At 37.6% G+C, this 40,839-nt stretch carries 33 protein-coding genes; 18 read left to right on the top strand and 15 right to left on the bottom strand.

Features of this window, described 5'->3' with window-relative positions; all coding sequences use genetic code 11:
- Positions 1-581: 581 nt before the first annotated feature.
- Together fdhD and HLX49_RS09300 are read right to left on the bottom strand one after the other, a co-directional pair.
- A complete protein-coding gene (gene fdhD / locus HLX49_RS09305; RefSeq protein WP_077702266.1) occupies positions 582-1,385 on the bottom strand; it encodes a formate dehydrogenase accessory sulfurtransferase FdhD in 804 nt (267 codons plus the stop codon).
- A gap of 124 nt (positions 1,386-1,509) precedes the next feature.
- Positions 1,510-3,861, bottom strand: a complete 2,352-nt coding sequence (locus tag HLX49_RS09300) for an FdhF/YdeP family oxidoreductase (RefSeq protein ID WP_296361464.1) — start codon at positions 3,859-3,861, stop codon at positions 1,510-1,512.
- A gap of 175 nt (positions 3,862-4,036) precedes the next feature.
- Here HLX49_RS09300 and HLX49_RS09295 point away from each other — a divergent pair, with 175 nt between their 5' ends.
- From HLX49_RS09295 to HLX49_RS09275, 5 genes are all read left to right on the top strand, one after another.
- Positions 4,037-4,672, top strand: coding sequence for a DUF421 domain-containing protein (locus HLX49_RS09295; RefSeq protein ID WP_077702268.1), 636 nt, complete (start codon positions 4,037-4,039; stop codon positions 4,670-4,672).
- Positions 4,673-5,656: 984 nt separating this feature from the next.
- Entirely contained in the window at positions 5,657-7,888 is a 2,232-nt protein-coding gene (locus HLX49_RS09290) for a ribonucleoside-diphosphate reductase subunit alpha (RefSeq protein WP_077702269.1), read from the top strand.
- The gene (locus HLX49_RS09285; RefSeq protein ID WP_077706802.1) at positions 7,873-8,355 is read left to right on the top strand and encodes a flavodoxin; all 483 of its coding nucleotides are present in this window, start codon (positions 7,873-7,875) and stop codon (positions 8,353-8,355) included. Before HLX49_RS09290 ends, HLX49_RS09285 begins: the two co-directional genes overlap by 16 nt.
- Positions 8,300-9,343, top strand: coding sequence for a ribonucleotide-diphosphate reductase subunit beta (locus HLX49_RS09280; protein WP_296361460.1), 1,044 nt, complete (start codon positions 8,300-8,302; stop codon positions 9,341-9,343). The genes HLX49_RS09285 and HLX49_RS09280 overlap by 56 nt, the downstream gene beginning before the upstream one ends.
- Before the next feature lie 293 nt (positions 9,344-9,636).
- The gene (locus HLX49_RS09275) at positions 9,637-10,671 is read left to right on the top strand and encodes a MerR family transcriptional regulator (RefSeq protein ID WP_077702275.1); all 1,035 of its coding nucleotides are present in this window, start codon (positions 9,637-9,639) and stop codon (positions 10,669-10,671) included.
- A 121-nt stretch (positions 10,672-10,792) separates the two neighbouring features.
- Here the strand turns inward: HLX49_RS09275 and HLX49_RS09270 are convergent, their stop codons facing one another.
- Both HLX49_RS09270 and HLX49_RS09265 read right to left on the bottom strand, forming a co-directional pair.
- The gene (locus tag HLX49_RS09270) at positions 10,793-11,707 is read right to left on the bottom strand and encodes an N-acetylmuramoyl-L-alanine amidase family protein (RefSeq protein ID WP_176087262.1); all 915 of its coding nucleotides are present in this window, start codon (positions 11,705-11,707) and stop codon (positions 10,793-10,795) included.
- Positions 11,708-12,550: 843 nt separating this feature from the next.
- Positions 12,551-13,081 (bottom strand): flavodoxin family protein, encoded by a 531-nt coding sequence (locus tag HLX49_RS09265; RefSeq protein ID WP_296361451.1) that lies wholly within the window; start codon positions 13,079-13,081, stop codon positions 12,551-12,553.
- A 332-nt stretch (positions 13,082-13,413) separates the two neighbouring features.
- Here HLX49_RS09265 and HLX49_RS09260 point away from each other — a divergent pair, with 332 nt between their 5' ends.
- Both HLX49_RS09260 and HLX49_RS09255 read left to right on the top strand, forming a co-directional pair.
- A complete protein-coding gene (locus HLX49_RS09260; protein WP_077702278.1) occupies positions 13,414-13,719 on the top strand; it encodes a DUF4306 domain-containing protein in 306 nt (101 codons plus the stop codon).
- A 22-nt stretch (positions 13,720-13,741) separates the two neighbouring features.
- Entirely contained in the window at positions 13,742-13,903 is a 162-nt protein-coding gene (locus HLX49_RS09255; RefSeq protein ID WP_164085428.1) for a hypothetical protein, read from the top strand.
- Positions 13,904-14,350: 447 nt separating this feature from the next.
- Here HLX49_RS09255 and HLX49_RS09250 read toward each other — a convergent pair whose 3' ends face one another.
- The 5 genes from HLX49_RS09250 to HLX49_RS09230 all read right to left on the bottom strand — a co-directional run bounded on the left by HLX49_RS09250 (position 14,351) and on the right by HLX49_RS09230 (position 18,626).
- Positions 14,351-15,592, bottom strand: coding sequence for an ABC transporter permease (locus HLX49_RS09250; RefSeq protein WP_077702279.1), 1,242 nt, complete (start codon positions 15,590-15,592; stop codon positions 14,351-14,353).
- Positions 15,585-16,517 (bottom strand): ABC transporter ATP-binding protein, encoded by a 933-nt coding sequence (locus HLX49_RS09245; protein WP_296361447.1) that lies wholly within the window; start codon positions 16,515-16,517, stop codon positions 15,585-15,587. The genes HLX49_RS09250 and HLX49_RS09245 overlap by 8 nt, the downstream gene beginning before the upstream one ends.
- Before the next feature lie 96 nt (positions 16,518-16,613).
- Positions 16,614-17,468 (bottom strand): ATP-binding cassette domain-containing protein, encoded by an 855-nt coding sequence (locus tag HLX49_RS09240; protein WP_296361445.1) that lies wholly within the window; start codon positions 17,466-17,468, stop codon positions 16,614-16,616.
- On the bottom strand, positions 17,465-17,860 hold the full coding sequence (locus HLX49_RS09235) for a GntR family transcriptional regulator (RefSeq protein WP_077702282.1): 396 nt from the start codon (positions 17,858-17,860) through the stop codon (positions 17,465-17,467). The genes HLX49_RS09240 and HLX49_RS09235 overlap by 4 nt, the downstream gene beginning before the upstream one ends.
- A gap of 61 nt (positions 17,861-17,921) precedes the next feature.
- Positions 17,922-18,626, bottom strand: coding sequence for a hypothetical protein (locus HLX49_RS09230; protein ID WP_077702283.1), 705 nt, complete (start codon positions 18,624-18,626; stop codon positions 17,922-17,924).
- Between the two features lie 550 nt (positions 18,627-19,176).
- On the opposite strand from HLX49_RS09230, the gene HLX49_RS09225 reads away from it, so the two are divergent.
- Both HLX49_RS09225 and HLX49_RS09220 read left to right on the top strand, forming a co-directional pair.
- Entirely contained in the window at positions 19,177-19,677 is a 501-nt protein-coding gene (locus HLX49_RS09225; RefSeq protein WP_101934240.1) for a DoxX family protein, read from the top strand.
- Positions 19,678-19,925: 248 nt separating this feature from the next.
- Entirely contained in the window at positions 19,926-20,327 is a 402-nt protein-coding gene (locus HLX49_RS09220; protein ID WP_331804664.1) for a nucleoside triphosphate pyrophosphohydrolase, read from the top strand.
- Between the two features lie 172 nt (positions 20,328-20,499).
- Here the strand turns inward: HLX49_RS09220 and HLX49_RS09215 are convergent, their stop codons facing one another.
- Positions 20,500-20,877, bottom strand: a complete 378-nt coding sequence (locus tag HLX49_RS09215) for a PH domain-containing protein (protein WP_073006819.1) — start codon at positions 20,875-20,877, stop codon at positions 20,500-20,502.
- Between the two features lie 216 nt (positions 20,878-21,093).
- Here HLX49_RS09215 and HLX49_RS09210 point away from each other — a divergent pair, with 216 nt between their 5' ends.
- Positions 21,094-21,696 (top strand): superoxide dismutase family protein, encoded by a 603-nt coding sequence (locus HLX49_RS09210; RefSeq protein WP_077702284.1) that lies wholly within the window; start codon positions 21,094-21,096, stop codon positions 21,694-21,696.
- 588 nt (positions 21,697-22,284) lie between these two features.
- On the opposite strand, the gene gntK is transcribed toward HLX49_RS09210, so the two are convergent.
- Both gntK and gnd read right to left on the bottom strand, forming a co-directional pair.
- Complete coding sequence (gntK, locus tag HLX49_RS09205; protein ID WP_296361438.1) at positions 22,285-23,838, bottom strand: gluconokinase; 1,554 nt, start codon at positions 23,836-23,838, stop codon at positions 22,285-22,287.
- A 151-nt stretch (positions 23,839-23,989) separates the two neighbouring features.
- Positions 23,990-24,889 carry a phosphogluconate dehydrogenase (NAD(+)-dependent, decarboxylating) gene (gene gnd / locus HLX49_RS09200; RefSeq protein ID WP_077702286.1) on the bottom strand — a complete coding sequence of 300 codons (900 nt, stop codon included), beginning with the start codon at positions 24,887-24,889 and terminating at the stop codon, positions 23,990-23,992.
- 379 nt (positions 24,890-25,268) lie between these two features.
- Between gnd and HLX49_RS09195 the strand changes: the two genes are divergently transcribed.
- The 7 genes from HLX49_RS09195 to HLX49_RS09170 all read left to right on the top strand — a co-directional run bounded on the left by HLX49_RS09195 (position 25,269) and on the right by HLX49_RS09170 (position 32,113).
- Positions 25,269-26,123: a MurR/RpiR family transcriptional regulator gene (locus tag HLX49_RS09195; protein ID WP_296361436.1), complete on the top strand. Its 855-nt coding sequence runs from the start codon at positions 25,269-25,271 to the stop codon at positions 26,121-26,123.
- A gap of 380 nt (positions 26,124-26,503) precedes the next feature.
- Entirely contained in the window at positions 26,504-27,259 is a 756-nt protein-coding gene (locus tag HLX49_RS09190; RefSeq protein ID WP_296361434.1) for a MurR/RpiR family transcriptional regulator, read from the top strand.
- A 142-nt stretch (positions 27,260-27,401) separates the two neighbouring features.
- Entirely contained in the window at positions 27,402-29,003 is a 1,602-nt protein-coding gene (locus tag HLX49_RS09185) for a PTS transporter subunit EIIC (RefSeq protein WP_296361432.1), read from the top strand.
- A 21-nt stretch (positions 29,004-29,024) separates the two neighbouring features.
- Positions 29,025-30,350: a 6-phospho-alpha-glucosidase gene (locus HLX49_RS09180; RefSeq protein WP_077702289.1), complete on the top strand. Its 1,326-nt coding sequence runs from the start codon at positions 29,025-29,027 to the stop codon at positions 30,348-30,350.
- 142 nt (positions 30,351-30,492) lie between these two features.
- Positions 30,493-30,588, top strand: a complete 96-nt coding sequence (locus HLX49_RS17095; protein ID WP_367112740.1) for an HAD hydrolase-like protein — start codon at positions 30,493-30,495, stop codon at positions 30,586-30,588.
- An 18-nt stretch (positions 30,589-30,606) separates the two neighbouring features.
- Positions 30,607-30,777 carry an HAD family hydrolase gene (locus HLX49_RS09175; protein ID WP_123059367.1) on the top strand — a complete coding sequence of 57 codons (171 nt, stop codon included), beginning with the start codon at positions 30,607-30,609 and terminating at the stop codon, positions 30,775-30,777.
- A gap of 142 nt (positions 30,778-30,919) precedes the next feature.
- Complete coding sequence (locus HLX49_RS09170) at positions 30,920-32,113, top strand: MFS transporter (RefSeq protein ID WP_237342824.1); 1,194 nt, start codon at positions 30,920-30,922, stop codon at positions 32,111-32,113.
- A gap of 371 nt (positions 32,114-32,484) precedes the next feature.
- On the opposite strand, the gene HLX49_RS09165 is transcribed toward HLX49_RS09170, so the two are convergent.
- A complete protein-coding gene (locus HLX49_RS09165) occupies positions 32,485-34,353 on the bottom strand; it encodes an FtsX-like permease family protein (RefSeq protein ID WP_296361426.1) in 1,869 nt (622 codons plus the stop codon).
- An 18-nt stretch (positions 34,354-34,371) separates the two neighbouring features.
- Entirely contained in the window at positions 34,372-35,136 is a 765-nt protein-coding gene (locus tag HLX49_RS09160) for an ABC transporter ATP-binding protein (RefSeq protein ID WP_077702292.1), read from the bottom strand.
- A gap of 283 nt (positions 35,137-35,419) precedes the next feature.
- Between HLX49_RS09160 and HLX49_RS09155 the strand changes: the two genes are divergently transcribed.
- Positions 35,420-38,584, top strand: coding sequence for an SNF2 helicase associated domain-containing protein (locus HLX49_RS09155; protein WP_296361423.1), 3,165 nt, complete (start codon positions 35,420-35,422; stop codon positions 38,582-38,584).
- Between the two features lie 433 nt (positions 38,585-39,017).
- Here the strand turns inward: HLX49_RS09155 and HLX49_RS09150 are convergent, their stop codons facing one another.
- Positions 39,018-40,298 (bottom strand): hypothetical protein, encoded by a 1,281-nt coding sequence (locus HLX49_RS09150; protein WP_101933285.1) that lies wholly within the window; start codon positions 40,296-40,298, stop codon positions 39,018-39,020.
- Between the last annotated feature and the right edge of the window lie 541 nt (positions 40,299-40,839).

The raw sequence follows: 40,839 nt of genomic DNA, 5'->3' as shown, positions 1-40,839 counted from the left end.
GTACGTAAAGAACCAGAGCGAGAGTCCAGTGGACGACGAAGGTGGGACAATGAGCGAATTTTTGCAGAGACCCTAGCACAATATGAGACAGGAGACGTGTTACACTTAGATGATTTAACATACGATCTATTCGTTTAAAAGTATATACTATTCAAAAAATGGATGAAGGGCTACCTCTCATACCTGTTGTCTTTTTTTCATTGTGTACAAATAACATATATCAGAAAATTCTGTTACCTATGTCTCAAATGGAAAATTAACGCTTGACTTGAAGCATTACTTTTTATGCAACGCTAGTGTACAAAAGTATAAAATTAGATGCTTAGGGATAAGTGAATAACGGAATAGAGACGTTTCAGCATGGAGGCGCCTTCACTTCATTGCCCTAAGCTAAGTCATCATCGGTTAGTCGCTAAAAGGAAGGCCGACGATAAACGGGCTTGCCGCCCGACGTCGATTCCCCCTGTTTTAGTGGCATAATTCCTTGATCTTAGTTAATGCTTTGCACCTAAACGGGCGCTCGAGCTTTTTGTCTTTGCATACGTCATTCATGTATTCGATAACGCGTGTCATATTACTTGTTACTTCTGAGCGTAGACGATTTCTTCTACGCGGCTACTGTGTGTATACACATTCATAGACCCTTTTCTAGCAAAGCCAATGACTGTAATCCCTAAGTCTTCGGCTAACTGTAAAGCAAGTTTAGTAGGAGCGGACTTAGATATAAGAATACTCACACGCATTTTGGAAATTTTTAACAATACCTCAGAAGAGATGCGCCCACTGAATACTATAACTTTATCGTTTATGTTCAAATGGTTCATTAACATATGACCGTACAACTTATCAAGCGCATTATGGCGACCAATGTCTGTACGAACGAGTTCGACACCATTAACAGAAGCTAAAGCTGCATTATGCACGCCACCTGTTTGATGAAACTGCATGGAAGCTTGTTGTAATTGTTCCATAAGTTGTAAACATTGCTTACAAGAGATGCGTAGGTTGGACATCATCGTTTTGGCTGTTTTCACATCATTCTTAAAATAAAATTGCCGACTTTTCCCGCAACAAGAGCCAATAATACGTTTGGAATGATCGAATTGATACATATCAGGAAGTTTGTTGATTTCCAAGTAAGCAAATCCTGTTTTTACATCTACATTCATACGTTGGATGGCATGATATTGCAAAATCACTCCTTCTGAAGCAAGAAAGCCGACGATCAGTTCTTCGACGTGTTCTGGAGAGCAAACCATGGTAGCGAATTCTTCACCGTTAATCATAATCGTGATCGGATATTCCTCCGCCACGGATGTTAACTCTTTTGTAGCTGCTCCGTCATGAAAACGAATAATTTCCCAATCCGCTAAATTATCAGACATATAATCCCCCTTTTTATCATTCCGAATATACGGTAAGATTCCCGCTTCTTATAAAGACTTGCAATGCCAAATCTTTATGGCGATGAAACAAGGGTTTTGTTATTGGCGACAAGCCATATCCTTTCTAATGACTATCTATTTCCAGTTCTTCTACGCGCTTCTCTGCGTACTTCACATCTTTTTGTGCATAATACGTAACTGCTTTTTCTAAAATGACTGCTGTATTATATTCAGGGATACCTGCATATTGTTCGTAAATGCCTTTTGGAATAAGGACATTCCCTTCTGGCCAATGTACTTCTAGATTGCCCGTTTTGACAGGGGCGAATTTAGCGCGGCCAGCATATAAACCGTGCTGGTTATAAACGACTACGTTTTCTCCATCTTGAATATCAAGTGTGTCTGCATCTTGTTTACTCACTAAAATATCATCACGGTGTGCATTGTTAAACGGATCCGTTTCACTATAAATCATCGAGTTGAATTGTTTTCCTCGACGAGTCGTAACGTAAAAATGCCCTTCTGGCTTTCTTAATTCTGGAATATCCATCGCGATAAGATTCCCCTTGCCATCTGTAGTCGGGCAAACGCCATCTTCACAGAGCCAAGCTCCTCCCCATTGGAAAAGATCGCCTTTTTCATTTAAATGCTGTATGCCATCATAGTTTGGGGCGGCTTTGGCAATTTCTTCACGGATCGCACGTGCATCTTTAAAATGAATAATGTCTTTTGCTTCAGGTCTTACTCGCTTTGCTACATCCACATAAACCTCCCATTCAGAACGAGCCTCTTCTATACGTGGACCCTTAATTTCTGGGGAGAAATAGACCATTCTTTCCGTAGAGGTAGACGTCCCACCTCCAGGTTGCTCATAGCGTGTCATCGCTGGCAAAACGATGACTGCTTCCTTTGCATCTACAAGTGTAGACGTATTGAAGATAATATCTTGATGCACTCGAAGTTCAACTTGTTCTAAGCATGATTGAATATAATCAGGATTTGGCATTGTTTCAAGAAAATTCCCTCCCGACATATAGTAGAGCTTTAATTTTCGTTCATGTTCCTCTGGTAAGTGAGCGTGCTCTAGAGATTCGCCGACAATGTCTCCTTGCCAAGTGGGAATATCAAAATTCCATACTTTTTCTACACGTTCCCGTTGCTCATCATTCATGCTTCCTCCTGGTAAAGAGAAGGGGTCTGCTCCCATTTCACCAGAGCCTTGCACACCAGAATGTCCTCTTATAGGCATTAAGCCGCAATGTTCACGTCCAAGAAACCCGCGTAACAAAGCTAGATTGGCAACTTGTGAGATGTTATCGGTTCCAAAACGATGTTGGGTCAGACCCATAGACCAGACAAACACAGCTGATTTTGAATTTGCTAGGAGCGACGCTAATTCTATCATTCTTTGTTTAGAGATGCCGGACGATTGCTCTAATTGTTCCCACGTATGAGCTTCTACCTTTCTTTGTAAAGCGTCCAAACCATTGACATGTGCCTGAATAAATGCATGGTCCAACGCTGATCCTGGCTTTTCATTCTCCATTTCAAACCAATGCTTCATAATGCCGTGCATAAAGGCAATATCACCACCAATATTTACTTGGTAAACATCATCAGCTATTTTCGTTCCAAATAAAGCGGACTCTCCAATAGAAGGGATCCAATATTCGTCCATGGATGGTTCGTGGTAAGGGTTGATAACAATGATCTTTGTTCCTTGCTTTTTAGCGGCATACATATATTTAGTAGAAACGGGTTGGTTATTTGCTGCAACAGAACCCCAAAATAGTAGAACATCTGTACCGATCCAATCTTTATAATTGCAAGTTGAGGCGCCAACCCCTACAGAACGAGTCAATGCTGTTTTAGATGGCGAGTGGCATATTCTAGATGCATTATCAATATTATTCGTTCCAAGAAACCGAGCGACTTTTCCGAGTACATAATAGGTTTCATTCGTAATGCCACGTGAGGTGGAGTAAAAGGAAAGCTGTTTTGGATGAAGGGCACGCATTTTTTTAGCAATATAGTCTAGTGCTTCGTTCCAGGAAATACGTTGAAACTTTTGATCATATGGCTTGCGAATAAGCGGATAAGGGATGCGACCGAGCTGACGTAGTTCTGTGCTGTTCATTTTTCGCAATTCATCTATATCAGCATGCAAGATAGCTTTGTTTATAGCTGGCATCGTATTTAAACGAAGAACGTTTAGACGTGTCGTGCAAAGATGTGGTCCAGTTAACGTCTGATCCTTGAGTCCTTGTACGCCAAGTGCGCAACCGTCGCATACTCCTTGTGTAAGGATACGAGTGGCATAAGGAAGTCTGTCTTTATTTTCCCAAGCAACCTTTATTGTGTCGCGAATATGATGCGGTTTTACTTTTCCTAAACCAAATGGAACCTTGCTTACCCAAAGCGATGGATCAGGCTTTTTGGACAACTTAATTGGGCCAGTGTGCTTTGTTTTCCCCATTATTTCCCCCTCCAATAATCTACAGTTGATTTTACTTGGTTTCATCCTACCATGAAAGCGGATACAATACAATTCAATTTAGCTATCTATTTTTTCACTGAAAGTGGTAGCATTGCGCATAAAATTTCTCTTTTTCTAAACACTAATCATAGAAACTAAAATGGAGGTAAAGCAGATGGAATGGTCATGGGTTTGGAAAGCTGTGCTTATTATCATTGGGGGAACCTTACTGCTAAGGCTTGCTGGTAGAAAATCAATATCCCAAATGACATTGGCGCAAACGGTTATTATGATTGGCATAGGTTCTTTATTGATTCAGCCATTAGCTGGCAAAAATATATGGACAACACTCGGTGTAGGTACCGTTCTTGTATTGACATTAATTGTCATGGAGTTCGCACAAATTAAATCTGATTCCTTTGAAGGGATTATAACAGGGAAATCAAAAGTCCTCATTCACAATGGTGTCATTCAATATGACCAACTAAAAAAATTACGTCTAACAACAGATCAGCTAGAAATGAATTTACGACAGAAAAATATATCGCGAATAGAAGATGTGGAATGGGCAACGTTAGAAGCAAACGGACAAATTGGGTATGCGCTAAAGCCGGAAGCACAACCAGCCACAAAAGGAGATATACAACAACTTTATACAGAGATAAAAAACGTCCAACATCATTTGTTAGCGCAAAGCAGAACGCTGGGGAGTGGGGCTGGTGAAAAGTTTCAATCCCCTTCCAATTTATTTCAAGAAGTAGCGGATAAAGGGCATGACAGTAATACAACTCCTCCTCATCAATTTGATTAAAAGAGATAGTGGTTAAAATAACGCTTCATAGGGAATAGTCTTTATAAGTTCAGATCGATAATAAGCATTCGATTTCACAATATGCCCCAAGATGGTTTGCAGAGAACAAAGTAACAAGTATTTTCTTACATAATAGGAAAGGATAGCATTTTGTTCATCTTCCATTGCATGTAATGGGAGACAAGAGCATCTCAATGACCTAGCTCTTAAGAGAAGCCCCTACCCGGTTACGAGTAATCCATTTGGGGGAACGCCGTCGGTGATTGAAGTTTACTTTATAGAGTGAAAAAACAGCTTTTTTTCAGCAGTATGTTGGCGATACGTTAAGTTTTAATAACTTTAATAACAAACCATTTTATTTCGTGTTAAAAAAGTATATAATATAATTTGTGTGTTTTTGGAGAAACGAAAATAGGTCATGGAAAAAGTCCTTATATGATGATATATGGCACCAAGATACTCCTTTTCGTAAGAGCATATCTTTAGGCTATTCATCATCAGTGGCATTGATAGAAAAATTCTACTGATAGAAGATGCACTTTCTATTATTCATCTATTAACGCATTATTTCCTTGCAAATTTGTAAAATAAAATTTAGCTTTTTCTATTTTTTTTTACGCGGATTATACAGCCTTTAAGAAGATGTACAAGATTTTATTTAGCAGTAATAGATTGCAATATGCTATTTAATATGCTAAGCTTGTAAACACAATATATCGTAATAAATAACCTTTATAACTACTATATATTGTGTTTTGTTTTGAGTTAAGGCTATTATTATTAGAAAATTAAGACGTTTGAGTGTACGATAGCATGATGAATCAATCTCTAGTATTGTAAAGTACATAAGGAGTTTTAAATGAACATATAAAAGACAAGCTTGGCGTAATCGCCGAGTTTTCTAATGCCTATTTACTGTTCGTAAATAGTAGCCATATATTATAGCCCTTTAAAGGGTTTAATTATATTGAGGGAGGATTATAAATGATCATCGACATCGCTACTACAAGAGATAGACTTGTAGAAATCATTGATCTTGCGCAACAGGGGCTAGCTGTTGAAACGAAAGCTTATAAGGAAAAGGCATTTAAAACGATTCAGGAAGATACTCCGATCGACAAAGCTTTAGATATTCTTGTTCAAATCGCATTGGAGAATATTGATGAATCTGCTCCTGATTGGACCTATGTAGCGAGCCGAATTTATTTACAGCAGCTTTACCATCAAGCCCGCCACAATCGCCATTACGATGATGGTAAATATGGTGATTTTTATGAATTAATTACCATGCTGACGGATGAAAATATTTACGAAAATAATCTGTTAGAAAAGTATTCAAAAGCGGAAATTGATTACTTTGCCGAACAAATCGATCCTGCAAGGGACTTGTACTTCACCTACTTAGGGCTTCATACATTAGCGACACGTTATTTAGCAACAGATCACGATAAAAAGGTGTTTGAGCTACCGCAGGAACGTTGGATGGTTATTGCCATGACGCTTATGCAATATGAAGATAAAGCAAAGCGGACAGAGCATGTGTTAGAAGCTTATTGGGCACTAAGTAACTTATATATGACAGTCGCAACACCGACCCTTGCTAATGCTGGAAAAACGCATGGTCAACTATCTAGTTGTTTTATTGATACCGTCGATGATAGCCTTCAATCCATTTACGATAGCAATACCGATATTGCTAAGTTGTCTAAAAATGGTGGTGGAATCGGTGTTTATATGGGGAAAATCCGTAGCCGTGGAAGTTCCATTAAAGGATTTAAAGGGATGTCAAGTGGTGTTGTACCATGGATTAAACAATTGAATAATACAGCGGTAAATGTCGATCAATTAGGAACGAGAAAAGGTGCAATTGCTGTTTATTTAGATGTTTGGCACCGTGATATAGAGGCGTTTCTTGACTTGAAATTAAATAATGGTGATGAGCGTATGCGGGCACACGATATTTTCACAGGTGTCACCTTACCTGATTTATTTATGGAACAAGTAGAAAAACGTGGTAATTGGTACCTATTTGACCCCCATGAAGTGCGACAAGTGATGGGGTATTCATTAGAAGATTTCTATGACGAGGAAAAAGGGAATGGAACTTTTCGACAAAAATATATGGAGTGCGTAAACTCCGAACAATTGTCAAAACGTGAAATTCCAGCGATTGATATTATGAAGCGAGTTATGAAATCACAATTAGAATCGGGTACACCATTTATGTTTTATCGTGATGAAGTGAATCGACAAAATAGTAATAGTCACCAAGGATTGATTTATTGCTCTAACCTTTGTACGGAAATTACGCAAAATCAATCGCCTTCTGAATTTGTAGAAGAATTTTTGGAAAACGAAAATACCATTGTAAAGAAATATAAATCTGGGGATTATGTCGTCTGTAATTTAAGTTCGATCAACCTTGGAAAAGCTGTTCCAGATGAAATTCTAGATCGGTTAATTAAAATTCAAGTACGCATGCTAGATAACGTTATTGATATTAACACATTGCCAATTATGCAAGCTCAACTAACGAATAAAAAGTACCGAGCTATTGGATTAGGAACGTTTGGCTGGCATCATCTGCTAGCTCGTAACAATATGAAGTGGGAAACGGAAGAAGCGGTGGACTATGCAGACGAATTGTATGAACGTATTGCTTTTCTTACCATTCAGGCAAGTATGGAATTAAGTAAAGAAAAAGGCAGTTACCCGGCATTTGCAGGTAGTAAGTGGAGTTCAGGTGAATACTTTGAGCAAAAAGGCTATGTCAAAACAGATTGGCTTACTTTAAAAGAAGACGTTAAACAGCACGGTATTCGAAACGGTTATTTAATGGCAGTGGCACCGAACTCAACAACAGCAATGATCGCTGGGTCTACAGCTAGTATTGATCCGATTTTTAAAACATTTTATTACGAAGAAAAGAAAGACTTTAAAATTCCAGTTACAGCACCAGACTTAACGCACAAGACATATGATGTATATCGTCGCTCTGCATACATTGTAGATCAACGCTGGTCTGTGAAGCAAAACGCTGCTAGACAGAAGCATATTGATCAAAGTCTCTCCTTTAACTTCTATGTACCAAATACGATTCGAGCATCTATTTTGCTCGATTTACATTTGCAAGCATGGCAGGAAGGATTAAAAACAACGTATTATGTACGCTCTACTTCCAATGAAGTAGAAGAATGTGAATGGTGTCAAAGTTGAGGACGCTAATCGCTTACTTGACCTACAGCGGTAATACCCAAGAAGTTGCAACACTTATCCAAGAAAACTTACAAATAAAAGGAGTGGAGACGGCGGTTCATCGTATTGGTATTGATCCGCCTGTTGATCCCGCTGTGTACGATATTATCTTCTTAGGTACATTTACTTGGGATCGGGGAAGCACACCCGATGAAGTGAAAGACTTTATTCTAGAAGTTGGGTATAAACCGGATAATGTCGCTATATTTGGTACAGGTGATACACAATTTGGAGGCGATGATTTATTTTGTCGTGCTGTTGATAAGTTGGTCAAATTTTATCATAGCCCTTGGCGCGGACTGAAGATAGAACAGTCTCCAAGAGGCAAGCAAGAACAATTTGTAAAGGACTGGGTGGAAGGAGTATTAGACCATGGCAAAAATCATGCTGGAAAAAGCAAAGACGTTAGAACCATTAAATCCAAATAAGTCCACAGGTGTATTTGGAGGACAATCCAGTGGTATCTTAAATTGGAATGATATTGCTTATCCACACTGGTATAAAATGTATAAACGGTTAGTAGGAAATTATTGGCAAGCAGATGAAGTGAATATGCAAAGTGATATTAAGCAATTCCCTTCATTGACAGCAGAAGAACAGGACGCGTATTTAAAAATTATTGGTTTGCTATCTACGTTAGATGCACCGCAAACACGAACGGCTTTACTCATTTCTTTGTACGCAACAGATCCATCTGTGCAATCCATTATGGCAGTCATTGCACAGCAGGAAGCAGTGCATAATGAAAGCTATTCTTACGTGTTGTCTTCCGTTGTCTCGTTAGATGAGCAGAATAAGTCTTTTCAACTCGGAAGAACGGATGCAGTTTTGTTGAAGCGAAACGAGAATTTAACGAAGCAGTATAACGCTTTTGTGGAAGAGCCGACAATCGAAAATATTTTAAAGACATTAGTATATACAGCTCTTTTAGAAGGTATGTTCTTCTATTCTGGGTTTGCGTTTTTCTATAATTTGGCACGCCATAATAAAATGGTCGGCACGTCAACCATGATTAGTTATATTAATCGCGATGAGCTTGAGCACGGTCGCTTCATATCTGAACTATTTCGTGCTACGCTTGCCGAAAATCCAGAATATAATAAGGATACATTTATTCAATGGGTATACGATCATTTTCAAGAATCGGTTGAATTGGAAATTGAATGGTCCAAGTACGTGCTTGGCAGTGTAGAAGGAATTGACCTTGACGAAATGGCTGGATACATTAAATATCGTGCAAACAAAATGCTTCGTATGATGGGATTACATGATATATATCCAGATTATACCGAAAATCCGATGAAGTGGATTCGCGCCTACGTAGATAACTTTGATGGCACGAAAACAGATTTTTTTGAACAGAAATCTAGACAATATACGAAAACAAGTGATTTGAATGGTTTTGATGATTTATAAGCATGGTAACTAAATAGGCAGGAGTACAAGCACAGGCACTTAAGAGGTGGAGACCTTCTCTTTTTAACTGCCTGTGTTTTTGTTTTTTTGTATATAACCGATTAGAAAGTTGCATGAACTCTCTCGGCTCACTTTTCCTTTGAAAAGTTCTTGCTGCCTATCTATCGGTTCATTCCTACCTCTATTTAGTTTGTTGTTCTAAAAGAATGTGAGCCATGACGTTTTCTATAGTATAAAAACCCTTTACATTCACGTAACGGAAACGTTTATGATAAAAGTAGGAGGGATAAGCAATGTATATTCAAGAAGTTGCCAAGCGGCTAAACACAACAGCAAGAACCATTCGATTTTATGAGGAAAAGGGTCTCCTATCACCTAGTAAGCAAGCGAATCAATATCGAACGTTTACAGATGAAGAAGTAGTAAGGATTAGCACGATATTAGCATTACGTGAATTTGGCGTTGGTATTAAAGAAATAAAGCAGTTACTTGATGATCAAAAACAATATCGTATCCATGATTATTTGAATCTGCAACGTGCTGTGCTTTTTGAAAAATGGTTAGAAATGAAAGATATGATTCACACGCTAGATCAGTTGTTAGAAGGAAATAACGATCAGTCGATTTCTACTAAAGATTTAATTGCTCTATCAAAGCATTTAAGAAAGCTAAAACATTTGCGCCAATCTTGGCAGGACAAATGGGATTTTGATGCACAAGCTTCGGATTATGATCAAAGTCTGAGAATAAGTGGTTATCGATTTAATGTCCATCAAGACTATGAAACGGCCTTGGAGAAAGTGGTTGATACAATGCCTCTAGAAACAGGACAAACTTGTTTAGATATTGGCATTGGCACAGGAAATTTAGGGGCTAAATTTTTAGCGAAAGGAGTTCATATTATTGGTGTAGACCAATCGGATAACATGTTGCAGGCATGTAAGCAAAAGCACCCAGAAATTGAAGTGCGTAAAGGCCATTTTCTGGCTTTGCCAATTTTAGATCAACAAGTTGATGGAATTGTCTCCAGTTATGCGTTACATCATATTACAGATGAACAAAAACTGCTTGCATTAGCTGAAATGGATAGAGTTCTACGTCCAAACGGTGCTATCTGTATTGTAGACTTAATGTTTCAAGATGACGCGCATCGAGGCGAAGTAATGCAATATTTAAAAGAAAGTGGAAATACAGAGGCTATCTATGCGATTGAGGATGAGTTTTATGCAAATGGTTCTACCCTGTTAAATTGGCTACAGGAACATGATTACCATGTTAAAACGCATATTTTTAATCCGATACTAAGTATGGTTTACGCATTCAAATAGGTTAAAAGGCGTAAACTTTGGGATACAATGACAACTTTTTCAAACGGATCATAAAGAAACATTGGCATCGTAGCAACGTTATACAGAAATAAGCTGCCTACATCAGAGGCAGCTTATTATTTTAGTTTGCAAAATAATTTTTTAACCCAATCGTAATTCCGTTGGCAACTTGATGTTGAAAACTGTTAGAACGAATGGTAGCAAAATCGTTATAATTAGTAAGAAATCCTAGCTCTAATAATATAGAAGGAGCATGATTATTCCTTAATACATAATAGTTATTTGGCATCATTCCTCTATCACGCAATGTGACAGCAGAAGCAAGACCTTGGTGAACATTCTCTGCTAGTTTCTGGTCTTTGGAAGAATAATAGAATGTATTTATGCCGTCTGCACTGGAGTTCGGAAATGCATTATAATGAACACTAATAAATGCATGGGTGGTATAAGCATCGCTAATTCGAATACGATCAGCTAAAGAAACATACGTATCACTTGACCGAGTTAACAATACATTTGCACCAGCTGCTCGTAATTGTTCTGCAATTTGCTTGGAAGTTTCAAGTGTTAAAAATTTCTCTCGTACACCGTTTATTCCAATAGAACCAGGATCGTAACCACCGTGTCCAGGGTCTAACATGATATTGTATCCATTTAAGGAATGACTAGTATTGCTGGTTTGAACTTGTGGCTGTGCTTGAGAGGAACTGCTTCCTTCATTGGGCGTTGCTTGTACTTGTACCTGTACAGGTTTATCCTGTTTAGCAGGAATCAAATAATGTTTAGCAACCCATGCTTCTTTCCCACCAAAATAAGTCTGTACCCAGCCGTGTTGTTCACCGAATTCGACTAATTGGTCCCCAGCTTGTAATTGCCCAACAATTTCCGAGTCTATAGATGGGCTGCTTCGCACATTTAATAGAGCTTGTCCAACGTCATACACATCCCCATTAGCTGCATGGCTATTGTTAGGCAGCAAAAATAGAGAAGTTAGCACAATTGCTAAAGATGTTAGTGCATAATAGAAGTTTTTCAAATTAAGCACGGCCTCCTTCAATAAGATATAATTTTGCTTTATATAAATTCGTATTGAAACAGTTGCTTTTGGGGGCAGCTGATAGAATACGAGATAAAAGCTATATTTAAAAAATATTACTGAAACGATTGGTGCTATGTTCATTGATAAGGAAAAACGTATTAATAAAGGTAACAAATATAGATAGTAGAATAATAGATTAAACAATCATTAAACATTTAGAAAGATACCTTTTATCCGGCAACAATTTTACGTTACTTTGTGTATGATCGGTAAGGATAATTTTCAGGGTTATAAATCAAGTTTTTTAATGTTATAGCAACGCCTCATCCATTGTATCATAGAAGGGTGGTAGTAAATACCCATTTTATTGTTTCGAATACACTCTATAATAAGTATTCGGTTATACTTTTTTATCGGTACGGTTATCTTAAGTTTAAAGTAATTTTACGAGCTTTTTAATAGTATAACCAGAATAATAGATTTAAAACGATGGATTAAAAAACTGATTCCTTTTTACTAGAAAGAGATAAGCTTTTAGCGGATTTAATAGGGTAGGAGAGGAAAATAGTACATACGGCTTATTTCGTTAGGGAGACTTGGCATATCGACAAGTCTTTATGGCGAAACCTTTGTGTTTCTGTAGTGTAAAAGAAAACAGCTGCAATTTGTGCAGCTGTTACCAATTGAGAAATTATAAGAGATACGTAATAAAAGAGTCTCAGCATATACATGTGCATCCCCTTTTTACTTAGAGAGCGTTATTTTCTATCAAAATGCTTGTAAGTAAGTGTTTTTATACAAAGACTACAGTTGTAATATAAGTGGGGCTGTAAAATAGGATTAATCGAATAATTGAGAGGCTGCTTGAAGGGTTTGCTTATTATTAGCCATTTCTCCTGGTTTACGTGATTGACCGATTACATAGTCTTCTAGAGTCATGCCAAAAAACTGGCAAATATACTGAAATTGTTGAACGAGGGGCAATCCTTTTATATGTGGTTGATCGCCACCAACAAGAATAAGGTATACTTTTTTATCTTTTAACGTTTGGCGAAAATGCGGGTAATTGGGATCTCGTAAAACTTGCGACCAACGATCAATGAATGTTTTTAGTGGTCCGGACATGCCATACCAATAAATAGGGGTAGCGAAAACGACGGTCTCGTGTTTTAATAGTTGGTCAATTAAAAATAAATGGTCATCCTGTATGTGGGGAAATCCTTCTGTTGCGTGTCGCTTATCTACAATCGGTTCTATGTTGTAGTCGCGCAAATAAATATGTGTTGCTGTGTCTTGAGGGATAGCGTGATGGGTTAAAAATTCTGTATTCCCATTTGTCCTTGTTGAACCATGAAAGACTACTATACTCATGTTGTTCTTCCTCCTTGAATGAAAGTGCCAATTTAGTAAATAGTACCTTGTAAAATTGTATTCTAAAGATGAGCGTTTAGAAGTAACTTGCTAAGATGATTTTTGCATGAATATTCGTATGTCATACTATAATAAAATTAAGGGGAACCTTTTTGCGAGGTTGTTCGTATTAAACAATAGATAAATTGCCACTCTGTTTTGTGCCATGGATAGCAAGTCGTGCATGGGAATAAGCAGGAAAATCTGGTTTGACTTAGGTGAATAAATTAATTGTTCATAAAAAACCCTTGGCGCGTTGCGTGTAACATATAGAAGGCATAGGTGAAGCCATCATGAAAAAGACGGTCATTCTTTTTTTAATAGTACTTTTTATATCCGTATATACTTGTTTCCTAACATATTGGTCTGGGTCTTATGTAGTTCTAGATCCAAATTGGCAGGAACAAACTGTTTTAACCCCAGAATCTGTACAAGACCCACGTGATATTTATGTTATTGATAAATGGATATATGCTTTTAAAATGTATCCAGTTAGAAGTATTACATTTTTGTTGTCTGCTTCTGGTGTAATTGGTTTTTGTACGTATTTCGTTCGCAAATTTATACGTAAGCGCAAAAATGGTAATACGTTATTTTAAAGGATATGGAGGGATAATGTAATTGAAGAAAAAACGTCGTACATCAAAACGCCAAGAGAACGATGGTGGGTGGTGGTTCTGGATTATTGACTTCCTCTTAAGTTTTATCGATTTATTAATTATTTTACCAATTAAATGGTTAGGTAGATTAATGGCGGGGTTATTTAAATCTTGGTGGTATTAAAGTAGTAATTTGTATGAGTATGATAGGAAAATATCGTGTTATAAGGCTTATGTATAAGAAAACGCCTAAGCTCTCATTGGTAAAATCGCTATATATTATGAAGCGTACTTGCAGATGTGATTTTTTTGAAAAGACACACCAGTTTTCGCCATATATACTTGGCGAGAACTGGTGTGTTTCTTAGATTAAGCTTACTAGTAAGGATTTATAGACAACTGTCGTATATAAACATTTAAAAGTTACGTTTTTCCAACTGTGCAAGCCCCCACAACATCGCTATGCTAAAATACGATTTTTGTCGCTCGTATAGTTTTGCACTTCCTACGAAGAAAAAATGCTCTTCTGCGGGGCGTTCACTCGTACTATTCCCCCGCAGAAGTGTACATATTTAACAACGATCGATAGGGTCAAGCTACTTTTATTCTTTCCTGTAGAACTACTTCTCTGTTACATTCTTATCCATTTCCAAATCTCTCCTGGAGTAGCATTTTTACCGTACATTAATATGCCTACTTTAAAGATTTTTCCAGCAAGTCTTACGAAAATCCAAATACTAATGATTAAAATAGCGAGTGAAATGATAATTTCGAGCCAGGGCCATTCTTCTAAGTTGCTTAGGCGAAGTAAGAGAACACCTGGCGCCGTGAAAGGAATGTACGTACCAAGTTGAGCCATGAATCCACTTGGATCACTAAGAACAGGTCCGATAAAGATAAACGGTAAAAACGGAAGCATCATCACCATACCTTGAAAATTTCCTGCTGTCGTCATATCGGTCATCGTTGCGCCGACGCCGACAAAGATAGAAGCAAACAATAGATAGCCTAAAATGGCAATCATGAGATATAAAGCTAATTCTGGAACGAACAAATAATCTAAAAACGCAATGTCCAATCGCCATGATAAAACAGGAAGGACGATGACCAAAGAGACAAAAGATTGTACAATGCCTAAAACAAAATAGCCAATAATTTTTCCTTGCATGAGATCATTCGGTGTGAGTGAGGATAAAATAATTTCCGCAATTTTATCTTTTTTCTCTTGTGAAGCGCTTTGAAAAATTGCCATACCAGTAAATACGATGGATAACATAATAAAACCAGCAAATGCCCCAGGTACAATGCGCTCTAATGAAGCTATTTCAGATTCTTCAGCTGCTTTATTGGCATCTTTTGTATCGGTTTCATTACTAGCTGAAACGTCTGCTATCTGAATACCACGGGAGACAACCGCTAACTGTTCATTGGACAAGCCAAGTTCCTTTAATTGCCACGCTTGAATAGGGGAGGATAATATTTGGGCTTGATTAATAAAAGAGGCATCCATTTCCTCCGAAGTGTAAGCAGGGATAGTTCCTTTTATTAAACTTTCCTCGTCGATAAATAAGTAGGCTGTCTGTTCCGTATTTTCAACTTCCTTTTTGGCTTCTTCTTCCGTTACATCCGTTTGCATGACTTGCCAGGATATATTACTTGCTGCAACTGTCTGCTCTATTTCAGAAAAAACTCCTAGCTCATCATGAATAAATACGGTCTTCATCTCTGTTTCTTCATCGTCACCGCCAATCAGTTCGCCTAAGAACATAAATCCAATAATGAAGAGGGGCGTTAAAAACATTCCAATAATAAAGGTCTTGTTGCGGAGGTTTCGTTTGATCTCCCATTTAGCCACTTTCAATGAATTACGCATATGCTTCACCGACTTCCTGCATGAGCTGTTTACCTGTTGCAATATCAATAAAAATTTCATGTAGTGAAATGCGATCTAACCGTAGCTCTTGCACATCCAATGTAGCAGGAAGCTGCTTGAGCCATTGCACTGGATCAATATCTTTATATAAGTAGACAATACTATGCGCATTTTCTTGTTCTACGCGTTGTACATGTGGCAACTGTTCAAGTTCTTCTTTTTTATTTGTACCATGAATCGTGCATTTAAAGTTGGCAAACTCTTTTTTTACTTCATCCATATGTCCGTAAATTACTTTTTTCCCCCGATGTATCAAAAATAGGCGATCTGCCATTTCTTCGACAAGATTCATTTGATGAGAGGACAGTAGGATAGCTGTGCCGTTATCGGCAAGCTGACGAATTTCCTGTTTAAATAATTCTTGGCTTACAGGATCTAACCCAGAAAATGGCTCATCAAGAATGAGTAATTCGGGCTCGTGAAGAATGGACGCAATAAATTGCACCTTTTGTCCCATCCCTTTAGAAAGCTCATCGACATTCACTTTTTCCTTCCCTTCTAAGTCAAACTTCTTTAAATAATCTAAAGCTCGTTGTTTTGCTTGATCTAGCGGGTAGTCTTTTAATTCAGCTAAATAGAGTAAAATATCCATTACTTTGACATTTTTATATAACCCACGCTCCTCTGGTAAGTAACCGATTTTATGCCGTGGTATCGAGTTGTTTGTATAATTGGAAAAGGTAATCCTTCCTGCATCAGGATATAAAATACCCATAATGTTACGAATCGTAGTTGATTTTCCAGCACCATTCGGTCCGAGAATAGCCATGATTTCACCTTGGTGTACGTCAAAAGAAATATTGTCGATGACTTGTTTGTCTTTAAAAGCTTTGTTTAAATTTTCAACTGTTAAAATTGCGCTCAAAATAGTTGTCTCCTTCCCTTTTCTTCATTATTTATTCCATTCTGTAAGGCTCCTGCTAAAACTATTGCAGATTTTACGATGGAGATAATAGGTGTTTTATCTCCTTTCTATAAGCAGTGTAAGGATTTCTTCCAAATCTAGAGATTCCTGCTGTGTCCAATTGATTTGTTCTTGTTGTAAGAAGGCTTCCGTCTGTTCTGGAGCGTTTGAGACAAGATAGCGTGTTGAGCGATCGATCTCCCCTGGAATACCTTCCTCTGGAAGATGTTCGCCAATCCAATATCGGCGGTGTCTATGAATTAGTGATTCTTTTTCAAATTTGTTCAACAGCTTTCCATTCTTTAATACGACTATATAATCAGAAAGTTTCATAATGTCAGCGGATTGATGACTCGCCATGAAGATAGCGCGGTCTCCTTGCTCCATCCATTCTACAAGTAAATCCATTAGCTTCTGCTTTGCCGGAATATCCAAGAAAGAAGTGGGTTCATCGAGAAGCAACAATGGTGTATTTCTTGGTAAAGCAAGTGCTAGCTGGAGTTTTTGTTGGTTTCCTTGGGATAGTTTTGCAAATTGTTCATCTAATGGAATTTGCAATAAATCTACCATCTTCTGAAATAGCGCTTCATTCCAATGCGGATATAGAGAGGAAATAAAGTCTTTTAATTTGATTCCAGTGAAAGGTTCCCAACCAATGATGGTTTGTGCTTGGTACGTAATATGTTGTTTCCAGCTTTCATCGGAACCGTTTGTTTCTATATCCAATAGTTGAATGCTACCTGTATTACGTTTCACTAAATTCATAATGAGTTTAAATAGTGTGCTTTTTCCAGCCCCGTTCGCTCCAACCATTGTTGTTATCGTTCCAGGCTCTATCATTAAGTGAATCGGTCCTAGGTGTAAGGTGTCTATGTTTTTTTCTACATCCATTATCTTGAGAAGCGATGTCATGTTTGGTTTCCTCCTTTTTTATGAATGATTTCTAAGCACATTTTTTTTAGTTGTTCGGCTGTATAATCATATTTAAATGCAATTTCAACAGCTGCTTCAATTGCTTGGTATACTTCATCAACTTTCATTTGCTGCTTCATATCATGGTCTATGTCAGCAACAAATGTCCCTTTTCCTTGCGTTGTTTGAATAAAGCCTTGATATTCTAAATTTTGATATGCACGACGAATCGTAATGACGCTCGTCTCTAAGTCTTTTGCCAGCGAACGAATGGATGGAAGTGGTAATCCTTTTGTAAGTTGTCCGCTAGCAATGAGCGTTTTCATTTGGTTTTCGATTTGATGATAAATTGGTTCTCGAGATGTTTTGGAAAGATGAATAGGTAATTCCACAAAACCAGCTCCTTTCTGCTAGCATTAGGCATATATCGTATAGGTCGTGTGAGGATCGCAATTAGAAGTAATCCCGCTTATTCATAATTTGTTTCATATATAGTTGATGCGCTTTGACAGCTGCAAAGCCAATAATGAGTGAAACTGCGGAACTGAGTACGGGCCAGTTTCTAGCAATAATCATGGATAATTCCACAACACCATGGTCAAAGATGAGGTGAGAAATAGATAATATAAATAGGAAAATGAAAAGAAAAATGAAAGTCATAGCTGCTGTGAACAACCAATTTGCTGGATATACTTCACTTATTGGTGTAAGCGTCCCTATATAAAGATTGACAGATAACCAAATGATTGCAAACGCGATGTAAGCTGGTATGGATAATAAATGAGCGATAGGTGATGCAACATAAAAGATAATTAGAAACGCAAATTGTACTGGAAAGGAGAAACAAAAATGAATGATGAAGCGACTTTTAATTAAGATCTCCTGTTTAATTGGTAATGGTAATTGCATCATCAAAAGAGGATAGACATTGGCTTGTTTTAAATGCCAATAATTTGGATTTCCAACATTGATACCTAAAGTAAAAAAAAGAATAAAAAATAAGTCATAACTTATAACGCTATTATCGAGATAATGCTGAAAATTGGAAATGGTAAAAGGGAAGAAACCAAGTACGATTAAACAACCAAATGCAATCTTCCTCGTAGAAATGCTTAATTCCAACTTAGCAACTTGCCAAGCTTGCTTCCATTTTTGCATATAAACAACCTCCTGAAAACTAAACTGTAGTACTGTGTATGTTCACATAAACAGTACTACAGGTAATAAGAGGATGTCAAGGGACTTAAGGTGCAAAATTTACGTAATTGTTGAAGTGGGGATAAAGAGGTAAGATAGAAACTTTAGCTTGAACGGAAACTGTAGAGAGAGGGAAGTTTAGGAAATGGAAAAAAACGAGCAAATATTGTCAATATACATTAATTATAAATGGAAGTATAAATTCATGGAGCGAATGTAACCCATGAAGATAATACTGTTTATAGCAAAGCGGTCAGAACATGGAAGGCGTGCAGGTAATATACAACTACGATTGGCGAAGGTATCAAAAACATGGTACACATCGTTTAATAGAATGTGACGAAAAAAAGTCAAGTAATAATGTTTCGTATAAACTAAAATATGACCATATTGTGAAATATTGAACAATAAACCCATAAATAAAAACATGTATGGTATACTCTAAATGTAGTAAAGAAATACTACAACGAATTGTGAAATGATGAACAAAAGGGAGATGGTACACGTGATCATGAATTTTATCCGAAGAAGTAGTATAGCCGCAGGTATTTTAGCACTTATTCGTATTTATATTGGTTATGAATGGGTTGTTGCTGGTTATGGTAAAATTACGGGCGGTCAATTTGACGCTTCTGGATATTTACAAGGGGCGATTGCAAGTGCTGGAGGAGAGCATCCGGCAGTACAAGGCTGGTGGGCAGTATTTTTAGAAAAAGTAGCCTTGCCGAATGCAGACATATTTACTTTCCTCGTTATGTGGGGGGAATTGTTAGTTGGTATCGCACTTATATTAGGCATATTCACCAACTTTTCAGCATTGATGGGTATTACAATGAACTTCGCTTTCTTGTTTAGCGGCACAGTTAGTACAAATGCGCAAATGGTATTACTTACGGTATTCTTGTTAGTTGCTGGTTACAATGCTGGAAAATTTGGTTTAGATAGATGGGTTATTCCATATGTAAAAGGTGTTTTTACTAAAAAAGAAAGAGAAAGTCTAAAGGTTGCTTAATGGCACAACAAATCATAGCACCTTCTTACAGCTTGACGATAGCTGTAAGAAGGTGTTTTTTGCACTATAAAACCCGATTGGTAGTAAAAGTAAAACGAATGGTTTAGCCATAAAGAGTTGGTGATCAGCAAGTTTTTTAAATGTTTCTGAAGTTATTGTTAAAGGAGTCGCGAAAATCGTAGAAGGAAATATTTTACCGTGCTATTTTATATATAAAGCTTTTCTACACAAAGTATGGAGGGGGAAGTATGCCAAAATTTCATAAACTTGTTCGTGATAAAATTCCAGAAATAATTGCGAGCAAGGGGCAAAAGGCAATTACAACAACACTTCATACAGAAGAATACCTGGTTGAATTAAAGAAAAAAGTGCTAGAAGAATGGGATGAATATTTACAGGCTGAGGATGATGTTTCAGCGCTAGAGGAATTAGCTGATCTTTTAGAAGTCATTCACGCATTAGCAAAAACGCATGGAGCGTCGCTGCAAACAGTCGAAACTTTGCGTAAGAAGAAGAGTGAAGAGAGAGAGGTTTTGATAGGCGTGTGTTTTTACACTGTAGAAAAGATGACATTTAGAATTATTAGTTTAAGAAAAATTATAATAAGACCCAATAGGGCTGAAGGCAGACTATGTTTCTTTTCACAATAACTAGAGAAGAAAGCTCCCACATATTTTTTCGTGATAGGAACTTTCCCCTTAAAGAACTCGTTGTGTGATTCGTCAAGTCGTATACATTTGCCGACAATTTCAGCATAGAATTACTTATATGTATGAAACATCTTCATACATATGGAAGTTTTACGATTTTAATAGATTTGCTTTAGTTACATACATAATTAGCTAAAACGGACTGTACGTTATAAATATTGAGTTGCTTATTGAATGTTTTTTGAATCGGTTCAGAGCTACCAGAAACCCATAGCTTAAGTTCTGCATCTAAATCAAATGTTCCAGCTGTTTCAATGGAGAAGTGCGTAATGTTTTTGTAAGGAATAGAATGGTATTCCATTTTCTTTCCAGTAACACCTTGCTTATCAAGAAGAATTAGTCGTTTATTGGTAAATAACATCATGTCGCGGATCAGTTTGTATGCGTGCTCCACATTCTCTCCTGTAGATAATAGATCACTTATTTCTTCCTCTGCTTTCTTTGTGTCCATTTCCGATGCATTACCCATCATACCATCAAACAATCCCATTTAATATTCCTCCTTGTGAATAAATAAAAAAATCAGATATTAAAGCGTATGTTTAATCCAATGACAACAAAATATATGCATTATTCAAAAGGTGTTTGCATTCAAATTGAACATATATCTACATTGTACACGAGTATTTCCTATAATGGAAGGAAACCCACGTTTAAAGATTTCCAGAATCGAGCAAGCTGATAAAAAATGGAAAGGGGTAGAAAGATGAATAAAAAGACCATTTTGATTTTGTTTACCATGATATGTATTATCATTTTATCAGCTTGTAATACAACCGATGAAGAACAAACAAAAGAAAAACAACAGTCGAACGAATCAGTAGAAACAGTTGGCAATATGGAGGAAGATGCTTCGAAGCAAATTTTTGTTTCATTAAAGGATCGCAAGCAACAGGAAGTAGCTACAGCAACATTAACTCAGGAAGAAGATGGCGTACGTATTCAATTATCAGGACAAAATTTCACACCTGGAAAGCATGGTTTTCATATCCATGAGACAGGTGCATGCGAAGGACCTGATTTTAGTTCTGCTGGTGGACATTTCAATCCCACAAACGTGAGTCATGGAAATGTTGAGGATGGTCCGCATGCAGGTGATTTGCCTAACATTGAAGTGAAGGAAGATGGTACTGTGCAAGCTGACATCTTAGCTGAAATGGTTACGCTTGAAAAAGGAAAGCCAAATTCATTACTAAAAGAGGATGGAACAGCCCTTGTCATTCATTCGGATGAAGATGATTACAAGTCACAGCCTGCAGGGAATGCAGGAGAACGCATTGCTTGTGGTGTGATTCAAGAAGGGGAATGAAAAGGACAGGCGAGCGATTATAGCTCGCTTATTTTAAGAGATAAGAAAGTATAAAAATTTGATGCTATGGGATAACCAAATAACCGAATGAGCCACGTCCGGCTCCATCGCCCAGCAACTAGGCGACTTCACGAATCGCCTTACGATAAGTCATCATCGGTTCGTACTAAATAGGAAGGCCGACTAAAGACGGGCTTGCTGGAGGGCGCCGGCATACTTCTGTTGCAGGAGCATGATTCCTAAAACTTTGTTGATTCGCTCCACTCGCTACGTTGCTAAACGGGCGCTTCCGCCTTTGTTCTACTATAGTAAAAGAAAAACTCGGCTTACACAAAAAAATGTAGCAATAAGCCGAGTTTTTCCCATGAGAAAAGATATATAAAATAAGTGGTTTGTGATTCATGCCGTAACCAAATAAGTAAGCGCTCAGCAGTTAGGTGACTTCACTTCATTTAAGCTAAGTCATTATCCGTTCGTCGCTAAGAGAAAGGTCGACTAAAAACGGGGCTTGCCGCCCGACGTCGGCACTCCCTTGTTTTAGTGGCATGATTCCTAAAAGTTTAGTTGCTAACAGGACGCTCCAAGCCTTTATTCTGCATTGTTTACATGCTTGCGTTGGAAATTTGCAATATTTTCATACTCTGCTTTCAAAACTTGAGGTAGACGTATGAAAAGCGGAAGTAGCTCATCGTAAACAGCACTTGCAGCTTCATTTGGTTGATGGGTATGTGTAGCGCCAATCATTTCGGAAACAACTGAAAAGTCATCAATCTCATTTGTAGCGTACATGCCTAATACGATTGCGCCGAGGCAAGAACTTTCATAGCTTTCTGGTATGACAACAGGTTTATGGAAGACATCGGCCATCAGTTGACGCCACATGGCTGATCGAGCAAAGCCACCCGTCGCTTGGATTCGTTTTGGCTCTCCTGTCAATGCAGTGACTGCAAGTAAAACGGTACGTAAGTTAAACATAACACCCTCTAGTACGGCGCGTACCATATGTTGTTTTTGATGATGAATGCTTAATCCGAAGAAAGAAGCACGTGCATTAGCATCCCAAAGTGGTGCACGCTCCCCCGTCATAAATGGGTGAAATAAAAGCCCGTCAGAACCTGGTGCTACACCTTCAGCCATTCTCGTTAGTACATCATAGGGGTCCATACCTAATCGTTTGGCTGTTTCTACTTCAGAAGCTGCAAATTCATCCCGTACCCAACGTAGAATCATTCCTCCATTATTAACGGGTCCGCCAACAACCCAATGCTTTTCTGTTAATGCATAGCAAAAAGTTCTACCCAGTGGATCTGTTTTTGGTTTGTCGGTGACTGTACGTATCGCACCGCTTGTTCCAATCGTAACGGCAGTAACGCCAGATTCAATTGCGTTGACACCAAGATTGGAAAGTACACCATCACTTGCTCCGATGAGAAACGGCGTGTTTACGTCTATTCCCATTTCTTTACAAATAACTTCGTCTACACCAGTAAATGTCTTTGTAGTAGGCACGAGTGTGGACAGGTTTTCTGGGGTTATCCCTGCTACTTGTAATGCTTCCTCATCCCAATCTAATGCTTCTAGGTTCAATAAACCGGTTGCCGAAGCAATGGAGTAGTCAATCACATAGGAATGGAATAAACGAGAAAATATATATTCTTTAATCGAGATGAATTTATGCGCTCGTTGGAACAGTGCTGGTTCTTCTGTTCGTAACCATAATAGTTTGGCTAACGGCGACATGGGATGTATCGGCGTTCCTGTTCTTAAATAGATTTCATGCCCATTTTTCTTATCGTTTATCTCTTTAGCATATGGAGCACTTCTTGTGTCCGCCCATGTAATGCTATTTGTTAATAAATTTCCTACCTCATCTACAGCAATTAAACTATGCATGGCAGAACTAAAAGCAACAAATTTTAAAGCTTTTGGGTGAATCCTACTTGTTTGCATGGTTTCTTTAATTGTTGTTACCACAGCTTGGAAAATTTCGTTAGGATCTTGTTCGGCTACTAAAGGATTTGGTGTATGTAACGGGTAATGTACGGCACTTTTGCTAATTGCTTTTCCGTTCTTTGTAAACAAAACCGCTTTTGTACTCGTGGTTCCAATATCAACGCCTAAATAATAAGCTGATGCGGTCATCCATATTCCTCCTTGCACTACGTATACCTTTATTTTACCAGATGTTTGATGGGAAACATGTATTTGAAAGATCTCACTCGTTAATGATTCATTTTATCGTTAAGCAAAAAAGGGGAAGCTTGGTTTTACCGTTTATGCTTCCCTACGTAAACTAGTCGTTTTTAACCACAGCGTGGCCGCCAAATTCATTCCGTAGTGCTGCTACCACTTTGCCTGTAAACGTATCATCTTCAAGGGAGCGATAACGCATCATTAAGGAAAGTGCAATAACTGGTGCTGCTACTTGGTAATCTAGAGCTGTTTCTACCGTCCATTTTCCTTCACCCGAAGATTGCATAATACCACGTATTTGATCCAATTGAGCATCTTTGGAGAATGCTTGTTGTGTTAGTTCCATTAACCAAGAACGAATGACCGAACCATGGTTAAATACCTTAGCAACTTTTTCGTAGTCATAGTCAAATTCACTTTTATGAAGAATATCAAATCCTTCTGCGATGGCTTGCATCATACCATATTCCATTCCATTGTGAACCATTTTTAAGAAATGACCACTGCCTGCTTTCCCAGTGTATAAGTAGCCGTTTTCTGTGGAAATATCTTTAAATAGTGGTTCAATTTGTTTAAATGCTTCAGCATCTCCACCTATCATCGTACAAGCGCCGTTTCTAGCGCCATCTGTTCCTCCACTTGTACCGCAGTCAAAGAAAAAGATGCCTTTATCGTCTAACATTTCTTTTCGTTTACATGTATCTTTATAGTTGGAGTTACCGCCATCAATTAAAATATCACCAGTTTCAAGTAATGTTGTCATTTTTTGTACGACATTTTCTGTCACTTCTCCAGCTGGAACCATTAACCATATAATGCGCGGACTAGGTAATTGTTCTACAAGATGTTCGATGGAGGATGTTGCTTCGTAATTTGCATGTGTGATTGAAGTCCTTTGTGCTTCGTTCGTGTCAAAGCCAAGTACATAATGTTGATGGTCGAGTAAATTAAGTGCTAAATTATATCCCATTTTTCCTAAGCCAATCATACCAATATTCATTTCCGTCACCTCGAGTTGAATTAATATCATTTTGTTAAATTATGAACATAATAATTATTGCATGATGGGAAAGTATAAAAAATCACATGATAAAATGTGCATGTTAGTCTTTATAGTATAAAAGACCACCATGGCTTGCATGGGAGAGTTCACCATATACAATTTCGCAAGCACGTTTTTACTATGAAGACAGCGTTTTCCCATAAGATTTGTCGATAAACCAAGTTTTTTAGCAGTAAATAATTCATCGACTTGCATTCATTATATCAAATTTTTTTCCGTATACAACAATTATCGCGAAATTTTTTTTCGTGTATAATAGTTTAAGAAAACGAAATAGTATAAAAATCTTTTTGTGAGATAAAAGGAGAACATAAATATGGATCAAGTCAACCAACACGGTTTAGCGCGTATTCGTAGCAATTATAGCCGCTTAAGTGAGAAAGAGAAGAAAATAGCTGATTATATTTTGCAACATCCGAAAACAATTATTCATCATACAATTAACCAGATTGCAGATGAATTGGAGGTTGCGGATTCAACGGTGTTTCGTTTTTGTCAGCGCGTGGGTTTTAAAGGATACCAAGCTTTAAAAATTGCACTTGCTGCTGAAATGGCGACACCCGTCACAGATATTCACGAAAAAATCCAAGCTGGCGATGACGTAGGAACGGTTAGTGAAAAAGTTTTTCGTTCGAATATGAATACACTAGAGGATACGTTCAAAGTAATTGATCAAAAAGCCTTACATGAAGCTGTTGCAGCATTAATTGTAGCTGAAAAAGTAGAGTTTTTTGGGATAGGTGGGTCAGCCATTGTATCCATCGACGCTTATCATAAATTTCTTCGTAGTGGAATGCAAGTGCACGCAAATTTGGATGCGCATATGCAGCTAATGGCAGCATCACAATTGCGTGCTAAAGATGTGGCTGTTATTATTTCCCACTCTGGTTCTACAAAAGATATTATGGATATACTACATGTTTTAAGGGATAAAAATGTCACGATTATTGCGATAACAAACTTTGCTAAATCCACGCTGAGCAAGCAAGCAGATATTTTACTTTATACCGTCTCAGATGAGACAGAATTTCGACCTGAAGCATTATCGTCACGAATTGCAGAGCTGACATTAATTGACGCATTATATACAAATGTAATGCTTGCCAAAGGAGAATCCGCTCAACAGGCACTACAAGATATGCGCAAGGCAATTGCTTTAAAACGTTTATAAGGTGACGTGAGTTTCCTGATGTCAGCGACTTTCGATGATAGTGGGCGAATTTTTAGCAGGTATGAGCGGGATTTTGACAAGAGTGAGCGAAACACCAGCAAGGGCGAGTGATTTTTCGTGGTCTAGGAAATTATAAAATTTTGCAGCTGTGGATAAACGTACTAAGTTATTTAGCCACGTCCGGCTCTAGCGCCCAGCAACTAGGCGACTTCACGAATCGCCTTACGATAAGTCATCATTGGTTCGTCAACACCACCTCACCATGATTCCTAAAACTTTAGTCGTTTCGTTCCACTCGCTACGTTGCTAACCGGGCGCCCCGAGCCTTTGTTCCTTACAGATATGATATAAAGGTCAGTTAGTGAGAAGGGGGATGTACATTGATTGATATTAGTAAGTTAATTCAAGGGAAAAATGTAACAGAATTAGATATTCAATTGTTGAGCTATATTGTCGAAAATATGGATCATGTCTTGAAACAAGGAGTTCGTCACATCGCCAAAGTGAATTATACTTCTCCAGCAACCATTATTCGTTTGTCCAAGAAGCTTGGATATACAGGATTTGTAGATATGTATTATCACCTTTTACCGCTGGTGAAAGAGGTAGATGAAAAGAAGGGAAATGTAGAAGATGATTTCCCAGATATTACTACAAAGGAATTTTTCAATTGCAATGGGATGGAAACAATTCATCAATTTATCCATAAAGTCATGCAGATGGAGCAAACCTATATCTTTTTATACGCAACTGGCTTTTCGGCTATAGCTGCTGAATATTTATACAAAAAGTTATTAGTATTAGGGAAGAAAACGATATTAGCTAGTGGTATGGATTCAATAGGTGTATTTGAAAATAATTTGGATCATATTGGTGCACTTGTTGTGATTTCTAAATCGGGTGAAACACAGCAAGTCATTGATAAGCTAGTTGCTGCTAAGGAGCATAACATATTTACTGTTTCCTTCACCAAAGAAATAGAAAATCGAATCGCCAACATATCGGATTTAAACTTTAAAATCATGGATAATAATAAGCTAGATGATCGAAATATGTTGCCTAATATTTTTTTCCCTCGATTATTAATGGCTTTTGAGCTTATTTTAAAGGAATACTTAAAAACAAATGCTAGGTAGGTAATATATACTTTGTGAAACGTGTTTCAATCGATGAAACACGTTTTTTCAGCTACAAAAATTATATACAAGAAACCGTTTACGGGATAAACTAACTTATGTCATCGACAATATACGACAAATTTACTGGGGGTGTTTTAAATTGAAGCAGAAGATGATGGAAGCAATGCAACGTTTTTCCAAAGCAATGTTTATTCCAGTACTTATTTTACCCATTGCAGGTATTCTCATAGCTCTTGGTAATGTATTTACAAACCCACGATTACTTGAAATAATTCCGTTTTTAGATAATCCTGTCACAACTGGGTTTGGTTCCATTTTATCGGGTTCATTAGTTTCGATTTTAAGTAATTTAGGTTTAATTTTTGCTGTTGGTATAACTGTAGGCTTAGCAAAGAAAGAAAAGTCCGTAGCAGGATTTACCGCATTATTAGGATATTTAGTATTTGTGAATGCAATGAATAAATTTATGGAGCTAAGTGGTTTGCTTCTCGAAGCTGATTCCTTGCAAGGAACTGGACAAACATTGGTGTTAGGAGTCCAGATATTAGATATGGGAGTTTTCCTAGGGATTATGCTCGGTCTTGTAACCGCATTTATTCATAATAAATTTATTGATACAGAATTTAATGGTGCCTTTCAAATATATGGTGGTTCCCGGTTTGTGTTTATCGTTTTAATTCCGGTTAACGTATTAATGGCAGTGCTTCTCACTTATATTTGGCCTGTTTTTCAAAATGGAATCAACAATCTTGGCACATTGATTCAACACAGTGGGAATTTTGGTTTGTTTTTATACGGCATGTTAGAAAGGTTACTTATTCCAACTGGTTTACATCACTTAGTATATACGCCATTTCTGTACACCTCACTTGGTGGCGTAGCGGAAGTTGGCGGCCAGGTTTTAGAAGGGGCTCGTAATATTTACTACGCGGAAATTGCTGATCCAGCGGTAGCCCGTTTATCAGAAAGTGTTATCTGGGATGCACGTGGCATTGCGAAAATGTTTGGTTTAATTGGAGCATGTTTAGCGATGTACCATACAGCCAAACCAGAAAATAAAGTAAAAGTAAAAGCAATTTTAATTCCAGCTGCATTTACTTCTTTTATTGCCGGAGTTACAGAGCCAATTGAGTTCTCCTTTATGTTTGTGGCACCAATTCTATTTGTTGTCCATGCTGCTTTAAGTGGTTTAAGCATGGTGGCTTTAAATTTATTAGATGTTCGTGCAATTGGACCAAATGGCATGATTGATTTTCTATTGTTTAATGTCCCACTTGGCTTTGAGAAAACAAGTTGGCCGATGTATATCTTCGTCGGAATCCTATTCTTTGTTATCTATTATGTAGTATTTCGTTTCTTAATTACCAAATTTAATTTCAAAACAGTAGGACGTGAAGATGCAGGCAAAGAAGCAAAATTGTACTCGAAACAAGATTACAAAGAAAAGAAGCGTAAAGGTAAAGCAAAAGACGATACAAATACGGCGAACACCGATATGGCAAGCTTGATTGTAGAGGCTCTTGGCGGGGCAGAAAATATTGATACCATAACAAACTGTTATACGAGATTGCGACTCACATTGCGCCAACCAAACTTAGTTGATGAAGAAACATTAAAAACAAAGACAGGAGCCAGTGGTGTCATTGTTAAAGATAAAAACGTTCAGGTAGTGTACGGTTTACAAGTAACGACTGTGCGTAAATCTGTGGATGGTTATTTAGGTAGAGAACAAACAGAATAGATAAAAGAGAGGAAGAGAACAATGAAAGAATTTTCGATTGTAATAGCAGGTGGCGGAAGTACCTACACGCCAGGAATTGTAATGATGCTTTTGGATAATTTAGATCGTTTTCCTATTCGTACATTAAAATTATATGATAATGATGCAGAGAGACAGGCGGTATTAGGGGAAGCATTGGCAATTACTTTAAAGGAAAAGGCGCCTGATATGGAGTATATTTATACTACTGATCCAGAAGAAGCATTTACAGACGTCGATTTTTGTTTTGCACATATACGAACTGGTAAATATAAAATGCGTGAATTAGATGAGAAAATCCCGTTAAAGCACGGTGTGGTTGGTCAAGAAACGTGTGGACCAGGCGGAATTGCCTATGGGATGAGAAGCATTAAAGATATGATAGAACTTATCGACCTAATGGAGCAATATTCGCCAAACTGCTGGATGTTAAATTACTCTAACCCAGCAGCAATTGTCGCAGAAGCTTGTCGTGTATTACGTCCAAATTCTCGCGTATTAAATATTTGTGATATGCCAGTAGGAACGGTACGAAGAATGTCACAAATTATTGGTAAAACACCACAAGACCTTGACGTTCGTTATTTCGGTTTAAATCATTTTGGTTGGTGGACGAGTATCAAAGATAAAGAGGGAAATGAATACTTACCACAAATTAGAGATTATGTAGAAGAACATGGGTACTTGACTCAAGTCGAGGTTGATACACAGCATATGGACCCAAGCTGGCAGGAGACGCATAAGAAGGCAAAAGATTTACTCGCCGTTGATCCGAGATTTCTACCGAATACGTATTTAAAATATTATTTCTATCCTGACTATGTTGTGAACCATTCCAACCCAACATATACGAGGGCAAATGAAGTTATGGATGGCAGGGAAAAAGAAGTCTTTTCTACGGCAAGAGAAATTATTGCAAAAGGTACATCCTCAGGAAGTGAATTTTCTATAGGTAGTCATGCTTCATTTATTGTCGATCTTGCGCGAGCTATCGCATTTAATACGTATGAAAGAATGGTTATGATTGTAGAAAACAATGGAGCTATAGCCAACTTCGATAACGATGCAATGGTTGAAGTCCCATGTCTCATTGGATCAGATGGGGTGGAACCCTTAAATCAAGGAAAGATTCCAGATTTTGAACGAGCGTTAATGTATCAACAGGTGACAGTAGAAAAATTAGTTGTCCAAGCGTATATAGAAGGTAGTTATCAAAAACTATGGCAAGCACTAACACTTTCTAAAACAGTACCAAGTGCAAAAGTAGCTAAAGAAATTTTAGACGATCTTATCGAAGCTAATCGAGAATTTTGGCCAGAGTTAAAATAAGTTTTCATGAATTTTAGTTAGAGGGTACTGTCATGTAAAGCACCCACTCATTCAATATGCACTATATAAACAGAAGAGTAAGTGAACAACCCTTGCTTGATAGCTGCCATTTTTGAGCTGTCTATGAAGCAAGGGTTGTTTAATAAATGCGTTTTTTAATGTGAAAATTGCTGGAGATGATGTAAGCCAACCAAAGCCACATCCAGAAGGAATTCATAAGGCATTAGAAAAGATGTAAATACAACTTAATGCGGCAATGTTTGTCGGAGATAGTGAAGCAGATATTCAAGCTGGTTTAGAAGCAAATGTGCATACGGTCGGAGTCAAATGGTTTCTAACGTACCAGACGGATACATTCATTAGACAACCAGATACACAATGTCACTCCATCGCTGGTTTTATGGCGTATATAAAAGAGACGCAATGATACAAAAGCACCAGACTTTAGGTGAAAAGGGAGCTGGATAAAATTTTCTAAGCGGAATAGATTGCTTTCTTTCTTTACTTCTGTATAATATATTTCGAGTATCGAAGAAAAAGGTCGGACAGCTTAGAAAGGAGAGCGATGTATGCCAGCACAACCTATGGCAGAGACAAAACAGGAAAAAATTTGGACACGTGACTTTATCCTTATTTGTCTCGCTAATTTTTGTATATTTTTAGGCTTTCAGATGACGCTACCTACGTTACCTTTATTTGTAAAAGAACTTGGTGGCAGTGATCAATTGATCGGAATTATTGTTGGAATATTTACATTTTCAGCATTGGTAATGCGTCCTTATGCAGGGCATGCATTGGAGTCAAAAGGTAGACAATTTGTATATATGTTCGGATTACTTATCTTTGTTGTATCTGTGGGCTCATTTGCACTCGTTTCCAGTATTGCCCTACTACTATTACTCCGCATCGTACAAGGAGTAGGATGGGGCTTTTCAACGACAGCTACTGGAACCATTGCGACGGATTTAATACCTCCCTCGCGTCGTGGAGAAGGGATGGGCTATTTCGGACTAGCTGGTAATTTAGCATTAGCTTTTGGCCCGTCTTTAGGTCTAGCGCTTGTTGGTCAAATGAGCTTTTCTAGCTTTTTCCTCATATGTGCTTCCGCTGGACTTGTTGCATTACTTCTATCTAGTAAAATTAAATATAAAAAAGTAGAACAATTGCAGCATAAGACAGTAGCTTTGAAGTTTGATTTTTTTGAGAAAACGGCTATTCATCCGTCATTATTACTGTTTTTTGTAACGTTTACGTTTGGAGGAATTGCAACCTTTCTACCTTTACATGCTGCAGAACAGGAAGTTGCTGGAATTGAAGGCTATTTTTTAATGTATGCTGTTTTCCTGATGATTTCCCGTACATTTGCTGGGAAAATTTATGATCAGAAAGGGCATTTATTTGTTTTCCTTCCTGGGACAGTGCTTATTTTTGGCGCTATGATTTTGTTAGCTTGGCTGCCTAACACAGCTATGTTACTTATTGCAGCTAGTTTATATGGACTTGGATTCGGAATGATTCAACCTGCCTTACAAGCATGGGCGGTTGAAAAAGCTCCCGGAAATCGAAAAGGGATGGCGAATGCCACTTTTTTCTCCTTTTTTGATTTAGGTGTTGGTATGGGAGCCATTATCTTCGGACAAATTGCCTTCTTATTTAATTATGGTGTGATTTATGTTGTAGCTGCAGGATCTGTGTTACTATCCATGTTATTGTATTTGTATCTCGTATTCATTGCTGTACGTCGTAAGCAAGATGTGCGTTAGGCAAATCTAATCCCCATACGATTAGGACCTTTAGCTCATACCTTTCGTGTATGAAACGATTTGTTTGGGCTAAGTTCCCATGTATGGAAGATTTTTTCATCTTCCTATCTCAAAAAGGAACCCAGCTGGTTTAAGGCTAGGTTCCTTATTATATTGGTCTAGGAAATTATAAAATTTTGCAGCTGTGGATAAACGTACTAAGTTATTTAGCCACGTCCGGCCCAGCGCCCAGCAACTAGGCGACTTCACGAATCGCCCTACGATAAGTCATCATTGGTTCGTCAACACCGTCTCACCATGATTCCTTTATTTCAGTCGCTTCGTTCCACTCGCTACGTTGCTAACCGGGCGCTTGCGCCTTTGTTCTTCAATTAATGATGTTTTGGTAATACAATCCGTTTATATAATTGGACTGTAATCACGTAATATAAACCATAGATGACTAAGAAAATAATAATTGGTAGCCATACTTTTGTATAAGGTTCCACTAAGATAAAAGAGAACATTTGCATACCAATTAAGACGTGTACAAGCCCGATAATGGCTGGGAACAAAAATAGTAGAAATAATTCACGGTATATGGATCGTTGCAATAATGACTTACGAACACCGATTTTACGTAACATGTGATAGCGCTCGATATCTGCTCCGGCACTTGATAGCAGTTTAAACATAAGCACACTCGCCATCATCATTAAAAAGGCAATACCGAGAAAAATTCCCATAAAGACGGTGCCGCTGGAAAAACTTTTTAAACTGACATAATTATTATATTTTCCACCCGCATTATCGACAGGTTTACCTACATAGCTTTCCGCAACTTCTTGTTGTCTTTCTTCCAGTTGCTTGAATGACGATAAATGCTTGGAAAAGTCGTCTGCTTTAACTACTATGACCTGTTTTTCTTTCGCATCTACGTTCTCATAATGGCTTTGATCAACGACATAAACCGTTGTCTCGCCAAACATAGTATAGCTTGCATTTAATTCAAGAGAGATAGCATCCAACCATTTATCTGGAAGTTCTTCCCCTTCTTTGCCATCCATTGTATACAGAGAAGCAGGTAGTTTTTCTTCCACACGTAATATTTGAATATCAGATATAGCTTCCATTGTACTATCGAAATGAGGAACTAGAGGTGGTTTCTCTAACAGGCTGTCTTTAAGAAAGAACACTCCGTCATTCGTCAATTTATACTCGTACGTATTTTTTTCACTGACGTCCATTGCTCCGATGGTTTTTAAATCTTCCTTGGTTGGTTCATAGATTGCTGCATCATTTGCTTGAAAGCTAGAGGCTTGAAGCTCTATATTATGATAGAACGAAAGCCCGGCTGTCATTGCACCTAATCCAAGTGCAATTAACATGGCTACTGTTCCTAATACTTTGGTTAAGTTAAGCATTCGAAATCGTAATTGCCCTAGTGTAAATGAGTTAATGCCTGTTTCATTTAACATGCGGTTTTGTTTTAACTTTTTCACAAAGTATGGCAAAAAAGAAATAAAGATGAAATATGTTCCTGGCACGATCGTGATGGTAGCTAGGATAACTCCGAGATATTGCAATTCAGCAATATTAATCATGGTGTAGTAGCCAATCACCATTAAAATAATAGAAAGTAACACACCAAAAAAGGTTTTCAAACCGCTTGTTTTAATAACGTCTTCTTGTTTGTCCGCTTGTAATAAATCTAGCACCTTTTTCTTGCCAATTTGCCAAGCATTTACAACCGATGTTAATAAAAACAAAATAATATAAAAGATAACGGTTGTAATGATCGAAGAAGTATAAATCGCTTTAAAGCCCGTGGCTTCCGCTGAGAAATCAAGCATATCCATAAGTACATCGGCAATAATCGCTGTTAACCCCATGCCGATCACAATACCGATGACTAGCGAGACTAGTCCGATAAACAGCGTCTCCATAAACATGAGTTGCGTAATTTTACTTTTTTTTGCCCCCAGAGTTAGATACATAGCCATTTCTTTTTGTCGCAATGTTTGAATAAACGAGGTGGCATAAAAAATATAGAAAACCGTAATAAATCCGAGAATAAATGTCCCAACATGGAACACAAACATGGTTGCACTAATCATGGCATTTGCTTCCACAAAAGCTTCATTTTGAGCTAATGTTTGAAACATATAAAAAATCGCAATGGAAATCGTTAATCCAAATAATAGTACTAAATAGTCTTTAAACATTTTTCGCATACTGGATAGAGATAATTTAACTAACACGAGATCACCTTCTTTCTATTACCATTCATTTGGTTTGTTAATTTCAGAAAGGACATCAAGAATATCTTGATGGAATTCATTCCGTCTATGAGTACGATGTATTTCTTTATATAGCTGACCATCTTGAATGAATAAGATACGCTGACAATAACTTGCGCTTAATGGATCATGAGTTACGAGCATAATGGATGTGCCGAGATTTTCATTCATATGAACGAATGTTTCCATTAAGCTTCTTGCGTTTTTAGAATCCAATGCGCCAGTAGGCTCGTCTGCAAGAATGAGTGCAGGTTCATGTACAAGCGCGCGAGCTGCTGCAACCCTTTGCTTTTGCCCTCCGGATATGGTTACAGGATATTTCGGAAGAATCTCCTCAATGCCGAGATTTTTGGCCACTTTTAGTACGCTTGGTTTAATGTTTTTCACTGCAACACCTTGTAAAGATAAAGGTAAAGCAATATTTTCATAAACAGTAAGGTTTTCTAATAGATTAAAATCTTGAAAAATAAAGCCGAGTTGCTTGGAGCGAAAGTCTGCTAAATGATTTTGCTTCATGTTCGTAACATCCGTACCGGCAATTTTTACAGAGCCACTAGATGCTTGATCCAAAGTAGAGATTACGTTTAACAGTGTCGTTTTTCCGGCGCCAGAAGCCCCCATAATACCGACAAATTCACCCTGTTTCATTTCAAATGAAATATCTATTAAGGCGTGATATTGTGTTTCTTTCCTTTTTCCGTACACTTTATTTAAATGGTTTACTTGTAAGACAGATTGTGCCATCGTTCTACCTCCAACAATATATTTTCTATCATTAGCTTACCGTTGGGTGGAAAATATAGGTATCGAACTTCCTTTCAACCAGCTTACATTTTTGTAAGTAAAGCTTCATAAAGAAGGAAGATTATTTTAAAAACAGGGTGAATTTGTTTATACTATAGGAAAGTATAAGGTTTTGTGGATTATAGTATAAGAAAAACGAAGGCTTCCGCTAGGAGACTTGGCAGTAAGCCAAGTTTTTCTAACAATAGAAACATAAGAATTGGCAAAGGAAGGTATCTTTATTTTGAAAACAATTCGTGATATTAATGTGGAAAGCTTATTTCCATCCGCCATATATAAACGAGGTTTGAAATATTACAAGCTAGGCCGTGTCAGTGATCCATTATTTGATAGGAATCATCAAGAATGGTCAGCGATCGTAGAAGGCACGGAGAAATATGCCGTTGAAATTCACGCGAAAAATTTTGCTAACGGCTCAATAGGTACGTATTGTAATTGTCCCGCATTTGATACGTATGGTACGTGTAAGCATATCGCTGCGGTATTAATTAAAATTGTTAATCAAAAGAATGATCCTGCAGATCAATTTTCAGCCTATAACTATCGTTTAACGCAAAACTTTATGGCTGCATTAAATAGTCTTCCGCCAACAGAGCAAATGAAAGCACCCGCACCGAGTCAAGTTGAACTCAAAGTGGAGTATATTTGCAAATTAGATAATCAGGATCAATTGCAATTAGAATTGAAAATTGGTGAAAAACGCTGTTATATCATAAAAGATGCTGCTTCCATGCTGGAACATATCATGGAAAAAAGGGAATACTCGTTAACAAAGCGTTTTTCTTATGTTCCGGAACTGCATTGTTTTGCCCAAGCAGATATGGATATTCTTGTTCAGTTACATGCTATTTTGCAGAATGAGCGTATTTACCGTACGGATGATCGTTTTTTCTATAAAGATAGCAAACGTTATATCATTATACCTCCACTGCAGGCGAAAACGTTGCTGGAGAAGCTCGTATCACGATCTTTCTTTGTAGAGACGATGAAGGAAACGTACTCCACTGTAACTGTGGAAAAAGAGGTCATGCCGTTTGACTTTTCTTTGTCAGCGCATAATCGAGATGAATTATTATTGAAAATGGAACCACTACATGATGTATTCTTTCTTCCTTACTATGATCTTTTGTTTGCCGATGGCGTGTTTTATATTCCTAGCGAATATCAAGCCCCCATTATGAATCAGCTTCGGCGCTTTCAAAATCATCATTGGCGGTTACCTGTTGCCAAAAATCAAGCGGACGAATTTGTGTCTACGGTTATTCCATCGTTGCAGAAGGTAGGTAACGTTTCTATAGCGGAGAATGTTGCTAAAGACATTGTGCAATATCCACTTGAAGCAAAGCTCTATTTAGAAGTGAAGGAAGCTTTTATAGTCGGGAAATTGGAATACCATTATGGGTCTGAACAAATAGATCCCTTTGGCAAGCGTGAAGCGAATGAAGTTATTATCATTCGTGATGTGGAAAAAGAACAACAAATTATGCAACTCATTGAATATGCAGATTTTCATTATAACGGAAAAGAACTTTATATTCCTATAGATGATGAAGAAGCGATGTATGATTTCATTTATTATACAATTCCAAAGCTGGATGAGTATGTAGAATTGTTTTTAACATCGGATATTCGTAACTTGATAGTAGAACAGGAGCCTACAGCCTATGCGAATGTAGAAGTAGATCATGCATCCAATTTATTAGATATTGGGTTTGATATTGAAGGTGTAGATGAGTCGGAAATTAAGCAAATTCTATCAGCTGTGGTCGAAAAGAAACGGTATTACCGTCTAGATAGTGGGGCATTGGTATCTTTGGAGAATGATACATTTTTATCTGTGCAACAGTTTTTTGATGATATGAATATCGATAAAGCTGCTATCACAGATGGAAATATGCAAGTACCCGTCTATCGTGGCGTACAAATTGATGAGCTTTTACAAACCGATAAAAATTATGATCGCTCATTCCGCAAGCTCTTGCATCATTTAAAATCACCGGAAGAGCAAGTGTATCCACTTCCCGATAAGCTTCAAGCAGAGCTGAGAAATTATCAAGAGGCTGGTTACCAATGGTTTAAGTCGTTAAGTGAATATCATCTAGGGGGAATCTTAGCAGATGATATGGGACTGGGAAAGACGCTACAAAGTATTGCGTACATTGCATCAGAACCAAGCACACAGCCGCATTTAATTATTGCTCCATCTTCTGTCGTATATAACTGGAAAAATGAATTTGCTAAATTTGCTCCAGATTTGCAGGTGGCTATTTTAACAGGTACACCACAAGAACGGAAACAGAAGTTTGCTGATTCAAAGCAGATGAACGTTTGGATTACGTCTTATGCTACAGCTCGGCAGGATGTAGAGCTGTACAAAGAAATCCGTTTTCAAACACTTATTCTTGATGAAGCACAATATATTAAAAACTACGCAACGAAAACATCAAAGGCAATTCGCAGCCTGCAAGCGGGCCGTCGTTTTGCGTTAAGTGGTACACCAATTGAAAATTCCATTGATGAATTATGGGCTATATTTCAAGTGATTCTACCGGGATTAATGCCAAATCATAAAACGTTTAAACAACTCCCTTATGAGAAAATCGCGCTAATGACAAGGCCGTTTATTTTACGACGGTTGAAGGGTGATGTTCTACATGAACTCCCGGAAAAAATTGAAACAGTGCATAGCTCGGAATTAACAAAGCAGCAAAAGGATTTATATATTGGCTACCATCGTCAGTTGCAACAAGAAGCGGCGCAATCCATGAGTGAAAATGGCTTTCAAAAAAGCCGGATGAAAATTTTAGCTGGCCTTACGCGCTTACGACAGATATGCTGTCATCCATCGTTGTTTATTGAGAACTATGAAGGAGACTCAGGCAAGCTGGAGCATTTAATGGAAACGGTCCGAAATGCGCAGGAAAGCAGCAAACGGATGTTGATCTTCTCTCAGTTTACATCCATGCATGAGATTATTAAGGATGAGTTAGAGAAAGAGCAAATTGGCTATTTTTATTTACATGGACAAACACCGTCACAGGAAAGAGTAGAAATGAGTGAACGGTTTAATAATGGGGAAAATGATGTGTTTTTAATTTCCTTAAAAGCTGGAGGTACTGGTTTGAATTTAACCGGGGCAGATACGGTTATTTTGTATGATTTATGGTGGAATCCGGCAGTAGAGGATCAGGCTACTGGTCGGGCGCATCGTTTTGGTCAAAAAAATGTCGTGCAAGTTATTCGTTTAATTACGGAAGGAACCATTGAAGAGAAAATATATGAGTTACAGCAGAAAAAACGCGAATTAATTGATCAAGTCATTCAACCAGGTGATGCCATGTTCAATAGCTTAAATGAAGATGACGTTCGTGATCTTTTAAATATATAATTTGGTAGAGAAGATTATCTCTCTAGAAAGAAGTAAAGATTAGAAAAAACTTAGTTTGTTTGCAGAGCCAAGTTTTTCTTAAAGGATAAGAGAGTATAAAATTTGATGCTATGGCGTAACCAAATAACCGAATGGGCCCCGTCCGGCTTCAGCGCCCAGCAACTAGGCGACTTCACGAAATCGCCCTACGATAAGTCATCGTCGGTTCGTTCCTCACCGTGATTCCTAAAACTTTAGTTGATTCGTTCCAGTCGCTACGTTGCTAAACGGGCGCCCCGAGCCTTTGTTCTAGGATAAATTATCGTGTCAAAAATGGCACACCTCATAAGAGCACTCTTACTATCGGTGGATGTAGTTTGTTTAAACTTTCCCTTTATCACGCACCCAAAAGGAATCGCTAGAAGCGTAACTTTTGGGTGCATTTCTTATTCGTTTATATGTTCAAATTGAAAAGTTTTCTTGGTCTCCCTCTTACATACGGTTTTTCCTCTCCGGCTACTTTAATAACTTTGCCTGATAAAAGTTTATTAATCGTACGCTCAGCACTTCGTTTCGTAACTTGATAATGCGAAGCGAAATCGTGCGAAGAGAACGGCTCATTATTGCGTAATGTTATGAATTGAATGAAATTATAAGAAATTTCATTGTTTAATCGCGCTTTATGAATCAGTGCTTGATATAGTTTCGATGTATCAAATGTTTTCGTCTCACCTATAGGGCCAATCATCACTTTGTTTTCATTTACTAAAAAACATTTACTTTCCTGTGTATCCAAACAGGCTTTTAAAGCTGCTTTTGCATTCTCCTTTGCGGTGTTTGCTGTCAGCCCGATACCAAACGCAATAGCGACAGGGAGTTGTGACCGTCGTTCAATGACATGAAGTAAAGGAAAGTCACGGTAATGCTGTCTTATGTACTCTAGCATAGCATTTGTTCCGAATAGCATCATATGATTATGTTTATTTGTAATCACACATGCATGGTTTTCTTGGGCAAATTCATGAATGATTTTTTTTAATTGTTCGTTACTGTCAAAAGATTGTACTTTAGCTTCTTTTGACTTTAACTGAATATATCCTATGACAACTTGGGTCGTATTCGCTTGATAATCCCGAAGTTTTACTACTTGTTTTATTTCCTCCATAGCTATTTCCATATTTAATGTAGGTGTGTGCATCTTTTGAACGGGGATATTTTTTTGTTTTAACGTATCTTTTACTTCTTCAAATGATGTCACGACATAATCTATTTTTTCCTCTTTCCATAGCTTCTCGTGATAATCAATAATGGGTTGCAAATGATGTAACATGGATTCCTTCGTTTGTAATAAATAGATATCATTGTCTTGCAAATGTAATTCTGAAAACACTTTATAGACTGGTTTATCATTGCAAACATCTATAGAAATACGCTTCCAAACTTGTTCGTCATTCTTTTTCAACAAACATAATGTTGTTAAGAGCATGTATTCATCTAGAGGAAGATGGATACATGGAGGCTCCTTCTTTCCAACTTTACTTTTTACATACAAATAGGAAACTTGTTCCGTGAAAAAGAAAATATCACAAACATACGCCTTTTCGACTAAGTGGATCATTTCTTTCAAACTGACATAAGGAAAGAACATAAAATCAAGTTCTTTATCGACAGGTACTACTTTTTTAACTCGGTCTAGCATTGCTCTTGGGCTAAATACCGCTACTTTCATCTTCATTCTTATCGCTCCTGTTTCCGTTATAATCATCCTAATCATAGGTGTGGAACTAATTTACGCTAGTGCATTAAAGTGAATGGGTGAGGAGTTCTTATGAGATAGTCAAAGATGGATGTGTGTTGTAAAAATAATAGGTAATAGTCATATGGTATTGAATTTTCTAATAATTGTCAAGATGATTTCCTAAATAAAATGGAATATTTTTGGAATTACCATATTTCATGTAGGTGGATTAGCTGTTATATCCATGTTTAGCGTATAAGCTAAGCAAAGGCTATTGCAATGGAGGCTTGGCGGTAGATCAGTTTTTCTTACAATGTAGGAAAGTATAAAAAATGTAATGGTTTATAGTATAAGAAAAACGACAGCGTTTTTTCGCCATAAGACTTGGCTACAAGCAAAGTTTTTCTAATTGTCTAGGAAATTATAAAATTTTGCAGCTGTGGATAAACTAACTAAGTTATTTAGCCACGTCCGGCTCCAGCGCCCAGCAACTAGGCGACTTCACGAAATCGCCTTACGATAAGTCATCATCGGTTCG

It is taken from the genome of Virgibacillus sp. (assembly GCF_013393565.1).
In the GTDB taxonomy this organism is placed as follows: Bacteria; Bacillota; Bacilli; order Bacillales; family Amphibacillaceae; genus Virgibacillus; species Virgibacillus dokdonensis.
This window is presented reverse-complemented; position numbering and strand designations above follow the sequence as displayed.

Bases quoted from the DNA above. Each gene is read 5' to 3' on its own strand.
- fdhD (WP_077702266.1), bottom strand. From the start codon at position 1,385: ATGTCTGATAATTTAGCGGATTGGGAAATTATTCGTTTTCATGACGGA.
- HLX49_RS09300 (WP_296361464.1), bottom strand. From the start codon at position 3,861: ATGGGGAAAACAAAGCACACTGGCCCAATTAAGTTGTCCAAAAAGCCT.
- HLX49_RS09295 (WP_077702268.1), top strand. From the start codon at position 4,037: ATGGAATGGTCATGGGTTTGGAAAGCTGTGCTTATTATCATTGGGGGA.
- HLX49_RS09290 (WP_077702269.1), top strand. From the start codon at position 5,657: ATGATCATCGACATCGCTACTACAAGAGATAGACTTGTAGAAATCATT.
- HLX49_RS09285 (WP_077706802.1), top strand. From the start codon at position 7,873: ATGGTGTCAAAGTTGAGGACGCTAATCGCTTACTTGACCTACAGCGGT.
- HLX49_RS09280 (WP_296361460.1), top strand. From the start codon at position 8,300: ATGGCAAAAATCATGCTGGAAAAAGCAAAGACGTTAGAACCATTAAAT.
- HLX49_RS09275 (WP_077702275.1), top strand. From the start codon at position 9,637: ATGTATATTCAAGAAGTTGCCAAGCGGCTAAACACAACAGCAAGAACC.
- HLX49_RS09265 (WP_296361451.1), bottom strand. From the start codon at position 13,081: ATGAGTATAGTAGTCTTTCATGGTTCAACAAGGACAAATGGGAATACA.
- HLX49_RS09260 (WP_077702278.1), top strand. From the start codon at position 13,414: ATGAAAAAGACGGTCATTCTTTTTTTAATAGTACTTTTTATATCCGTA.
- HLX49_RS09250 (WP_077702279.1), bottom strand. From the start codon at position 15,592: ATGCGTAATTCATTGAAAGTGGCTAAATGGGAGATCAAACGAAACCTC.
- HLX49_RS09240 (WP_296361445.1), bottom strand. From the start codon at position 17,468: ATGACATCGCTTCTCAAGATAATGGATGTAGAAAAAAACATAGACACC.
- HLX49_RS09230 (WP_077702283.1), bottom strand. From the start codon at position 18,626: ATGCAAAAATGGAAGCAAGCTTGGCAAGTTGCTAAGTTGGAATTAAGC.
- HLX49_RS09225 (WP_101934240.1), top strand. From the start codon at position 19,177: ATGAATTTTATCCGAAGAAGTAGTATAGCCGCAGGTATTTTAGCACTT.
- HLX49_RS09220 (WP_331804664.1), top strand. From the start codon at position 19,926: ATGCCAAAATTTCATAAACTTGTTCGTGATAAAATTCCAGAAATAATT.
- HLX49_RS09215 (WP_073006819.1), bottom strand. From the start codon at position 20,877: ATGGGATTGTTTGATGGTATGATGGGTAATGCATCGGAAATGGACACA.
- HLX49_RS09210 (WP_077702284.1), top strand. From the start codon at position 21,094: ATGAATAAAAAGACCATTTTGATTTTGTTTACCATGATATGTATTATC.
- gntK (WP_296361438.1), bottom strand. From the start codon at position 23,838: ATGACCGCATCAGCTTATTATTTAGGCGTTGATATTGGAACCACGAGT.
- gnd (WP_077702286.1), bottom strand. From the start codon at position 24,889: ATGAATATTGGTATGATTGGCTTAGGAAAAATGGGATATAATTTAGCA.
- HLX49_RS09195 (WP_296361436.1), top strand. From the start codon at position 25,269: ATGGATCAAGTCAACCAACACGGTTTAGCGCGTATTCGTAGCAATTAT.
- HLX49_RS09180 (WP_077702289.1), top strand. From the start codon at position 29,025: ATGAAAGAATTTTCGATTGTAATAGCAGGTGGCGGAAGTACCTACACG.
- HLX49_RS09175 (WP_123059367.1), top strand. From the start codon at position 30,607: ATGTTTGTCGGAGATAGTGAAGCAGATATTCAAGCTGGTTTAGAAGCA.
- HLX49_RS09170 (WP_237342824.1), top strand. From the start codon at position 30,920: ATGCCAGCACAACCTATGGCAGAGACAAAACAGGAAAAAATTTGGACA.
- HLX49_RS09160 (WP_077702292.1), bottom strand. From the start codon at position 35,136: ATGGCACAATCTGTCTTACAAGTAAACCATTTAAATAAAGTGTACGGA.
- HLX49_RS09150 (WP_101933285.1), bottom strand. From the start codon at position 40,298: ATGAAGATGAAAGTAGCGGTATTTAGCCCAAGAGCAATGCTAGACCGA.